Raw genomic sequence first — 57,671 nt, forward strand, 5'->3', positions numbered from 1 at the left:
TATCCACTATTACAACAATGAGCGTATTAAGCTGAAACTAAAAGGCCTGAGTCCGATACAGTATCGAAATCAGGCCTTGGCAACCGCTTAGCAAAGAGTCCAACTTTATGGGGTCACTTCAAAGTGCGGGTTTTTTTAAAGAAGTTAAAAGGCTAATTACTTAGCAGCTTTTTTCTCTTTTTCTGCAGCGATTACAGTTTCAGCTACGTTCTGTGGACATGGTGCGTAGTGTGAGAACTCCATAGAGAACTGACCACGACCAGACGTGATAGTACGTAAGTGACCGATGTAACCGAACATTTCTGAAAGTGGTACTTCACCCTTGATGCGAACGCCCATTGCGCCTGCTTCTTGGTCTTTGATCATACCACGACGACGGTTAAGGTCACCGATTACGTCACCCACGTTGTCTTCTGGAGTGAACACGTCAACTTTCATGATTGGCTCAAGAAGTTGTGCGCCCGCTTTAGGGATAGACTGACGGAAAGCGCCTTTAGCAGCGATTTCGAACGCGATTGCTGATGAGTCAACTGCGTGGAAAGCACCGTCGAAAAGTTCAACTTCAACGTCTAACACTGGGAAGCCAGCTAGAACACCTTCTTGCATCATTGATGCGAAGCCTTTCTCAACTGCAGGCCAGAATTCCTTAGGAACGTTACCACCAACAACTGAAGACGTGAATGTGAAACCTGAGTTAGGCTCACCTGGCTTGATGCGGTAATCGATCTTACCGAATTGACCAGAACCACCAGATTGTTTCTTGTGCGTGTAGCTATCTTCGATTTCTTTCGTGATAGTTTCACGGTAAGCAACCTGAGGTTGACCAACGATTAGGTCTACGCCGTAAGTACGCTTAAGGATATCTACTTTGATATCTAAGTGAAGCTCACCCATACCTTTAAGGATGGTTTCGCCTGAATCTTCGTCAGTTTCAACTTGGAATGAAGGATCTTCTGCAACCATCTTACCGATCGCGATACCCATCTTCTCGTTACCGCCTTTGTCTTTAGGAGCAACAGCGATTGAGATAACTGGATCAGGGAAGATCATCGCTTCAAGAGTACATTCATGCTTAGGATCACATAGAGTGTGACCAGTTTGAACGTTCTTCATACCAACAACAGCGATGATGTCACCCGCTTGTGCTTCAGTAAGCTCAGTACGCTCGTCAGCTTGCATCTCAACCATACGGCCGATACGCTCTGTTTTACCAGTTGCAGAGTTAAGTACTGTATCACCTTTTTTCATACGACCAGCGTAGATACGGATGAACGTAAGTGCACCGAAACGGTCGTCCATGATCTTGAACGCTAACGCTTTAAGTGGCGCATCTGCATCAACAGTTGCAACTTCACCAGTAGGCTCACCTGTTTCAGGATCAGTTAGAGGCTGTGGATCAACTTCTGTAGGCGCAGGTAGGTAATCTACAACCGCGTCTAGTACTAATTGCATACCTTTGTTTTTGAATGCAGAACCACAGAAAGTTGGGAAGAAAGCAAGGTCACGAGTACCTTTACGGATACACGCTTTGATTTGCTCTAGTGAAGGCATTTCACCTTCCATGTACGCTTCCATTAGGTCGTCGTCTTGCTCAACAGCAGACTCAACTAACATCTCATGGTACTCTTCAACTTTGTCTACCATGTCAGCTGGAACGTCTTGTACTTCGTAGTTTTCAGGAAGACCTGTCTCGTCCCAAACGTATGCTTTTTTCTCAAGTACGTCTACAACACCACAGAATTGGTCTTCGATACCAATTGGTAAAGTCATAACTAGTGGGTTAGCACCAAGTACTTTTTCAACTTGACCAACTACACGGTAGAAGTCAGCACCCATACGGTCTAGTTTGTTTACGAAGATTACACGTGCAACTTCTGATTCGTTCGCATAACGCCAGTTAGTTTCTGACTGTGGCTCAACACCACCAGAACCACAGAATACACCGATACCACCGTCTAATACTTTAAGTGAACGGTATACTTCTACTGTGAAGTCAACGTGTCCCGGAGTATCGATAACGTTTAAGCGGTGGCCTTTCCACTCACAAGTTACAGCTGCTGATTGGATTGTAATACCGCGCTCAGCTTCTTGTTCCATGAAGTCAGTCGTAGACTCACCGTCGTGTACCTCACCAGTCTTATGAATTTTACCCGTAAGCTTAAGGATACGCTCAGTGGTGGTAGTTTTACCCGCGTCAACGTGGGCGAAAATACCAATATTTCTGTACTTCGATAAATCTGCCATTATTTTACTCTTAATAAAGTCGAAAAATTATTCGGCGGGAGTATAGCATTACTTAAAGCGAACATCACCATCGAAGTCGCTTAAAATGCAATCAATTTTATAAAATTTTTCTATGCTCAGGATAAGCGGCACTTTTTATCGTGCCGATTAATGAATTTATATGACTAAAATCGTTAATTGAACGGTAATTTACCCGATAAATGATGCAATTAGCTGTTTGTCATTTTGTAACAGCGCTCGGGGCGGCCAATACTTCCGTAGCTCTGATCAGCACTGACTTGCTCAGCCTCAAGCAGATATTCCAGATAACGACGGGCTGTTGAGCGACTAACCCCTACTAAATCACCCATTTGCTGAGCAGTAAAAGCCGTGCCAATATTCGCTTTAAAAGCTTTTAAGATCTTTTGCAAAGTGAGCTGATCCACCCCTTTTGGTAACCTAACTGGCGCTTTTAATTGTTCTTGCGATCCAAATAAAGTATCAACCATTGACTGGGTAACTTCATCAGCACCCAACAAACATTGTTGTCTCGCTTCAAATCTTGCCAGCGCTTGATCTAAGCGATTTAGCATTAATGGTTTAACCAAGAAATCACAGGCACCAAGCTGCATAGCCTTTTCAAGAGTTTCTACTTCTTTTGCTGCAGTTAACAGCATTACTTCGCTTTTCATTTCTTCGCGGCGTAGTTCATTGAGTAAATCAAGACCATTGCCATCAGGTAAATGAATATCTAGCAAAATTAAATCAGCATTAATTGCCGATAACAGTGCTTTCGCTGTGGCAAGATTGCCTGCAATACCCACAACCTGATATTGCCCCTGACGCAGAGTTTGCCGTGCCCCTTGCTGGCCAGCAACGCCATGAGGAAGTAATAAGTATTGCGCCAATAACTGGGCAACTTCTACTTCGTCTTCAACAATGACAACCGAGTAAGTCATGTTCTTTACCTTTTATTTATAGGCTGATCGTTTTTATTATTTTGGAATGTAGACACTCAAACGTGCACCCATGAGATCAGACTCACCTATTTCTAAACTACCACGACACGAATCTAAGTTGGTTTTAACCAAATAAAGGCCAATACCATGTTCAGCCCCTGACTTAGAGCTGTATTGTGGTGTAAATACCACATCCTTGTCATCGCCTAAACCAAAACCACTGTCTTCAACATCAAACAATAATGTTTTACTGGTTTCGTCAACCGTAACACGAACCTTAGGGGTACGTGTATCACTGGCTCTAATAGCAGCTTCAATTGCGTTATCAATCAAATTGCCAAGTATCGAGACAACCCGCTCTAGCATATCTTTACGGGTGATCGATCCTAGTAAGCTGTCTGGATTAAGCTCAAGGATTACATTAAGTTCACGAGCTTTGTGGTATTTACCGACCAGTAAACCAGCTAGCACTGGATCTTGGATCCTTTCGAGTAAATGATGGATCTGCGCTTGCGAGCCTTTACTTTCTTGACCTATTAACTCAATCGCCTGCTCCGTTTGCCCCATTTGAATTAACGCACCAATTAAGTTTAGCTTGTTTGAGTAATCATGAGTTTGCACTCGTAATAACTCAGCAAAAGCTTGTACTTTGGTTAATTGCTGCGATAAATATTCAAGCTCATCCGCAGGGCGCATACTCAGCAAAATACCATCAGCCTCACCTTGCACTTGCAATGCATATCGCGACAACACAATGCGTTTATCAGCAGCAAATAATTCAAAACCAACAATCGGACGCTGTTGGTTATGCATTAAAAATTCAGCATGTTCAGGAAGCAAATCTTCAAGCTTAAGTGGCTGATGGATACAGCTGGTCGGTTTACCGAGGATTTCGCAAGCACGCTGGTTTAAGTTACGTACGTTACCTTCAGGATCGAGGGCGATAATGCCACTACGAACGGTATTCAAAATAGCATCTTGCTCAGAGAACAGCCTTGCTATTTCGTCAGGTTGTAAACCAAAAATAGCGTTACGAACTCGTTGACCAATATACACCGCAGCCAAAATGCTCAAACCCACTAACAACAAACCCCAGAGCATGATTTCAGCACTACGAGCACGAATAAGCGGTTCAATTGATTGCACTAAAAAGCCAACCGAAACCAGTCCTATCACTTCACCTTGCTCTGAAAGCACGGGTACTTTGCCACGGATAGACTCACCCAAACTCCCTTTTGCAATCGAAACATACCGCTCACCACGCAGTGCAGCTTTACTATCACCGCCCACCATAGGTTTACCCAGCTTATCTGAGTCGGGATGAACAATACGGCGGGTATTCCTATCACCGATAACAATAAAGCTAGCTGCGGTTAGTTCACGAATATGCTCTATTTGCGTATTTAACTCATCAAGCCCTTGCTTGGTTTGTAATGCATTTTGCACGTCATCTCGTGAGGCAATACTGGTTGCGAGCGAAAGTGCTTTATCACCCATGTGGCTATGCAAGCTTTCTGCAGTGATCTGATACACCAAAGCGCCAAACAACACAGCTTGCAAAACACATAGACCGGTAACCCAAATAATGAGTCGCGTTTCTAAGCGCTTTGGTTTTTTAACCATATGCTGAAATGGGTTTAGCTTATTGGTGTATCTCATATCAGTGCCTTGTTCTACGCATGTTGCTCTGCTTGCGTAGCTGCTTTGTCTTTACGACGTTGGACAATATAGTCTTTCAGTGGGAACAACAACACTAAGATCGAAATCACAAAAATACTCAGTGTTAATGGGCGGTCCCATAAAAAGCTCAGCGAGCCATCTGAAATCATCATGGCACGGCGGAAGTTTCGCTCAATCATATCACCGAGGATAAAGCCAAGTAATAATGGCGCCATCGGGAAAGCTAACAATCTAAGCACCAAGGCCACCAGCGCAAAGCCCACCATCATAAATAAATCAAAGGTGTTAAATGACACTAAATACACGCCAATTAAGCTGAAGAATAAAATCATCACTGTCAGCACAGATTTAGGCATTGCCAGCACTTTAGCGAAATACGGGATCAGCGGCAGATTCAAAATAAGCAGTACAATATTGCCAAAGTACATACTAACAATGACTGCCCAAAACACGCTTGGGTTTTCTTGCATTAACATAGGGCCCGGCTGAATACCGTAGGCAATTAATGCACCTAGCATAATCGCTGTGGTACCAGAGCCCGGAATACCTAAAGTCAGTAATGGTACAAATGAACCCGTACAAGCTGCATTATTAGCCGACTCAGGTGCGGCTAAGCCACGCATCGAGCCCTTACCAAACTTATCTTTTAGTGCCTTTGGAGCAAGGTTGCGTTCAGTGGCATAGGCCATAAAGCTGGCAATCGTTGCCCCTGCGCCCGGTAAAACACCGACAATAAAACCAAGTAAAGATGAACGGCCAACCACAGGAGCCATATCTTTTACTTCTTCTTTGGTTAGTTTTGTTGAACCGATTTTTGGCGTATCAGGATCATCAATTTTTTTATCTGGTTCAGCTTCAGGGCGCGCCACATTAATCAGTGCCTCTGCCAGCGCGAACGTTGCCATTGCCACCAATAAAAAGCTAATTCCATCTAATAAATCAGCTTGGCCAAAGGTAAAGCGCTCGGTACCTGAAGAGGGATCAATACCAATTGTAGCCAGCATTAAACCAAATACCGTCATCATCATGGCTTTTAAAAATTGCCCTTTATTAGAGAATGCGGCAATGGCTGTTAAGCCTAAAAACATCAGTACAACATAATCAGGCGATTGAAAGCTTAATGACACTTTCGCTAATAATGGCGCTGCCACCATCAATAAAATGGCGCCAATCGTACCGCCTATAAAGGATGAATAAGCTGCAATAGCAAGGGCTTTACCTGCCTTACCCTGTTTTGCTAGCGGGTAGCCATCAAATGATGACGCTACCGTCCCCGCCACGCCCGGCGCATTAATTAAAATAGAAGAAGTAGAGCCACCGAATATAGCCCCGTAGTAAACACCCGCCATTAAAATCATGCCCGAATCAGCACCAATGCTGTAAGTGATCGGGATCATCAACGCAATCGCAGTAATTGGACCAAGCCCAGGTAGCATACCGATGAACGTGCCAACAAAGCAGCCAATAATCACATATAACAAGTTGTTCCAGTCGAGTACGGTCGACAAACCTAACATAATTCCATCAAGCATAACTTAACTCCACAAATTGCCAGGTACTAAGTAAATGCCCAGTACTTGTGTCATTAAAAACCAAAAAACCACAGCCACAGGTACAGAAGCAAACAACAACACCGTCTTACGGCGCTCACCCATAATAAAAAAGCCAGCAATTAAAAATGCACTGGTGGCAATTAAAAAGCCGAACGGTTCAAGCATGGCGCTATAAGCAACCATCAACACCAACAATGCAAAGGTACGTAGTAAGTTGCCCTTACTGAGTAGTTCTGCTTTTTCTGTTGGCGCTTGCTTTAATAAGTTGGCACCGATCGATAGTACGCACACCACGATCCCGAATACTGCATACACTTTTGGTAAGGTTGCAGAAGTAACGCTTTCGTACTCTTCAAATGGCATAAGTGGAATTTGCCAAGCCACAAGGGCGTAGAGGGTAAAGAGGACCAAGAATAAACTCGGTCCAATTAATTCACGGTTTAACATTGTCTAACCTTAGCCTCGGATAAAACCAAGCTCTTTCATTACAACGCGTAATTGCGCTTCTTGCTGCTCAAGCGATTTAATAAACGCTTCTTTTTCTTGAAATAGATTTAGCCAACCATTGCGGGCACGAACCGCTTCCCACTCAGGAGTTTGTTGCAGCTTACGTAGCTTTTCTGTGTACTGGGCTAGTTTGTCTGCTGGTAAATCTGGGGTTGCAAAAAAGCCGCGCCAGTTTACGAATTCCATGTCGTAACCTAGCGACTTTAAGGTTGGAATTGCTGGGTAATCAGGCAATTTATCGGCAGAAGTAACCGCTAAAATACGTGCCTGACCACCATTTGCGACTTCGAGTGCTTCACTTAAGCCTGTTGAAAGTAAGTTGACCTCGCCCGACAATAAACCTGCCTTCGCTTTACCACCAGCATCATAAGGAATGTAACGTAATCGACGGCCATCAATACCCGCCGCTTTCACCGCTTGTGCTGCCACTAAGTGATCCATGCTGCCGCGCGCAGAGCCACCCGCCACTTTTACAGAACCAGGGTCTTTTTTCATAGCATCAATAACGTCTTGCCATGTTTTAAATGGCGAGTCATTGCGCACAATAAATGCACCATAATCAGCAATCATGCTGGCAACTGGCGTTAAATCGCGATAGCTGTAAGGAATTTTGCCTGATAATGCACGCAGAACGATAGGCGTTGAGTTAACCATCAACATATCGCCTTTTTTAGTGCCCGACTCAATCAAGTAAGCAATTGCACGGCCACCGCCGCCGCCCGACATATTCTGAAACGATGCATTGTCTTCAATGCCCGCTTTCACCATTGCTTCACCGACACCACGTGCTGTGGTATCCCAACCGCCACCTGGGCCACCCGGCACCAAAAAGTGTAAGTTTGCCAATGCCAGTGGGCTGGCTACTAATAATGAAGCTGCTAAAACAGATCTTTTTAATGATTTAAACATAGTCATAATGCACGACTCCTAAAATAAGTACTGCATACGAGCACTGATGCCCATACCTGAATCTTCATCACCAGCCAGCGTAGAAGCACCGGCACCGTCAACATCGCTGTAAATTAGGTTGCCCATAAATTTAATATCGCTGCTTAGGTAATAAGATGTGCCTAACGTATAAGTGGTTACGTCGGTACCTTGTTGTTTGCTGCTGGCGTTCATTTGCGACACACGGGCAACAAGCTCCCATGCATCTTTAATCCCTTTTGGTTGCACAAATAATGCTGAACCTGCTTTGTAACGGCGCTGCTCACCGCCTAAGAAGTAACTTGCCGAAACATGAAAGCCATCAAACCGTTCACCATCAAGTTCATTGCTACTATCAACCGTATCGAGGTAACGGCTGGCATATTCAGCCTCTAAAGTGAATGCATTCGCTTGGTAGGCAAATTCAAGACCGCTTTGCGACATGCTATCTAGCGCTGCCGTTTCACCACCAACTGCGTAATCCACTAAGCGAACATTGGTTTCACGCACTTCACCACGGGCAAAACGAGCGCTTAAGTCATTGCCGCCCATATCACGATAAGAGTGCCAAGCACCTAAATGAATCACATCACCCGGTGCTGCACTTGACCAAGTTAAGCGACCTGTTACAGCCAATGTTAGTTTGTCATCTTCGTCATGGCCCGATGCACCAAACGCGTCGTTTTTGTAAACACCCACCGCGTAACGTAAGCCTGAGTCTTTGAAGTATTGATAAGCCGAGATACCCCAGCGGAAGAAAGGCGAGAAGGTATTAGCAAGGGTGCTGCGCTCAATGGTATTTATGTGTTTAGAGCTGGTTAGCGCATTGAGTGACATGTCTTCACGGATTTTACCGGCTTTTACTTTTAAGCCGTTGTCGAATGCATAGCGTACACGCGCTAACACGATTTCAGCCGTGCCTTCAGCAAATTCCAATAATAGTTTGTGATCCCAGTTGCCATGTTCACTTTCAACATAAGTACGGATACGGCGAGGGAAGAAGTCGCTACCTCCTGCGCCATCATTGTTGGCATTGTAAGCACCGTCGAAATAGTTGTAATCAAGTTGTACGCGACCACCAAATTCTAAGTTGAAGCCGCTAGATGTTTTTAATGAATCCACTTCTTTTTGAAGTGCATCGAGTTGTTGTTGTAGTTGTTCAGTGTCGCTTTGTGCGAATGCTGATGTACTTGCTAACGCCGCTGCAACGGCTAAAGCGAGCTGTGTGTTACTAGCTTTCATGAATTACTCCACACCAGATTATAATTATTTGTTGTCGTTGATCGGCCTACTGCAATCGGCGATCTGGTTTGGAGCATAGTGTTAACGATAGATTAACGAAATGTTTAGGGGGTAAGTTGCATTGATGGTGATAAATGGCTTTTTGCTCATAAAATTCATGAACAAAAAGCACATTATTGGGGTTTAGTATAAAATCTAGGCAAATTAGCTGCTTAAAAGTCGTAAAACTAGCTAAACGTCATCTCAGGAATGTCACCAGAGACAATAAGCTTGCCCTGTGTTTTAGCAATAATCTCATCAACCGAAACACCCGGGGCACGCTCTAATAAATGAAATGCACCGTCTTTAATTTCTAAAAGTGCCAAATCGGTGATCACTTTATTGATACAACCAACACCCGTTAACGGCAAACTACATTCAGTCAGCAGTTTTGATTCGCCATGCTTATTAGCATGGGTCATAGTACAAATAATGTTTTTAGCGCCAGCCACTAAATCCATCGCACCGCCCATTCCTTTAACCAGCTTTTTCGGGATCATCCAACTGGCAATGTTGCCGTTTTGGTCAACTTCAAACGCACCCAGCACGGTTAAATCAACGTGGCCACCACGGATCATGGCAAAGCTTTCAGCAGAGCTAAAAATAGCCGCCCCCGTTGCAGCGGTGACCGTTTCTTTACCAGCGTTGATCATATCGGCATCAACTTGGTCTGCACTTGGGTATGGCCCCATACCGAGTAAACCATTTTCAGATTGCAGCATCACTTCGATGCCATCAGGGACATAATTAGCGACCAAGGTTGGAATACCGATGCCCAAGTTAACGTAGTAACCATCCTGTAGTTCCATCGCCACGCGTTTAGCGATTTGTTCTCGTGATAATGCCATCAGCGTGCTCCTTATTGATTTTCTTGCTTAGTGGTAACTTTCTCGATGCGCTTTTCAAATTCACCCTTAATCACCCGGTCAATATAGATACCCGGTGTGTGAATTTGGCTTGGCTCCAGCTCCCCTGGTTCAACAATTTCTTCAACTTCAAGAACCGTTATTTTACCTGCGGTTGCGGCCATCGGATTAAAGTTCATCGCCGTATGACGATAAATGCAGTTACCGTAGCGGTCTGCTTTCCACGCTTTAACTATCGCAAAGTCGCCAGTAATACTTGGCTCTAATAAATAGTCACGACCATTAATATTGCGGGTTTCTTTACCGTCAGCCACCGGGGTACCCACGCCTGTTGCGGTATAAAATGCAGGAATACCCGCGCCACCAGCTCGCATTTTTTCAGCTAAGGTGCCTTGCGGTGTGAGCTCAACTTCAAGTTCACCATTTAATAGTTGCTGCTCAAATAGCGCGTTTTCACCAACGTAAGAGGCAACCATCTTACTGATTTGCTTATCTTCAAGCAGCACACCTAAACCAAAGCCATCAACACCACAGTTATTCGATACCACGGTTAAATCTCGGGTGCCTTGCCGTTTAATTTGCGCAATCAGCCCTTCAGGAATGCCGCATAAACCAAAACCACCAGCTATCACTGTCATGCCATCTTCAAGGCCAGCCATCGCTTCGCTATAACTTGTAACTACTTTATCAAAACCTGCCATTGGCTCCTCCTATTGTGCAGTCCAACCGCCATCAATGGCGATTGCTTGGGCGGTAATATTGCGAGCTGCATCGGCCATTAAAAAGCTAACGGTATGCAGGATCTCATCTAAGCCGATAAATGCTTTTTTCGGCATCGGTGCTAGCATAATCGTGTCGATCACTTGTTGCTCTGAAATACCATGTTCTTTGGCTTGCGAGGCAATTTGTTGCTCCACAAGCGGCGTTTTTACATAGGCTGGGCACACGGTATTAATCGTGATATTGGCATCGCCAGTTTCGAGTGCCATGGTTTTAGCAAAGCCGATTAAGCCATGTTTTGCAGCGATATAAGCCGACTTATATTTAGACGCCACCATGGCATGGATTGAACCAATATTAATGATGCGACCAAAATCTTGCTCACGCATGCGAGGGAGTACCGCCTTAGTCATCATCGCCGGGCCAACCAGCATAACTTGCTGTAAGAACTGCCATTTATCAGCCGGAAAATCTTCAAGCTTCGCAACATGCTGAATACCCGCATTATTAATAAGTACATCAATTGGCTGATTAAGCTCAGTGAAAAACTGCTCTATTGCATTACTATCAGCCACATTAAGTGCATACCCTTCAGCGCTGCCGCCTTGTTCAACAATGCCTGCTGCCGCTTGTTGTGCTGCTTGCTGATTTAAATCAGTCACAATAATAGTGTGACCTTGCATCGCCAGTTGCTGTGCAACATATAAACCAATACCACTGGCTGCACCGGTAATTAAAACTGTTTTGCTCATCGGGCTACTCCTCTAAAAACTCACTGATAAGCTGCGCTTTCGGGGCGATTGAGAAAATGCCATCAAGGTGTCCCCAGCCCCCTTCAATTTCTGAAATCTCAACGTCTTTACCTGCTGCTTTCATGGTGTCAAACACGGTGCGCATGTTTTCAGGGCGAAGCAGTAAGTCGTTCGTTGCGGGTAGTAATAATGTTTTGGCAGAGACATTTTTAAGTGCCGTTGTTAAATCGCTTTGCATACCAGCGGTAAATAATTGTGATGCCCGGACCAAATAAAGTACATGGTTTGCATCTTGCGTTTTAGCTCGTGCCATTGCGCGCTGAGCGAGTACTTGGTTTAACTTAGGCAAGGTGCGAATGTCTTTTAACGCACCTTCATCCAATACATTAAAGTCAGGGAAGCTCGCGTTATAAATAATTGGATGCATCGCATCTTGCGTAATATTAAGCATGGTTGCCGCTAAGCCATCTAATGGGCGATCTTTACCGTAGTAATTACCTTGCTGCCAGTTTTTATCTAGACGAATTGGTAACGCCCATTTCTCAAGTGCAGCGACAGTCCATGCATCCATGGTTGCAGCGCCAATCACATGAATTAAACGCTCTACTTTATCTGGGTAACGTGTTGCCCACTCAAGTGCTTGAAACGACCCCATTGATGCACCCATCACAGCATGTAATTTAGTGATACCTAGGCTGTCGAGTAACCGCTTTTGCACATTCACAAAGTCAGTAATCGTAACCACTGGGAAATCTAAACCATATGGTTTACCTGTTTTTGGATTGATTGAGGCAGGGCCTGTCGTAATTACATTTTCATCATGCCAGTTGGCATTCACTAAAGTATCTGAGCTAATCACATAATATTTATTGGTATCGATAGCTTTACCTGGGCCGATAATCGCATCCCAATAACCCGGTAGGGCATCATCCGCTTTATATTTACCTGCGGCATGAGAAGTACCAGAGAAGTAATGGGTTATTAAAATCACGTTATCTTTATTGGCGTTTAGTTTTCCGTAACTTTCCCAGCCAATGTCCACTTGCTCTAAAGTCACACCAGACACAGTGGTAAAATCTTTTGTCGTAAAATGCTGTTTTTCCACCAGCATGGTGTCGGCTTTGTTGGCAGCGCCAAACGCAGTGCTACTAAATACAACCAGCCATAGCAAAATTATTAATTTGGTTTTCATTGCTGTTCCTTAAAAGAAAATAAAGAGTCCGAGTGCCAATGCGACACCGATAAGCGGAATAACCGCAGTCAGAGCTGCCATTGACCAATACGCTCGTTGATGTGTTTCTTTACAGATAGCGCGTATTGTTGTGACCACATAACCATTATGCGGCAAGGTATCGAGGGCTCCAGAACTAATTGCCACTACACGATGCAGTTGTTCAGGGTTTACACCCATGTCTAAATAACCCGGTGCGACAAGTGGTAATGCAATGGCTTGCCCGCCTGAAGCAGAGCCTGTTAAGCCAGCAATTACACTGACCGCAACGGCAGCACCAACCAACTCATTACCCGGCATATGGGTCATCACATCGACAGCGGCGGTAAATGCCGGTGATACTTTCGCCACAGCGCCAAAACCAACCACAGCAGCGGTGTTACCGATTGCTACTAAAGCGCCAGTTGTGCCAACATTAATAGCGTTACCCATATCGTGAAAATGCTTGAAGTTAATAATCACAATACTCAACACACCACCAAGCAAGGCAACAATAAGCGCTGTTTGCTGTAGTACATCATGTAGCGTAAATGATAAAAGTAGCACCACGATTAGCGGGATCACACCTGTAATTGGGTGCGGTCGACGACGCTCAATAATGACAGGATCATCATCACGCGCTTCAAAGGCCTCGCCGTTAGCAACAGCTTTTTTGATCATCTTGTTTAACCAAAAGTAACCTGCTGTCGCCATAAAAATAGCCACCACTAAGCTCACTTCCCATGCTGCATAAGGTGACGTACCAAGGTGCTTAACCGGGATCCAGTTTTGAATTTCTGGCGAGCCTGCTGAGGTCATGGTAAAGGTCACCGAACCAAATGCCAGCGTTGCTGGAATAAAGCGGCGCGGTAAATTTGCATCTTTAAACAGACTTAATGCCATTGGGTAAACAGAAAACGCAACGATAAAGACGCTCACGCCACCGTAGGTTAAAACTGCACAGGCAATCACAACCGCAAGAACCGCGTGCTTCATACCTAGTTTACCCACAATGTAGCTTGCAACACTGTCTGCAGCACCGGTGTCTTCCATAAACTTACCGAATAACGAACCCAGTAAGAACATAAAGAACCACGCACTTAAGAAGCCTGCAAAGCCATCCATATAGGCGTTAATAAAGTTTGTATCTGCCGATACAGGGAAAATGGCCATGCCACTACTAAGTGCAACTAATAGTGCACAGATTGGCGCAGCGATAAATAAATTTACCCCACGCAGCGTTAAAATGATCAGCAGTATCAAACCGCCTAACAGTCCTATCATGCTCAGCATAGACATTCCTATAATTATTGTTATTACACAGATGAGGTGACATCGGAATAATGCCTTCAGTCTTACCCTAAGCGTTCAAAAAATACATAACACTAAGGTACTATCTGCTTTAAAAATAGCTTAATTGCTTGATAAATAAAGGGCTGTGGCGGGTATAGCACTATGGTACTAATTCAATTTTTGCAACTATCTTCTACATTAACTGACAGGTGACACGGGCAAATCTTATTAAGTCTTCGGCAACATCAATGTGAGTGGCCATAAGACTAATGACAACAATAACAAGGAATACAACATGATAAAGCTTAACCCAAAAGTCGCGCCACTTACTCTGGCTGTATCACTTGCTTTGGCAGGTGTCAGTGCTCAAGCGGCAGAACAAGCCGAACCTGCAGCAAAAAAAGGGGAACTTGAACGTATTCAGGTAACAGCACGTAAAACTGTTGAAAACTTGCAAGAAGTTCCTGTCGCAGTCACTTCAGTGGGTGCTGAAGAACTGGCAGAAAATGGCATCGTCGTTATGACCGAAGTTCAGCAGTTCTCGCCAAATACCACCTTGCAAGCAAGCCGTGGTACAAACTCTACTATTACCGCGTTTATTCGTGGTGTAGGTCAGCAAGATCCACTTTGGGGTTATGAGCCGGGTGTAGGTATCTATATTGATGATGTTTATCTTGCTCGCCCACAAGGTGCCGTACTTGACCTTCTTGATGTGCAACAAATCGAAGTATTACGTGGTCCACAAGGGACCCTTTACGGTAAAAATACCATTGGTGGTGCAATTAAATACGTCACCAAAGAAATGAGCGGTGATGCAACGTTAAACATTCAAGGTACTGTAGGTAGCTATAACCAAAAAGATTTAAAAATTACCGGCCAATTACCGATTGTTGACGAAAAGCTTTACGTAGGGTTTGGTTTTGCAACGCTAAATCGTGATGGCTTTGGTGAGTTTTTAACATCGGCTCTTGATAACCAAGACCGCGAAAACTACAACAAAGACGTAACCGCAGCTCGTGTTACCTTAGAGTACACACCGACCGATGACCTTTTCTTCCGCTTAGCGTGGGATAAAACAGAAGATAAATCTAACGCGAAAGGCGGCTATCGTTTACTGCCTAGTCTACTAACTGATGCGCCAGTACCAAACAGCGTGTATGACTCATACACCAGCTTGCCTACATGGAACAAAGTTGAACTTGAAGGCTACAGCCTGACTGCACGTTGGGATATGAGTGATAGCACAAGTATTAAATACATAGGTTCAAGCCGCGAAAGTTACTCTCCAACAAATATCGACTTTGACAATACCTCGTTGCCAATTTTCGATGTACCGGCTATTTACGATGATGAGCAAACCACTCACGAGTTACAGCTAAATCATCAAGGGGATAACTATAAGCTTGTATCAGGCCTTTACTATTATGATGGTGAATCATGTGGTCAATTTGAGGCTATTTTAGGTATCTTAGGTCAAAGCCTAGGTGCACCAGGCCTGACTCGTGAAGTAAGCGGTTGTAGTAACTCAAACAGTAAAGCAGCCTATATTCAAGGCTCGATTGATTTAACCGATAAATGGTCAATGACACTCGGCGCGCGTTACACCAAAGATAAAAAAGAAGCACAGGTTAACAACGGCCTCATCTTTGACATTGTTTATCCAGAGTCAGGTTGGGTGCCAGGTTACACTCGACCAGAAGGCCAACTTGTACCAACGGTACTCGATGATGAAGAAGAGTGGTCACGTTTCACACCGCGTGCAGGTGTTGAATACCAATATTCAAACGACATCATGTTCTTTGCAAGTTATGCGCAAGGCTTTAAGTCAGGTACTTTCAACCCACGTGCAACTACTGCAGAGCCAGCAGCAAAACCAGAAATCGTTGATTCATTCGAAATCGGTATGAAGAGTGAGTGGAACAACAACCTACGTGCAAACGTAACGTTATTCACCCTTGATCATAAAGACCGTCAATATATTTCAGTATTACCGGGCGACAGCGCAGCAGATCTAAACCAACGCTTAGGTAACATTGGTGAGTCAACATCAGATGGTATTGAGCTTGAGCTTAACTATGTTGCAACAGAGTCACTCAGTTTTGATGCGTCAGTAGGTTACATCGATAGTAGCTTTGATAACGTAATTGACTACAACCCAGAAACGGGTGAAGCATTCGATAAATCAGATCGCTTTAGTGTATCAAACACACCTGACTTAACCTTTAATCTGGGTGCAACATACCGTATGTACACAGAAATGGGTGACTTTGTTATCAATGGTAACTACTACCACAGAGGTGACTACGCACTATTCGAAGAAGATAGCCTGTTAACGCAAGATGCTTACGGTATCTTTAATATGGGTATCACTTGGTACAGCACTGATGGCCACTGGACTGCTGGTCTTTACGGTAAAAACTTAACGGATGAAGAGTACATGATTGGTGGTTACCAGTTCGTAGCGCCTGATCCAACAGACCCAACAGATACCAGCAAATACACCCCAGGTTTAGGTGGTGATAATACGCTGATCGGTTACTACGGCGACCCTCGCACTGTAGCCTTCACTGTTGGTTACCGTTTCTAAAATAGAACCTAAATCCTTGTGTGAGAAAGGTTTGTCTGAAACTTCCCTTCAGGCAAACCTTGTTTCAAAACGCAAAATCACTTATAACATAACGCATTGGAGAATCGAGGGAATGTCTTTAGCTGTGAACACCATAATCGCCGATGATCACCCGTTATTTAGAAGTGCATTGCGTCAAGCTGCCGCGACATCAGTGCCAGAAGAACATATCAAAGAAACCAGTGACATTGATGGTTTGTTTGCACTGTTAAGCGCTCACCCTGAGATTGAACTGATATTTTTAGACCTCACCATCCCTGGTGCAAATGGCCTACAAGCCCTTTCGCAACTGCGTAACCACTACCCAGATATTTTAGTGATTATGGTCTCTGCCAATGAGACACCAGCCATAATAAAACAAGCAATGAGTCTTGGCGCTGCAGGCTACATTCCTAAGTCATCTTCTTTGGATGTCATCAGCGAAGCTATTAGTCATGTACTCAACGGCGACACTTGGTTACCACCTGAAGTAGATTTAACTGATGTAGTGATCAACGACGAACAAAGTGAATTTGCTCGCAACCTTGAAAAACTAACTCCACAGCAATACCGCGTACTAGCGATGATTGCCGACGGTTTATTGAATAAACAAATCGCCTTTGAAATGTCGATTCAAGAAACCACAATCAAACAACATGTGTCAGCGATTTTACGCAAACTAAATGTTTATAACCGCACCCAAGCGGGCATTTTGTTTAATCAGCTTTCGCAAGTTGGCAAAATCGAAGAAAGCTAATTTAAGCATTCACTCCCAGTTTTAATTTAAAATTCCCATAAATGGGAATTTTAAAACCAAGAAAAACAATAAAAGCCATTAACTTCAATACCTTGAAGATTGGCACACTCCTCGCTTTAGTGCTCACATCAAAAACTATCTAAGTAAAAATAATAGATACAAATGAACACTAAGGACAACATCGTGTACACAGCTTGCAAAAAACTTAGCAAAAAATTAATCCTTCCAACGATTACTCTTCTATCGCTTATTTTAAGTGCCTTTTCTGCACATGCAGATGAGCTTGACCAATGGCTGGTTGAGGTAATGCAAAAAAGAAATATTCCCGGGCTACAACTTGCTGTCGTTCGAGATAATAAAGTAATTAAAGTTGCCAGCTACGGAGTTGCAAATATTGAAGATAATATTGCAGTTGATGCCGACACTTTATTTGTGATTAATTCCGCAACTAAAGCCTTTGTTGGTGTGGCACTGATGCAGCTTGTTGAGCAAAAGAAATTAGACCTTAATGCGCCTATTGGCACTTACCTACCCGAGCTGCCAACTCAGTGGCACGCTATAACAACAAGAGAATTAATGAGCCATACATCAGGCTTACCTGACATAATAAAAGATGAAATTGCCAATCTAATCTCAGATCAAGGACCCGATGACGCATGGAAACAAGTACAAACTAAACCATTAGAGTTCGAAACCGGCACCCGTTTTAAATATAACCAAACAAACTACGTCATTATTGGTAAGTTAATTAATAAGTTATCTGGGATGCCATTTCAGCAATTTATAGCAAAAAACCAGTTACAAAAAACTGAGATGAACAGAACACTTGAAGCGGGCTTTGGCAATCTCAACAATGTTGTAAAACACTCGGCTAGACGATACGAAACGCAAGGTAATGAACTAATAAATTCAAGAGAAGCCATTTTCTCACCAATGCTACAAACCGCCGCAGGTATGGCCTCAACAGCAACTGAACTAGCAAATTGGTTAGTGGCATTACAAACAAATCAATTTATTAATGCACAAAGTATTCAACAAATGTGGACCCCGACTCGACTAAAAAATGGTCATACTCAAGGCTTTAATCAGCGCTTAAATGGCTACAGTCTTGGTTGGCCTGTAATGGGACGAGAAGAACATCCGGCATTAGCTGCCATAGGTGGTAACAGAGCAGGTATCTTTGTTTACCCTAAAGATAATATGTCGATAGTGATCTTAACCAACTTGATTGGCGCAATGCCATCGCAATTTGTAGATGAAATTGCGGGCTTTTATATCCCTGAAATGAAACAAGAAAATGGCTTTGGTTTAGCGAAAAATATTAAACGCTTATGGCAAGTTCTTGAAGTGCAAGGCTATGAAAATGCAATTACAGCTGCGGATCAATTAGCTAAAGACGAGCAGATCCAATTTACTGAAAGCGATATTAACTTATGGGGTTATTCGCTTATTAACCAAGACAAACTCAATGAAGCGTTAGCGATTTTTAAACTAAATACGCACCTTTACCCACATAGTTACAATACCTTTGATAGCTTAGCAGAGGCATACTGGTACCTCGGTGATCTCAAGCAAGCAACCGCCAATTATAACCATGTGTTAAAGCTTAAACCTGATAACACACATGCTAAAAAGCAGCTGGCTAAGCTTGCAAAGTTACTACAGTAGACTGCACTTTATATCTGTCCCACTTTTGATTTTATTAATCCCAAAAGTGGGAAAACCCATCTCACCGAAAAACAATAAAACTCTTAAAATCAATAAATTAAACCTTGGCACGTTCCTCGCTTTTGTGTTGCTAAACCTACAATACAATGAAATATAGCCAATGGATTTAGACAGCACACTAAAACGCAAACCTCAGCAATCAAAAGCTAAAAAATGGCTTTTTGGTGCAGCTATTGGCGTGTCAGCTCTTGGCGCTTTAATGGCGTATCAATGGGCGACCCCCACCGCAGTTGCTGCAAGCCAATTGCAAATAGCGACCGTGAAACAAGCCGATTTTGTGGTAAAAATACGTGGCTTTGGCCGTTTAAAGCCAAAGTATCAACGTTATTTAACCAATACCGACACTGCAATGGTCGAAGCTATCCACGTTTATCCCGGCACTATTGTTAACAAAGACACGGTAATTTTAAGCCTCGTCAACCCACAGCAAGCACAGCGTTTATCGGTTGCTCGGCTAGAACTTGCTCGCCAAAAAGCCAGTGTGAATGAGCAAAGAATTAACCAGCAAAGTGAGCTACTTGAGCGCCAAGCAAATCTCGCCATATTAAAAAGTGAGCTGCAAAGTGCAGAGCTTAGAGTCGATGCCGAAAGCAAACTGATCGAGCAAGGAATTGTTTCAAGCCTAGATTACAAACGAAGCATACTAAACGTAGCACAGCTTACAGAGCGCGTAAGTATTGAGCAGCAACGTCTTGCACAGCTTAAAGAAATGCACTTACAACGCAGCAAAATACAGCAAGAACTATTAAGCCAATTTGAGCTTAATTATCAAGTTGAGCAGCACGCTTTTGATCAGCTGCAAATAACAGCAGGCATCGATGGCATGCTGCAAGAATTGAATGTTGAACTTGGCCAAAACCTCGTGCCGGGCACCCGCCTTGCGGTGGTTGGCTCAAATAAAGCACTTAAAGCAGAGCTAAGCGTTAAGCAAGCTGATGCCGAAAAAGTGGCACTCAATATGGCAGCGAAAGTAAACACCTTTAGTCAAGCAAGCCATGGTGAAGTTGATGCCAAAGTCACCCGAATTGACCCTATTGTTACCGATGGTCGAGTTATTATCGAACTTGATTTACAAGGCACACTGCCTGCCAATGCCCGCCCCGATTTAAGCATTGAAGGCTATGTGGTTAGCAACATTATTCCCGATGCATTAACCATTAACGTGCCACAAAAAGCACAAGCTCACAGCGAAGCCACGCTGTTTAAACTTAATCCAAATACCCAGTTAGCAACGCCAACCAATATCGAATTTGGTACACTCAGTGACAATCAAATTCAACTTTTGAGCGGTGCCACCGTGGGCGAACAGCTGATCATTTCAGACCTTTCTAAATGGCAGCATTTGGCAACAATAAAAATCGAACAGGACAGTTTATGAAAACCAACACGCTTATCTCATTAAACAAAATCGCCAAAGTTTATCGCGGCCAAAATGTTGAAACCTATGCATTAAAAGACATCAGCCTGAATATTAACCAAGGTGACTATATCTGCATTAGCGGCCCATCTGGCTGTGGTAAATCGACGCTGCTGTCATTATTAGGTTTACTCGATAGCCCAACTGCTGGCGATTATTTCATTAAAGAAGTCGATACAAAAACACTCGATATGGATCAGCAAGCTGAACTAAGAAACCTTCATATTGGTTTTATATTTCAGTCGTTTAACCTAATTGATGAATTATCGGTGTTTGACAACGTGGCACTTCCGCTCACTTACCGAGAGCCAGCCATGAGCCCAAACGAAATTGAGCTTGCTGTAAAGCAAGCCCTTGATGAGGTTGAGATGGGCCACCGTGCTCAGCATAAACCAAATCAATTATCCGGTGGTCAGCAACAGCGTATTGCTATTGCCCGCGCACTAGCTGGCAAGCCAAGTATTTTATTGGTGGATGAGCCAACTGGTAACTTAGATTCAAAAAATGGTGATGCTGTCATGGACTTGCTTGATGAGCTGAATAAAAAAGGCACCACCATTTGTATGGTAACCCATGACTTACGTTATGCCGGACGTGCTAAAACGCAACTTAAATTGCTAGATGGTGAAATTGTTTCCTACTCTGAAGCTCGCCAAGCACCTAGCAGCGACACCACAGAGCATGCACTCGAAAGCGCCGAGGTGATGTAATGAAATTAACCAAAACACGCGCCCAACTGAGCTTAGCGTGGGCATCATTAATGAATGCACCGGGCTTTGTCACTGCGGTTATCGCAACGCTTGCTTTAACACTTGCCACCTTGTTTGTAGTGCTTAGCCTTGTTAACAGCTACTTTTTAAAGCCCCTTGATGTGTACGATGAAAGCCGCATGGTGGTGGTTGAGCAATCACTTACTTATGATGACTACGATGCCACCGGCTTTCAAAGCTATCAGTCGATGGTGCACTGGCTTAAGCATAATCAAAGCTTTGAACAAAGTATGATGATCAATGCGGGTGAGCAAATTTTTGCAAACCTCGATGGCGAGCCAAAAGAGCCTGTGCTGTATGTTGGCGGCAACTATTTTGACTTATTAAACACGCCATTTTTAATGGGACAGGGTTTTGACCTTGGAGAAACGCTAGAAACACCTGATGATCGGGTTGTTATCTCTGCTAACTTCTGGCGCAAGCATTACAACAGCGACCCGAACATTATTGGTAAAACACTTTCAGTCATGGCGGGTGAAACCGATTATGTTCACCGTATCGTCGGTGTTGTTGATGATTCATTCAGCCCACCTTACATGTTTAAAGCAAGTGATGTTGAAGTATGGTTTCCATCAAGTGCGGACCGCCGTTTCTTTCACAATGACGATTGGCAAAGCCCGTGGACAAACACTTTTAAAAACCTAAAACTTATTGCAGTTTTAAAGCCTGGGGTCAGCATAGATCAAGTTAAAGTCGATTTAAAACAGCAAATTGATACGGTTAAATCAGAGTGGCTAAACAACGGGGGGATCACCGATGTAAAACCTGAAGTAACTCCTTATCGTGACGTTGAGCTGGGTAATAACGATGACTTAAGCTTGATGATGTTAGCCGGTGCGGTAGGGCTACTGATTATTGCAGTACTGAATGTAAGCACATTATTCTTCTCGCGCGCTCTTGCTCAACATAAAACCCTCGCCTTGCAGGCGGTGTTAGGTGCTAAACGCAGCACGTTATTTAAAAGTATCTTTTTACAGTCACTGATTTTAATGACTTTATCGGTAAGCATAGCGCTGTTTTTATCGGTATGGGGCATACGCTTATTTAAAGTATTAGCAGAAGGCCGATTGCCACTGGTTAATAGCTTGGCCGTTGATAGCACGTTGGTTATTGTTGCCATCATACTGTGTATTGCTCTTGCTTATATTTTCTCTGTAATTACAGCGCGTTTGGTTAATTACAAAACCCTAAATACGCAAATGCAGAACAGTGGTAAAGGCGGGGTTTCGCAGGTATCAGGCCGCACAGTACGGATTTTAATTGGCTCACAAATGTTTGTTGCCGCGCTGCTTGTTAGTTTTTCTGTGATGGTAGTCAGTAAAGCCATGGGCACGATAAACCGCCCACTCGGCAGTGATACCGAAAACCTATATTTTGCCAACCTGTTCCAGCCAAATAATCAGATGTCCTTGGCGGAGCGCTACGAACATATGCTGCAATACAAGCAGGTTTTGCTTGATAGCCAAGGCATTGATGATGTTGCACTGGGTCACAGCCCTGTTTCGCAAAGACAAAACGCCAACACCCTGACAGATGTAAACGGTAAAAGCTCTGTTTTCTTCCCTAGTCAGTGGGTAGGGCCTGATTACTTTGCGTTAGTTAATACCAAAATTCTCGCTGGCCGCACCTTTACCGAGCAAGCTATACGCGGTGAAACTAACGAGATACTGGTATCAGTCAGCGTGGCAGAAAACTTATTACCAGGCCAAGACTATCAAAATATTATCGGCAAGAGCTACCAAGGCTTAGAAGAAAAGATGTATGAAGTGGTGGGTGTAACCGAAGATTTTAATCACCCTAAATACTACGATGAGTCGTTTGGTCGTCACATTTGGTGGCCAGCGACACCATATAGCTACATGTTTACTATTAAAGCTACTGATGGCGTTAAGCTGACTAATAAACAAATACTTAATACGCTGAAAGAAAAGAACAGCGACTTAACCATGTGGCAGTTTAACGACTTACAGCAAGAGTACGACAATTTACTGTATATGAGCCGTCTGACTGTGGTTCTGTGTAGTACCTTAGCGTTATTTACTCTATTATTAGCAGCAATCGGTATTTTTGGGGTACTGAGCTATAACCTTGGTCTGCGCCGTTATGAGTTTGGTATTCGCATGGCATTAGGTGCGAAAAAAGCGCGCTTATTCAAGCTGATGAGTGTTGAAGCCATTATTCCTGTGCTCATTGGTTTTGCAGTTGCGCTCGCTGCAGTAATGGTGGGCTTTTACATGTTACAAGGGCAGCTAATGTCTTGGCTGGTGCTTGATGTAAGACTGCAATTACTCGCTTGGAGTATTACCTTATGTATTGCGCTATTTGCTTGCTTTAGACCTTTGGTTTTACTACTTAAAGCAAAACCTATGGCTGCACTGCGTAACGATTAACAGCACAAATGGTGGCTTAAGTTTAAGCCACCTCAACAGGATAATAAGAAAACATCATGGACAAAATCTTAGTCATAGACGATCAAGCTGATGTACGTCTGGCTGCTATTGTTGCATTACAACAACTAGGCTTACCATGCCTTGAGGCCGGAGGCCCTGAACATGCGCTTGAGTTATTAAAAACCGAGCACATTAGCCTGATTTTGCTCGATATGAACTACAAGCTCGACACTACCTCAGGTGAAGAGGGATTACGCTTTTTAAAGCAACTAAATCAATTAGGTTCAACCATACCTGTCATTGTAATGACCGCATGGGCTAGCATAGATGTTGCCGTAAAAGCCATGCAATTAGGGGCTGTCGACTTTGTTGAAAAACCGTGGAATAACCTACGCTTAACCGCCGTTGTGCAACAACAACTAAAACTTAAGCAAAGTAATCACGACAACGCGTGCTTAAAGGCACTTACCAGTGACTCACAAGCACATTACATAGCCCAATCAGAAATCATGCAGCTGTTACTCGCCAAAGCTGAGCGCGCTGCAAAAACCGATGCCAGTATTTTAATTACCGGCGAAAATGGCACAGGCAAAAGCTTATTGGCACATTATATTCATCAGCATTCACTCAGAGCTGATAAACGCTATGTAAGCGTGAATGTTGGCGCCATTGCCCCAACGCTATTCGAAAGCGAATTATTTGGTCATAAGAAAGGCGCTTTCACTGATGCCAAAGAAGACCGCTTAGGACGGTTTGAAATTGCCGAAGGCGGCACCTTATTTTTAGATGAAATTGCAACGTTAAGCCTCGAGCTGCAAAGTAAAATGCTCCGCGTGCTAGAAAGCAAAGAGTTTGAAGTGCTAGGCTCAAGCCAAACCAAAACCGCCGATGTTCGCATTATTTCTGCCACCAATAGTGAATTAGCTACAGCCATTGAGCAGGGTGAGTTCCGCCGTGACTTATTATTTAGGCTTAATACCATTGAACTGCACATTCCACCTCTTCGCGACAGAAAAGACGACATTGCCCCATTAGCTGAACACCTGTTGTTAGTGCATGGTAAAAAATATCAACGCGCAAATATGGCGCTCAGTAATGATGCCCTAAAGGCGCTAAAAAATTACAGCTGGCCTGGTAATATTCGTGAGCTAAGCCACTGCATTGAACGCGCAGTGATCATGAGCGATAACAATAATATTCAAGCCAATGACCTCATTTTAGATCAACCAAGTTGCGAGCAAACAAATAGTAATGCGGAACAAGCTTTGCCACTATTGCCCCTTGAAGAACTTGAAAAACAAATGATTCAAAAAGCGCTGCTGCAATTTAATGGCAATGTTATCGCCGCAGGAGAATTTTTAGGATTAAGTAAATCGGCGATTTATCGTCGCATTGATAAACATCAGCTCGATTTAAAAGAAGTAGAACGCTAAATGAGTAGCAAGTTGTCGTTAGAGCAGCGTATTCGACGCTATTTTTATATGGTTATAGCGCTGCTATTAACGCTTGGTATTGCCCTTTCGCTCAGCTTAAAACTAGATTGGTTTGCCAGTATCAGTCTATTATTGCCGTTTATCGGGATAAGCGCTTTTGCTTTAATTAAAAGCTACCGTGTGATCACCGATGTGGTTGAACGCTTTGGTCTGCAACTAGATGCACTGGCAAATGACGAAAGTAATAGTTGGCATTTAGCGTCTTATCAAAGTGGGCGAGTTGCAGCGCTTAAGCAAGATTTTGCCAAGCTCAGCAATAAAATAGCCAAGAACAAACGCCATTACATGCAAACAGAAGAGTTTGTTTTTGAGTTTGCCAGCATGCTGGACTTACCCATCGTTATCCTAGACCCCCATAGCTTGATTTACTTTAGTAATAAGGCGTTTAAAAACAGTATTAACCATCACCAGATTGAAGGTAAATCGGCCAGCGACTTAGGCATTGCCCTGCATGATGGCGAGTGGCAACAAAACAGTGACTCACTGTTTAAACAACGCTTTCAAATCTCATCGCAGACTTTTTGGCGGACTGGCAGAAACTTTGAATTACTAACCTTCTTTTCAATTGAGCAACAGCTTCGCGATAATGAACAACTTGTTTGGCAACGGTTAATTCGAGTGTTAAATCATGAAGTGCGTAACTCACTCACGCCGATTTATTCAATGAGTCAGTCATTGCAAACCCTTAAACGCCAAGGGCAAATTAGCAGTCACGATGATCTCGCCCAAGATATGCTGCAAGTAATAGAAAAACGCGCTCAGCACTTGCTTGATTTTGTGGCCAGTTACAGTGCGTTTGCCAAGCTACCACCCGCACAAAAACAGGTAATCAGTAGCGAGCAATTAAACACTCGCTTAAGCGCTATCTTTCCTGAACTAGTAATAAATAGCAGCGAAGAGTTACATTTTAATGCCGACCTAGGTCAGCTAGAACAAGCGTTAATCAACTTGATAAAAAATGCCTTTGAAGCAGGTAGCAATTCAGCCCCTACCCTCACTTGGTCGAAACAAGGTAATAACTTAAGTATTGCAATTAGCGACCAAGGTTGTGGTATTCAAAACCCCGATAACTTGTTCGTGCCATTTTACTCAACCAAGGCAAATGGCACAGGTATAGGGCTGGTGATCACCCGAGAACTTGTGCGCAACCAAGGTTTTGAGTTATCGATAAACTCAAAGCCCCAGCAAGGCACACAAGCTACAATTACCATGATTAAGTCAGTCGCTTAATCATGCGTTTTAAGGCGGGCGCTTTCAGAGGCTTATAAAGCAATGGATAGCCCGCATCGAGCACTAACTCGCGTATGCCTTCATCATGATTTGCGGTATTAACGATAGCTGGTAAGCGTGTTAGTGCCGCTTGCTCAATCACTTCAAGGCCTGTTACTCCATCATCAAGCTGATAATCAATAATCAACAATTGCGGTAGGGCTTGGCTTGCCTTTAGCTGCTCAAGCTCCGCTAAGTTAGTGGCCGTTGAGATTTCGCAGCCCCAGTTCTCAAGTAACTGTTTTAATGCCTCTAACACGTTGCGGTCGTTATCAAGCAACCAAATACGCAATTGCCCCAGCTCTGTTTCTTGTGATGCCTCTGCACCTTTGGCTTGCGCTGGTGCAGCGCTGACTTTACAAGGTAAAATCAAGGTAAATTGCGTACCTTTACCAAGTTCAGATCCCATCACTAGGGGGATTTTAAGCAAATCACAAATACGTTTGGTAATAGCCAGCCCTAAACCTAAGCCTTCAGCACTTGGTTTTGCACCAAGCTGTTTAAACTCTTGGAAAATCGTTTGCTGATCATTGGCAGCAATACCAATACCGGTATCTTCAACAATAAACGACACATGATTATCTTCGTACTGCATTTTTAAGCGCACTTCACCTTGCTCAGTGTAACGAATCGCATTACTCAAAAGGTTACGCAGTACTCGGCGTAATAGCGCTTTGTCGGTATGCAGGCGCACATCGCAGGTTTCAACAATAAATTTCAAACCTTTTTCACGCGCTAAAGCTTCGTAATCATTGCGAAGTGGTTCAACAAGAGAACTGGTTGCAAATTCGCTCATTTGTACTTTAAACGAGCCAGAGTCAAGTTTGGTTAACTCTAAAATACTCGATAACAACTCTTCTGCATTGCCCAGTGAATTCTTTATATTCATCGCCAGCTCTTTAAGCTCGGTGTCTTGGGCTTTTTCATTCATTAAAGAACAAAATAAACTCGCGGCATTAAAAGGCTGTAATAAATCGTGGCTGGCAGCCGCAAAAAACCGGGTTTTACTGACCGTTGCTTGCTCTGCCACTTGCTTTGCCATCGACAACTCTTGGTTTGCCTGTGTTAGCGCCAAGGTGCGTGCTGCTACCTTTTCTTCAAGGCTAACATTAGCCTCTGTTAGCGCTTTTTGTTGTTTTACGAACTCGGTGATGTCGGTATAGGTTGTTACAAAGCCGCCACCTGGCAGTGGGTTACCTTGCATTTCAAACACGCGACCATCATTGTGTGAGCGCTGGTATTTATAAGCACTGCCTTGGCGTAAATAGGCTAAGCGTTTTTCAACTTCGCTGGTCATGCTCTCGCCGCTAAATAAGCCGCGCTCGGCATTAAAACGAATAATGTCAGCAACTGGGCGGCCTATGTAGAGCGCATCATCTGGGTAGGCGAACATGTTTTTGTAGCCTTGATTCCAGGCTACCAGCCGCAGCTCACTATCAACTACACTGATCCCTTGTTGAATGTTTTCGATTGTTGATTGTAATAAATCACGATTAAATTTGAGTACTTGGCTTGCCTCATCTACAAATTCAGCAACCTGCTCTAGCGGCTGACGCTGCTCATCTTTGGCTACATCTAAAATAAGCCGCGCCGATGCACCACCTATCACCGCTGACATCTCGCGCTCAACCAGTAGCTCTAACTCAACATTGGCGGGACGCTTCCACTTACTTTTATCATCAGGAAAGTAATGATTAACCAAAGACTGCGCCGCTTCTTTTTCGGCAAATCGCTGCAAAAGTGCACCTAGGTCGTGATAGCTCAAGGGCTGCAGATGATTACTCACCCGTGAATCACTCAGCTGCGATACAAACTTATTGCTCTGTAAGCGTTCAGCCAAGGTTGCACGACTAAATAGCGGCACTAAAAAATACACTAAACAGTTCGCACCTAACGACAGCAACAAGGCTTGGCTGATACTTTCCATGCCTAAAGAAAATAAATCGGTAGGCGCGAGCCAGCTAATTCCCCACGGTCCATCCACGAGCCATAAGCTATCGCGACCTAAACCTCCAGCAATATTTGGCAGTAAGAGTGTGTAACCCCAAATGATAAAGCCACTTAAAATCCCCAATTGTGCGCCGCGACAGGATGCTTGTCGCCACCATAAGCCAATGATCATGGCCGGTGAAAATTGTGCGACTAAGGTAAACGACATTAAACCCACATTGGCAAGGGTTGTACTTTCGCCAAGAACCCGGTGAGTAAAATAACTAAGCAATAAAATCAGTACGATAACGATTTTACGCGCATGTAATAGGTTGTTTTTATCAAGTCCGCGGCTACTCGATGTGAGCTGTGAGCGGCGTAAAATAAATTGATTAATAAAGTCATTGGTGATCATCACTGAAAGCACAATGGATGACACAATCACCATACTGGTTGCCGCTGAAAAGCCGCCTAAAAACGCCAATAGCGCCACAAAGGCATCATCAGCCGCCATAGGTAGCGCCAATACAAAGGTGTCGTAACCGACTTCTTGATCTTGAAAGTAAATTAATCCGGCGTATGCAATTGGTAGAATAAACAGGTTGATAAGTAATAAGTAAATCGGGAATAGCCAACGTGCCGAGGCCAATTCTTTATCGTTATTTTTCTCGATAAAGCTCATGTGGAACTGCCTTGGCAAACATAAGGTCGCCAAAATACCAAGTAAAGTATGGGCAACATACACATAGGTCGGGCTTTGTGTAGCAGCCACTTGCTGATCAATATTTAGTTCATGGGCTTTATCGTACAGTGCCACTGGGCTATCAAATAGCGCAAAACACACATACAAACCCACAGCTAAAAATGCTAATAACTTAACCACAGATTCAAAGGCAATACTGGCAATAAGACCGGGGTTATGTTCGCTAGGCTTTAAGCGCCTTGCACCAAATAAAATAGCAAACAGTGCTAATACAAACGTGATATAAAAAGTACTATCGGCCCATACTTCATGGCTTTGCATCATTGAACGGTTAGTTAATAAATTAATACTTTGTGCGGTAGCACTTAGCTGCAAAGAGATATAAGGCACAATGGCAATCACTGAAATCAATGAAATGAGCCCTGATAAGCTCGACGACTGACCATATCGCGTAGCAATAAAATCCGCCATCGAGGTTATTTTTTGCTGCCTACAAATATGCGCTATACGGCAATACACTTGCCAACCAAAAATAAATAGCAAAATAGTGCCGGCATAAGTCGGTGCTAGCCACCAACCATTATATGCAGCTTGTGCTGTGGTACCAAAAAACGCCCAAGAGGTGCAGTACACTCCAAGCGATAAACCATAGGTTAAGCCTTTAAAAGGCAATACTTTTCTTTTATCAGCCCAGCCTGCAACCGCAAATAAAATTGCCAGATATACAATTGCAAGAAGGCTTATTGACCAAATTGAGAACATCGTGTGTTTTTATTTTAATTGTTATAGCACCAGCATAGTTTTTATTGCGCGTAATTTACAGCCTAACTTTAGTGCTAATGCATTGTATTGCTGAAGTTTAAAAAACAAACACAAAGAAATGAGAATTATTTTCAATTGAGTATTGACAGACACGCAAATCTAATTGATAATCACTATCAACAAGACAGCGAAGTGTTATGACTTGTTCGGAATAAACTGATTTGTTTCTCGACCCTGAAACACGTGTGGCCCACGATAAAGCTAAGATCGCCTGTTGCTAATCGCAACGCCCCTTGATATTGGCAACAGGTGATCGCCCTACTATTTTACTTGCTACATTGCTCATATCGGTGACGGTAGATATGAAACTAAAAAAGCCCTTACAGGGCTTTTTTTATGTCTGAAAAACAAATGATGGCTTGTTAACGGCGATTCTTGCGCGCACGCGCTCGGCGTTGTTTTTTCTCTTCTTCTTTTGCGGCTTTTTTTGCCTCTGCAGCAGCGCGAAGCTGTGCAACCATTTGCTCTTCTTCTTCACGCATGGCCGGTGTTTCCATGGTAATACGACCAATAATGCCATCGCGTAATTCGTTAATAAGAATTTCAGACATCTTGTAAGTATCGATTTGATTACCGCCGCGGATACAGCCACGCTTTTTACCTGCCATTTCAACAAACTCCCAGTCAGACTCTGGTAGCTCGTCAATTTTATAACGGCTTTTTAAAAGCTCTGGGTATGCATGCAGTAAATATTCAGCGGTGTAACTAGCCACTTCTTCGTAATCGATAGCGGTATCACGAATTGCACCGGTTGCTCCTAAACGATAACCTGAGTTTTCGTTTTCTACTTTAGGCCACAACATGCCCGGCGTGTCGTAAAGCATAATGCCATCGTCAAGCTTAATACGTTGCTGCGCTTTTGTTACCGCAGGCTCATTACCTGTTTTTGCCACAATACGGCCAGCTAAGGTATTAATAAGTGTTGATTTACCAACATTCGGAATACCCATGATCATGGCTTTAATTTGTTTATCAGCACCCACTTTATGCGGCACTAATTTTTTACAAAGTTCATTAATACGGTGTACTTCACCCGCTTTATCATTACCAAAATCAATCGCTTTCACGCCACTTTGCTGCTCAAAGTAGTCTTTCCAAGCTTGCGTCAACTTAGGATCAGCTAAGTCCGCCTTGTTCATGATTTTGATCACCGGTTTATCGCCACGAAGCGCAGTAACCATTGGGTTTTCACTACTGTAAGGAATACGGGCATCAAGTACCTCAATGATCACATCCATCTGTGGCATGATTTCTTTAATTTCGTTGCGGGCTTTGTTCATGTGACCCGGGAACCACTGTATTCCTGCTCTACTCATTTGATTTGTAAACTCTTTAATTTTAAGACCAATGCCATGGGCACTATAGTGGGTACTAAAACATAACAGTGTTTTTGTACTTCGATATAAGTGATCTTACTACAAACCTGAAGAAATTAACTATTACTAACGGGTATTCAAGGATAGATTCAAAAAAAGCAAAATTTCAATCTTAATTGACAACACTTTACTTCATATAAATCAAACCCTAACAAAAAATACAGCTGTATTTTTCAATACGTTTGAACTAACCTCTATCAAAAGGAATTTAATCAAATAAAGGAATTAATATGAATTTTGAAACTTATATTTTAAGTACAAGCCTCCCCATTATTACATCTGACTATATTTTCTCTAAACCAAGTATCCCACGAAAAAAACTGCTAAATGCTTTGAATGAGTATGGTCGAGGTATAGCTGAGGAAGATGTAATAACTTTAATAGATGATACCTTCTGGCGAAGTGGAAAAGAGGGCTTGCTTATTACAAACAATGGAGTCTACTTTAGCAGTCGAACATCAGAAATCAAAAAAGTTCTTTTTGACGATATAGAGAAAGTCTCTTGTAATGATTGTCAGCTCATAATAAATAACAACCTTATATCTCGCCTTACCTACGCAGAAAAGATGCCACTAGCTTTTTTATTTTCTGTACTCAACAGTTATGCAATCACTTCTAAAAAAGTTGTAGATAGCAGTAGAAAAGTAAAGCTTGATGAAGAAACTCTTGTACTGCTAGAAGATTTAATCTACAGAATCCAAAATACGCCAGTATTCTACGACCCTAACAAGAATAGAACATTTGGGCCAAACCCTGAGCTAATAACTAAAGTATCGGCCTTGAAATTAACAGGTGAACTATCTTCTGAACAGCTAGATTTCATAGCTTTCCAATTAAAATTAGAAGAAGAGAAGGTTCTAGCTGTATCTTTTTTGTCTTCATCACCTGCTTATAGTGACTTTTTCTGTATTACGGATTGCGGCATATATCTTTCCTACAATAATTCAAATGAAATATTTATAAGTTTCTGCGAGCTTAAGAATTTAAAAACAATTTCCGAGTCAGAAAATTCAAGATATTGGGAAGTAGAGTTTAGTAATGGTATAAAAGTCCTCACTTCTATTCAAAATGGTTTCACCAAACCTTTTTCCAAAACTTTACTGGATTGCATAATTCACCTTCTAAATCATGATGAAATAAATACAGAAATACTAAATAGGTACGCAGCTTCCTCGATAGAAATGCCAAATAAAAACGAACCCTCCACTTTAGGGAGAAACCCCAGCTTAAAATTAAAGTTTATTAGTAATGATGATCTATATGATTTTATAAAAAATATGAATAGGCTCGATAAAGTAACCTCATTTATTACATCTCCATCAGATCCAAGAAGTGCCCCATTAACAAAATTAAAGGAGGATTTTCAGTCTCTTGTTGTAAAAAATGTATCTAGATTTAGAAAAAGTATAATCGAGGATGCAAGTTACACTGAACTTAAGAACGATTATGCCACTTTAGAAGTAATAGTTTTTTCAACAGCTTATGCGCGTATGTCAATGTTAAAAAGGGGACTAGATATTAACTTATCTGACACAATAATTCTTGAAGGCCTAAAGCTTATATTTGGAGAGCGCGGGAACTGGCAAAATAGTAAATATATCTTAGCAGTTCGAAAAATAGAGAAAAGTTATTTTGAGGATAAAGATTTCATAGTAATCTTCATCGGTAGGCTGTTTTTTGTGAATATTACCAAATCAATTAATGTTGAAAAAGCCCTGCCGAAACTTGTTGATGAGGGTAACTTTACTCTAGATGAAATAGAGCAAGACTTAACAAAGTTTGCTGCAAACTTTGAAAGCAAAGCATTAACATTTCAAAAACACATTGAAAATAATACACATAACTTCATAGATAAATCTTTAGACTTGGTATGGAGCCTCAGGTAAACCATTTATACTAATAGTAAAAAGTTGCTAATTTCATTAGAAAAGTAATCGCTTTTTAAGCGACTACTTTTCTAGATTTAAGATAGCTATTCCCTATCATTCAACAGTTCCATTAAATCATCTTCGATATCATCTCTTTCTGAAACAATATCTCCAAAACTCATACCATCTAAATAATCAGCGACTTTGGTTAAAATTTCTTCTTTTCCCAACAAAGTTTTAAAGAATTGATCTGCTCCACGCCCTTGATACATTAGTTCATTATAATCTTTAAGCTTAATTGAAGGGTCACTTTCAACATAAAAGTAATAAGAGAGTAGACCAACAGCTACATTAAAATCGGTATAACCCTCAACGTTGCCAGAAGCAGCTACTTTCTGGTAGCTTGAAGCAAATTTTAATGGGCTATCCCCATCAATTTCTGGATAAGATTTAAAAATAGATATAGGCCAAACAATTGCTTTACCTAAGTTATATGCATAACCACGATAACTATCTTCACCAAACAACCACATGAAAATGCTACAAATTAAAGCAATTGTAAAATAACTGCTTATAAGCTCTTTTTTCATCAACTAACCCTCTATATCCTTACAAAATAAAAATGTTTATTGTTATACAGTGCTGACATTAACTAACGTTAATATTACTTACGCTAAAGGAAACTAGAGAGAGTAACTGACACATAAAGCTTTATTAAATTATAGCTTGTACGGTTGCGACTCAGTCCCTGTCAGAACAACGTATTATCCTATTAAATCTGTTTTTTCCAATTTTTACAAGTGGTTACACGTCTACACCTTGGGTTACATTTGTTGGTATATTAAATCCCAAATATTAAGCTTTCTCAATAGCTTTATATTTTTCAACAAATTCAACAAACTTTTTAAAAACAACTGGACTTCCCAGGGTTTACCTCAACTTCAACCCTATATGCACTAAGGGTCTCCGCCCTAGTTACCTACCTATTGAAAAAGGCTATGTAGAAACACATGAGGCAATTATCCCCCTAATCATAAATACCTTTGATAACTCCCACGGCACACTACTTGTTGACAAACAAAACTATTTAGAAAAATTAAAAATCCAATATAGTAAGTTTCTTTCCAGCGAGCGTAGCCTTAATTGGTTGAAACCAAATGATACTGAGTTATTAGGTTGGGTGTGGAACTATATGTAAAAGGAGTTTAGAGTTTAATTTCTTAGCACCAATAACATCAAAAGATTATTACTGGGCTATTAATGCTGTTATCTCAAATTGGCAGCTATTACTTAGAAATCAATCAAAGCTGTATATTGAACGGCCAACAATCAGGTTTAGACTTGGAGAAGGTATACATCTTCCTACTGCTAAGGAATTAATTGATGGATTAAATAATTCTTATAAGCAAAAAAACATCGAATGAAAAGTATCAGCTCACCAAGTTTAACCAAAGCAAACCAGAAAAAATTGACGAGCTATGCTAAAGAGCAAAATACTACTGAGAAAAAAGCTCTTAATAAAATAGTCAAAACAATGCTTGATTAAGTACTTTTATTTGGGACTAGTCTGCCCAATCAACCCACTCCACCACTCCATTATTGGCCTGCGTTGCTCTAAATAATCTGAGCGGTTATATGCCGCTCTAGTCTCATTTTCATCTGCATGAGCTAGGCAAGCTTCAACTAACAAACTATCGTAACCTTGCTCATGAAGCGCCGTAGATGCAACAGAACGAAGTCCATGAGCCACCAGCTTACCTTTGTACCCCAGACTGCGTTTTATAGCCGCATTCACTATATAGGTGCTTGCATGACCATTAGGATCACGTTCATTAGGAAAAATATATTGATGATGCCCGCTGAGTGACTTCATTTTTTCTAATATTGCTATCGTTGCAGGAGTTAAAGGTACTCTATGCGCTCTTCTGCGTTTCATTTCCTCTGCTGGAATTATCCAAACCTCATCATCAAAATGAATATCTTCCCATTTAGCCATGGCTGCTTCTTTTGGGCGAGTCATGGTGTGTAGCTGCCAAAGAATCAATAACCTAGTCTTATTTTGAATACTTGGCGCACCCCATAAAGCTTTTAAGAATTCAGGCAACTCATCTGGCTCAATAGTTGCCATATGTTCTACCACATTCTTAGAAAACACCTTAATAATTTTGGCTAATGGGTTAGCTTGTATATAGCCATGATTAACAGAGTAATCCATAATCTGATTAAGGCTCTGGCATATACGCTTAACTGTTGAGTGTTTCCCGTCAGATTCTAAAGGCCTAAGAACTTCAATCGTCTATGGTGCTGTAATGCTCTCCAAAGGCATACTTTTCATTTTTGGAAATACATACTTTTCTAATGTTTTCCACTCACGAGACGCGTGCTGCTCAGTGACAGTAGGCTTTTTACGCTCAAACCAAAGCTCTGCAGCTGCGATAAAAGTATTATTATGCTTACGGACTTCCTCTTTCTTCTTCTCTAACTTATGTTTTTTTGGGTCAATGCCATTGGCTAGTAGCTTTCTTTTAGCAGCGGCATCATCCCTTGCGTCTGAAAGGGATTTATCTGGGTAAATACCTAAAGGCATTTTGTTGTATTTATCCGTAACTGGATTTTTGTACTTAAATTGCCAGGATTTTGTACCGCTGGGTAAGACACGCAATTGAAAACCGCCACCGTCTGAAAGAGTTTGCTCTTTCTCCTGCGGCTTTGCTGCTTTAACTTTCTTATCTGTTAGTTTAGTTACTGGCCTAGGCATATAAACTCCTGCTTAATTTAGGTCAGTATATACGCTTTTAGAACCCATGGGTGCTTTAGTGGGTACTAAAGCATCTGGCAGCTGGTGGAAGAGCGCGGAAAAGAATGGCAATAAAAACGCTTCATTTCAATAACTTAAATTTACTTGGAAATCAGTATGGAAAGTAATGGAAGTTAAGACTGTAGACCTGGGAACCACTGTATTCCTGCTCTACTCATTAGATTATTAAGCTCTTTATTTTAAAGGCTAACGCCATGGGGATTTTGCTGATAGGTATAGTTTACTACATCAAGCAGGATTGTTTAAAAATAAAATCATGCCTTCCATCACCACGAAAGACGAGCGACTACATGCGCTGTATCTGCATGCAGTGAGAATGACCAACCATTGCGCTCACATAAGCGTTGCACAATACCTAAACCTAAGCCGTAGCCGTGAGAAGCTGTTTCAGTCGCCGTATACTGGGTATCACCGCCACTGAACTGATTAGTGATTAATAATTCATGCTCTTTAATCAAAATTGCAATCGGTTCTTGTCCTGCAAGGGTATGCTCAAACGCGTTTCGCACCAGGTTATTAACGGCAATAGAAAATGCCTGTGCATGCCCATAAATTATGGGGTTGGCGAGCTCATCAAGTTCAACACCGACGAGCTTACCGTTTAACAAATAGCGTTGCTGCTCTACTGCTTTTCTTACCAGTGGCATTACTAAAAACTGCTCATCATACAAGCCATCATCAGTTTCACGAGCAAGACACAAAAACATTTCGATCATTGTATTCATGTCGTGTGTTGCCCGCCTTACACGATCTAGCACCTTCATATCGGCAGGAGTCAATTGGCTTTGTTCTAAAAGCTCTAGGGCGCCGGTAATGACTGTAACTGGCGTACGCAATTCATGGCTTGCTGAGTCTGTAAAATAGCGTTCTCTTGCGATGAATGCACTCACTCGCTCAAAAGCCTGCTCTATTGTACTTGCGAGCATGCCAACTTCATCATTTGTATATCGGTTAGCATGTATACGCTTGTAATCTTCGTTTGATAATTGCTCAGGATCAATGTCGGCCACAGCTTTAGCAAGTTGAGTTACGGGAGCCAAAGCTCGACGCATCACAACAATTCCAAGCCCAAAGCCTAATAACCCCAATGTTCCTACAAGGCTGCTAATAATAAGTAATAACCACCAATCCTCTGACGAAGAAGCCTCAATCTGCGCGACATCAAACACTACAAACCCAGGTGACTGCTCATTGCCTGTATCAATAACGGCAACATGTAATTCTTCGCTATCAAATTCATACAAGCCTACTGCTGGATTTGTTTGCGCCCACGCATGAAGTGATTGAGGTAAGTTATCTACTTTATCGTACGCCTTAAGATTTGTAGTAATAGCAGGGTAGTTATCTGATGCAACTTGCAATTGCTGGGTTAGCACGCGATCTTCACTCAATCTTATTGCAGCAAAGAAAGCAAACCCCCATGCAATACTGAGCACAGCCACACACATTGCAAACGCGATAGCGACACGTTTGTGCAAACTATGCCGATACATTATTGCACGCCCTTTGCAATTCGATAGCCAATACGGTGCACAGTATGAATCAATGGCGTATCAAATGGTTTATCAATCGCCTGTCTTAACTTGTACATGTGCGAACGAAGCGCATCACCATCGGGAGGCTCATCTGCCCATAATAAAGTTTCGAGACTATCGCGTGTAACAACAGAAGGAGATACCTCCATTAACCGCTGCAATAACTTCATACTTGCAGGATTAAGCTCAATAAGCTGGCCTGCACGATGTACTTGCAAGGTGGACTTATTCATCGTTAGATCAGACACAGTCAATACCTTATTGGTATTGCCATGACTCCGCTTATAAAGAGCTTGCAGGCGCACATGTAACTCTTGCAATGCGAATGGCTTTACCAAATAATCGTCGGCTCCTACTGCAAATCCTCTCAGTTTATCATCAAGCGTGTCTCTCGCAGTGAGCATAAGTACAGGTGTTTCAACGTCAGCTTCAGCTCGCAACTTTTGACAAAAGTGTAAGCCATCCATCCCTGGAAGCATTAGGTCTAAAACAATGACATCAAACTTGTTGTTCATCGCTAGTTGCATTGCACTTATACCGTCATAAGCAAAGTCCAAGAGATAACAGTGCCTTTCTAGATACGCAGCAATATTCGCACTAATGTCACGATTATCTTCAACAATCAAAGCTCTGATCGGCTCAGTATTCAAAGCATCTAGCATTTTTCTTCCTTACCAAGCGTAATCTAATCGCAATCCGATCAGCGGTTCAGCTTCGCTATCGTCAACGACTTCAATCCCTCGGCGGTAATCAAACTCAGTGTCATCAGCTGATGAAGCTGCCGTGACATTTATAACATCAAGGAAGGCGGTAACATCAATAGGACCAAAGGCACGTCGGTAATCTACACGAACATTCAATGAGCCTGATCCTTCTTTACGGCCAACATTACGTTCTGTAATTTCCTTAGAGTAACGCAAAGGCTGTCCTGGTCCCAAAACATCTTCATGTACAATAAATATGTCATCTGGTCTGCCAGAAAGGTATTTATATCGTCCAGCAAGCTTCCAACGGTCACTTATCTCCCATGTCAGCCCTAACGTGGCAACATGTTCACGACTAAATTCAGCAGCTACGTCGCCAAAACCATCCTTTCGGTCTACGAGCGCATCATTGTAAGAATAGGTTGCACTGGCGTAAAGGCCTTCGAAAATAGTAGCATTAAGCACAAAATCAGCACCATATGAAGTACCATCACCATCATTCGCATAAGTTCCACTGGTACGGTCTAGGTCAACCACTAAGTCGCTAAGTTGCTGATAATAAACTTCCGTTAGTAATGACCAGTTGGCATTAGGGAAATATTTAAAGCCAACACTCGTATGGGTTATTTTTTCAGTTTTAAGATTATTAGTCTCGTTAGCTGCAAGTTCTAAATATAGCGGTGACTGATGAAATAACCCCGCCGTTGCAAAATACCTTACCTTTTGACTTGGCATCCAGTTGATGCTGAATCGAGGTGATATAAAACTTTCATCAGCAAACCCATCTCGTTCAAATCGTAAACCTGTACCAAAATCCCAATCACCCATTTCAAAAATTTGTTCTATGTAGCCTGCATAGTTTACTTCTTTCAAAGACGTGACTGAATTAAGGCTTTCAGGTGTTAGTACAATAAACTTTTGCTGTGGGTCTGGTCTATAATCGTCACTATCATAAACATACCGATTCCATTCACCATCTAAAAAGGTGCTGTAATCTAGTTCAATTTGCGTAATTCGGGCACCGACGCTCAACATCCCTAATTGATTTTCTACCTCAAAATCACTTCTCCAACCAATTTCTGTTTCACCTTCAGATATAGTGATAATGTCTTCTCGAATAGGGTATTCAGAAGCTGGCGTTCCCTCGGGCACAAGATCTGGATAAGCCTCACCTTCAGAGCTCAATTTATCACTTTTTCGGTAGTAAACTTTATTAGTCAAAACAGCAGTTTCACCAAGTAACGTGGTCAATGTTAAACCATACAAGTCACTATCTTGCTCGGCATTTTGCAATGCAGTATCTTCAAAATTAGGTGATTCAGAAACATGCTCAACGCCACGAGTATATTTCTCATGCGTATCCATGAGTAACACTTCAAAAGTGTTATTTTGATTAATGGGTATCACTGATTTAAAAATAATATCCCTTAAAACAGGTTCACCAATATCTAGCTCTTCGATAGTTTCAAACAAGGCACCAAAATCTAACCGCCTTGCAGAAAAAAGCATAGTTGCTTCATCAGTGATATTTATAGGGCCGTCATAACCAACTTCATAACCAGCAAGGTCGTAGCGAAAACTTGCAGATGGGCTAGGGTTACCATCGGCCACTTCTAGCTTCAGTAAAGACCCTGCACGACCACCATAAGCTGCTTGCCACCCACCAGGTGAAAATTCTGCTCCATTTATCACATTTGGGGCAAATATAGAAAAGCGACCACCGCCGCCTACATCTTCCTCTTCACCTAACGTCGCATCAAAGTGAATAGCTTTATCAAAAGGAAAATCATCAACAAAGAGTAAATTATCTCTTGGGCCTCGACCACGCACACTGAAACTTGCAAATTCACTGTCAGATGCGACACCTGGCAATCCATCTAGAGAAAGTAGTGGATCTGCACCTCCTCCCACGGCACTTCGCAGAGATTCTCTGTCGAGATAGGTGCTAGAGCCTGAAGTAAATGTATCAGCTTGTTGGGCTCTTACTTCAACTACTTCTATGGCTTGTTCTCTAAGGTCAAATTCAACCTTCGTATTTTTACGAGTTACAACGCGAATACTTGGTTCGTATAAAGCCGCAAAGCCACTTTTTGTAATCTTTATTGAGTAAAGGCCCGGGTCGAGTTGCTCAACAACAATACGCCCTTGTAGATCAGTTTGTAAGGTTTGTATTGCAGAGGTTTCTCGTTCCTTAAGTATGACTTGTGCGTTTGGAAGTGGTCGATCTGTAGTCTGATTTTTAACAATAACCGTTATTGCCCCTGGCTCTTCTACTGCGTAAGAGTAAAATGCCAAACTACTCAACAATAGCCATGCAAATGACCAGAGTATCTGTCTAAATTGTTCTTTCATAATTGCGTCCCTCTTGGCATCAACCATGATCTTGATTTCAATAACTTGCACATACTTTCATCCTCCCAAATAGCCCTAATTATTGAATTCGAATTAATCAACTTTAGACGTTAGCAAAGTAAATGTGACTAAAATGTCACCGGCGTAATTTAGGTTTATGAATGCTGCTTGTGATAATAAATAAGGATTAACCAAAAGTTTCGCTGGAGATATTTAAGCGTCGGTAAGATTAATTGCGCTATAATGGCGCAAATTTTTTCAAGTAAGCAGTTATGGCTCTTAAATCAACCATTATTAAAGCGCAATTATCGCTAAGCGATATGGACCGCCACATTTATCAAGATTTCAATTTAACACTGGCACAACACCCATCAGAAACCGAACAACGCTTGATGATCCGCTTGTTAGCTTTTGCACTTAATGCTCGTGAAGGCTTAGAGTTTACGAAAGGCTTATGCGCAGATGACGAGCCAGAGCTTTGGCACATTAACTACAGCGAAGAAATTGAATTATGGATTGAGCTAGGTTTACCTGATGAAAAACGTCTGAAAAAAGCCTGCAATAAAGCCAAGCAAGTTGTTTTGTATACTTACGGTGAAAATAACCAAGCAATTTGGTGGCAAAAACATCAGCCTAAGTTGTATGATTTTAAAAACTTGAGTATTTTTAGTCTCGATTATGCTGCTACCCAAGCATTAGCAGAGTTAGCCGATCGGAATATTAAGCTCACCATCACAGTTCAAGATGGCGAAGTATGGGTTAGCTCAGATACAGCAAATATCGAAATTAAACCGCAACAGTTAATGTAAGGAATGCGATGGCAATTAGGCAGGTTGTAGTATTACACGGACTTTATATGTCGGGCTTTGTGATGCGCCCTCTGTGTGCGCGTCTCGAAAAGTCAGGGCTTAAAATACTCAATTTGACCTACAATACACTCTCCCCCGATAGAACGGCAATTTTCGATAAGATTGATCGCTTTATTAATGGTAAGCCAACCGCCTTGGTTTGCCATTCAATGGGGGGGTTAGTCGCCCGCGCTTACCTTGAAGCCAATTCACTACAAAGTCGCCATGTCGAAAAGGTAATCACCTTAGGCACCCCACATAAAGGCAGCCATATTGCTAAGCAAATGCAGCAAAAAGGCTTTGAAATGCTGTTAAAAAACAGTGTGGAATTTTTATTATCAGAGAATGGGGATTGGCCGTTTAATGCCAAGCTTTATAGTATTGCTGGCGACTTACCAATAGGGCTAATGCCACTGATTGCCAAAGGCAGTGTTTCTGATGGTACGGTTTTGATAGATGAAACCAAGCTCAATGGCATGGCAGAGCATAAGGTGTTTCATTTGAGTCACACCAGTATGATCTACTCACGCCAAGTGATGGATTACATTATTAAGCTTATAAATCAAAGTGAGTGATTCTTTAATCTTCAGCACTTGCAGCTACTTTGTATGAGATTAATACAATGATCCCTAAAATCAGTGGTACTGGTGCAGCAATGTAACCAAAGGTATCAAAATTTGCGAAGCTAGCGCCTGCTAAATGACCTACTAAACCGATAACAAATGCAAGTAATGCAATCACTACAACAACTATTTCAGCTTTACTTTCTTTAACTGTTTTACCGTCCATTTTTATTCTCCTGGTTAAATGCGGTAAGGTCATTATGCGCTTCTATTTCGTTGCTTTTTTGACCTAAATCAAGTTCTAAATCGGCGTGTTTATCAGCTAATACAAACTTTGTTTTAGATCATACTTTCTGCTTAATTTTTGCATATCTGCAAAATAAGGTAGATTTTTTGCTCAGTTGCCCCAAGTCTATATAACAGGTAATTCAATGTTATGTTGATAGTGCACTAGCGGGTAAAAACCGCCTATGATAGGTAAAGCCTATCACGGTGTTCGAATTAAACCATTTTACAGATTAACCAAGATGGCTAATACTTAACACCAAGCACTAGCAAGTAAACAATTAACGGTTTTTTAAGGAGCAATCTATGTCACAGGTAAATGCAATTGGTTTAAACAGCGCAAAAAGTGAAGACATCGTAAATTCACTAAACTCTTTACTAAGCTGCTACCAAATTCAATACATGAACGCACGTGGTTTTCATTGGAATATCAAAGGTCGAAACTTTTTTGAATTACACCTTAAATTTGAAGAAATTTATAACTTACTACTTGAGAAAGTAGATGAGATTGCAGAGCGTATTTTAACCTTAGGTGGTACACCTGTGCATGCATTCTCTGAGTATATTGAAGCAAGCAAGATCAGTGAAGCTAAAAATATCACTGAAGGTACTGCTGCTGTTGAAAATCTTTTAGCGGGTTACAGCACGCTTATTCAGATGCAGCGTGAAATCTTAGCGCAAGCAGGTGATGCAGACGACGAAGGTACAGCATCATTGATGGGTGACTACATTAAAGAACAAGAGAAACTTGTTTGGATGTTAAAAGCTTACCTTGGTTAATGTTTAGAACAGAGACTAAAAAGCCCTCAATTGAGGGCTTTTTTACTTTAACCACTTTCTTAAATTTTCGTACTCAGGCCTTGCTTGAAAAAGACTCTCGGCATCTGGGTGAAAATAAATATCCATTTCTACCCCCGACCAAACTACTTCTAACAAATTGCGGGCAATGATATTTGCTTTAATATAATCAACACGTTTGTAGCCTCGCGCTTTTACGGCCTGAAAGTAAGCCTTTGCAATCTCAATACTATCAGCCGTCGCTAATTCAAATTGCTCCAAATTCACTACTGCATACTGAATTGATTGTTCAGGGTATTTCATGATTTCTTGACCGACTTCAATGCTAAATGAAGCAACCGCCTCTTTGTTAAAGCTGCCGCTCATTTCCACATAAATCACTGGCGGCTCAACAAAATAGCGCCAATCACCATGGGCTTTAAACATGCTTACCTCTTTGAAATACAACTTGAGTTTACGCTTATAAACGTTATTTACTTATTTATCTAAGCCTTAATTCGGTAATAAAGCAATAAAAAACGCCATTTCTAATGCCTTTTCTTCAAGGCTTTTAAAACGACCAGATGCGCCGCCATGGCCTGCATCCATATCGGTTTTAAACACCAAAATGTTGTCATCAGTTTTAAATTCACGCAGTTTTGCCACCCACTTCATTGGCTCCCAGTATTGCACTTGAGAGTCATGAAAGCCGGTAGTTACGAGAATATTAGGGTAATCCTGCGGCTTAATATTATCGTACGGCGAATATGCCTGAATCACATCATAAAACGCAGGGTCATTTGGATTGCCCCACTCGTCATATTCATTCGTAGTAAGAGGAATACTCTCATCTAGCATGGTGGTTAGCACATCTAAAAATGGCACATGACAACCGATACCTAAATAAAGCTCAGGAGCTTGATTTACTACAGCCCCCATCAGTAACCCTCCAGCACTACCACCAGAGGCAAATACTTTTTCTGGTTGTGCATAGCCTTGCGTAGTAAGAGCACGCGTAACATCAATAAAGTCACTAAAGCTGTTTTGCTTATATTGCTTTTTACCTTGTTCATACCAGTGACGGCCTAGCATTTCGCCACCACGAATATGCGCAATCGCATAAACAAAGCCACGGTCTAGCAAACTTAATGAGCTGCTTGAAAAGCTAGGATCGATGGTAATTCCGTACGCACCATAGCCATATTGCAGTAGTGGGTTAGTGCCATCTTTATTAAATTTATCAATACGATAAACCAAAGACACCGGCACTTGTTCGCCATCTCTTGCGGTGATCATTAAACGCTCTGAACGGTAGTTTTGCGGGTCAAACTCGCCGAGTACTTGCTGTTGTTTTAATAAGGTTTTGTTCCCGGTTTTTAAATCAACATCATACAAAGAACCCGGCGTTGTTAAGCTCGAATAGTAAATGCGTGCAGTGCTCACATTCGGCTCTGGGTTCATTGCAATTGCGGCATAATAACAAGGATCATCAAACTCTAAAGTAAAGCGCTGATCGTGCTGATTAACTACCACAAAACGTGTTTGGCCTAGCTCTCGCTCAGTGAGGATAAGGTAGTCATCGAATATCTCAACCCCTTCTAACAACACGTTTTCGCGATGCGGGGTATGTTCTTGCCAAAGACTTTTATCGCCAACGGTACTTTGTGTCGCAGTCATTAAGCGAAAGTTTTTCGCTTGCCAGTTAGTCACAATGTAAAAGGTATCACCTAGCTTATCGACATCGAACTCATGGCCTTCTTCGCGTGGCATTAAAGCGCTAAACTCCCCCTCTGGGTTATTCGCATCTAGCACCCAAGTATCGTTTGTTTCTGTGGTCGCAAGATCAATTATGATAAGGCTTTCATCGCGGCTTTTGCCAAGCCCCATGAAGAAGCTTTTATCTTGTTCTTCATAAACCAGTACGTCATCAGCTTGCGGAGTGCCTAAAACATGGCGGTAAACCTGAAAACCCAACAAAGTTTGTAAGTCTTTTTTCACATAAAAAACGGTTTTACTGTCATTAGCCCATACCACTTGACCTTCGGTGTTTTCGATAACATCACTAAACATCTCACCATTGGCAATATTTTTAAAACGCACGGTATATATACGGCGACCTTCGGTGTCTTCTGAGTAAGCAAGTAGCTGTTCGTCAGGGCTAATAGCCACTTCGCCCAACTCATAAAATTCGTAATCGCCGGCTAATTGATTTACATCTAACAACAAGTGCTTATCGCGCGCTTCTATTGAGCTGCTGCGATAATGGCGCGCATATTCATCATCGCCACGTACTTCTGAGTGATACCAATACTGACCATCTTTCACAGGTACCGTGTTGTCGTCTTTTACAATACGGTCTTTTAACTCATTAAATAATTGTTCGCGCAGTGGTTTTATGTCTGCTAGTTGCTTGTCGCAATAATCGTTTTCGGCATTTAGATGCGCTAATACATCCTCATTTTCACGCTCATCATCACGCATCCAATAATAATTATCGGTGCGAGTCTGTTGATGAGTAGTTAATTGATGAGGGTGTTTTTTGGCAACAGGTGGATGCGCTAATAAAGACAAAGAATACGATTTTGATGACACAGGGAAAAACCAAAGTAAAAAACGAATTGCTGGCAGTTTATCACAGAATTATACCAATCAGCTTAATTAAGCAGTCTATTTTGAGGCAATAAAACCTCGTTGATAACAAGGCAAAAATTTCGTTATTTAGTTGTTCTCGGCAATTGCTCCTGCATTGCTCTACCTCCTGCATCCATGCAGTCGTAAATGAGAAATTTTTAACGCAGTTAGCGACAGATTTAATCCCTCAAAATGATTAATACCAATCCGCTTAATTAAGTAGTCTATTTTGAGGCAATGAAACCTCGTTGATAACAAGGCAAAAATTTCGTTATTTAGTTGTTCTAAATGAGAAATTTTTAACGCAGTTAGCGACAGGTTTAATCCCTCAAAATGATTAAGTATTATTGCGGTTTGGTATAAGTATTATTGCGGGTTGGTATTAAAAAAGCCCACTCAAATTGAGTGGGCTAAGCAATGCTAAAATAGCATTTAGGGGGAAACTGTTAATGTGACACTTGTTGCCACGCCATAGCCCAACTTTTCCCAACTCCCGGTTCAAAGAGTGGGTTATGTGAATCTTTAACACGGCAAAACTCACTAAACGGCCATGGCTTGCACATGTAAATATGACCCGTTTTAGGTTGAAGTACTTTTACACCTGCATTGTAATCATTGCATGCTTGTGGGTAGACATAGTCATACTCGTTTAATCTATCTTGTACTCGCTCTTCACATTTAGCGATGCAATTAAACGCCACTTTTACATGCGTTATACCCGAACCTTCTAGGGCATAAATTTGGTTTGAACGGTATGCAACCACCAAACCTTGCTCTGTCATTTTGCCCGCTTTAACCAACGGAATATGCACATTAATATGTTCAGCCACAGAGCGAGGCCAATTATGAGGCTCTCCATCATCTGAGCTCACAATTGCATATTCGAATGATAAATCGACTAGCTCTCCTTGCATGTCATAAAAGGTCACTATCACCTTATCACCAACAAAAAGTTGGGTATGATGATTTAAGCAACCAATTGGCAACCATCTTCCAGAGGCCATTGACGTATGCATAAACAAAATATCACCCTAAGAGCAACGAATAGGTACTATAGTAACAATCGAACAAAATATTTATGTAAAGTTTGAGGCAAAAGAACCAAAGCACGTAGATTATGTGCTTATCAGCGGTCCCGCTATCATAGTCTTAAAACCTTAGACCGGAAACTTTGCGTCCTAACCTTTCAGTTAGTTTGCCAAAAACAAAATGAGTATAATCGCGACCAGAAAACAAATCAAACAAAAGAATGTAATCAAACATTATATATAGCAAATAGTTACTATATTTTAGTAACAAAAAAGCCAACCGTTTGGTTGGCTTTTAAATAGCTAGTCTGTACTAATTATGAGCTGGCTTAGTTCTGGTAACCACTCTATAACCTGCACGGAAGATATTAAGAACACCATTGCCCACATCACTCATTACAATGTACAAACATGGAACAAGTACTAATGTAATTAAGGTTGCGAACATTACCGCAAAACCAAGTGCTACTGCCATTGGAATTACGAACTTAGCTTGTAAGCTGGTTTCAAACATAATTGGTAATACACCGGCAAAGGTCGTAATTGAAGTCAGTGTGATTGCTCTAAAACGTGCACACCCTGCTTCTATAACTGCTTCACGTGTAGAAAGCCCTTCGCGACGCGCTTGGTTTACAAAGTCAGTCATGACCAGTGAGTCATTGATCACCACCCCAGCAGCAGCAATTAAGCCAAAGCCCGACATTAAACTAATGTCTAGACCAAACCATAAGTGACCCCAAATTGCACCGGTTAAGCTAAATGGAATAACCGACATTACAATGAGTGGTTGCGAATAGCTCTTAAGCGGTACTGCAAGCAAGATATACACTAAAATCATACCACCAATGAAGAACATAATTTGCTCATTAGCTTGTGCTTGCTGCTCTTCAATTGAGCCACCTAGCTCAGTTTTAACTGATGGATACTCTTCTTTAAGTTGCGGTAAAAGAGTCTCTTTAACTTGCTTAACGACTTCGCCTGGCTCAATCGCTTCTTCATCGATACTGCCATAAATATACACAGTTCGATAACCTCCTTCGCGGCGAATATAGCTAATACCTGGTTTTTCAGTCAGCTCTACAACATCACCTAATAGTACTTCTTTACCTTCAGGTGTTGTAATTACTGCATGTTTAAGAGATGCAAATGCTTCACGTGTCAGTTTAGGGTAACGCACCATTACGCGCACTTCTTCGCCACGGCGAATAACACGTTGCGCTTCACCACCGTAGAAGCTTGCGCCAACTTGGTTTGCGATATTGGCAAGATCTAACCCTAAATCATATGCCACAGGTTTTAAGCTTAATTGCACTTCTTTGCTCGCCGGGTCGATGGTTGAGCTAATATCAAATAAGCCTTTTTGCTGTTGCAGTAATTGAATAAAGCGACGACCTGCCTCGTTCAATGTATCGATGTCAGGCCCATACAGTAAGTAGCCAAACTCACCATCCATGCCGCCACCATTCACATCATCGTAAATTTGTAATGATTTGACACCAGCAATACTTGGCATTTGCTCACGCCAGCGACGAGATAATTCAAATGCGTTGTATGGGCGAAGATCTTCATCAACAAGTGGCGCTAAAAGCTGCGCTTCAGTACGCCCTTGGTTAAAAACTAAAATGTCACGAATAAGTTTTTGACCAAATTCACGCTCGGTTTCTTTATCAACATTAACCACCATCGCTTCAATTTCTCGAATTGCGTTAATGGTTTGAATATCCGACGCGTTTTCATTCATTTCTAAACGAATTTGCGGGAAATCATGCGGTACTTTTGGGGTTGGAACAACACGCACTTGATTTGATGAAATCAAACCAAACGTCATAATTAATAAGCCCACAAAAGAAAATAAAACAAGCCAGCGCCATTCAACACAACGTACGATAAATGCTTTATAAGGACCATTTACAAACTTAAAAAAGCGCTTATTAAAACGAGCACGCCAGCTGTTTGGATTAATAGGCGGAAATTTAGTGTGGGCGATATGAGCAGGTAATATAAGCTTCGACTCAATCAAGCTGAATATTAGACACAGAATAACCACCACCGCGATACCAAAGAAAAATGCACTTTCTGGCCCGCTTGATAATGTAAACGGTGCAAACACAGCAATCGTAGTCAGTACACCAAATGTAGCTGGGGTAGCAACACGTTTTGCACCATTCACTACATTGACAACACCACCGCCTTTTTTCTCAATTTCGGTGTAGGCGCTTTCCCCTATGACTATGGCATCGTCGACCACGATCCCCAGCACCATAATGAATGCAAATAACGACACGATATTAATACTGATACCAAATAATGGCATCATCATCATTGCGCCCAAGAAACACACAGGTAAACCAATCATTACCCAAAGCGCTAACTTAAAGCGTAAGAAGATAGACAACATAATGGCAACCAAGATAGCCCCTTGAATTAGGTTGGTTTTCATCATGTCTAAACGTGCGTTAAGGTAATAGGTCATATCCATAAGAGGTTCAAGACGCAAGCCCGCAGGCAGCTCTTTGTTTTTCTTATCAATATACGCTTTCACTGAATCTGCAACCGGGATCATGTTTTGTTCTTTGGTTGCTTTTACAGACAAATAAACCGCATTTTCGCCGTTAAATTTAAAGTAGCGTTCACCTTCAATAAATTGATCTTTAATTACAGCGATATCTTGCAACAATACCTTCGCACCATTAGCCCCCACCTTGACTGGAATTTGGCGGAACTCTTCACCACTGTAATATTGGTTTTCAACACGAACAGAGATAATACCTGCATCAGTGCGTAATTGGCCGGCAGAGATGTTGGCAGAATAACGACGAACAGCACCAGCTACATCACTTAACGTTAAGTTGTATTGGCGCAGTGAGTCTGGGTCAATTTCAATCGCTATTTCATCTAACGGCACATCGTTTTGCACCAGCGATACGTTTGATAATTGCAGCAACTCATCTTCAATTTGATTTGCTACAGGCTTTAACTCTGTCAGCGGAATATCACCAACGAGCGTCATACCGATCACGTCTTGACGAAATTCAACCTGACTAATGGTGACAGGCTCCATTCCCGCAGGGAACGTGGCAATACTGTCGACGCGTAACTTCACTTTGTCGAGCACATCAGTGAGCTCAGCATCTGTGTTTATCTCAAGGCTGGCACGGCCACTATTTCGAAACGAGCGGTAAACACCGCGCTTAATTTCGGTAACATCTTTTAGTGACTCTTCAATCTTGATCAGAATACTTTCTTCAATTTCTTGTGGTGAGGCCCCCGGATAATTGGCCTGTACTTCAATATAGTTAATTTCAACATTCGGGAACATCTGGCGCTGAATAGTGAAATAACTAATGATCCCCATGATGATGATAAACACCATCATTAAGTTAGCAGCGACCGAGTTATTAGCAAAATAGGCTATCAGGCCTGACTGCTTTTCTGTGTTTGTATCAGTCATAGTGTTACCTTAAAGCTTTTCAACCGCTGCAGTTTCTGCATCGCTTGTCATTTCTTTCATACCGGCAATCTTTACTTCCATACCCGCTTGAGGGTACTCAGGTAAAGTAAGAACAAGCTGGTCATTCACTTCAAGGCCATCACTAATGTAGAAGTACTCACCTTCTTCACGCACTACAGTTACTTTTCGTGGTTCAAGTTTATTCTCATCATTTACAATCCACACTGTTTGGTTATTTACCAAAGACTGCGGTAAACGATAGATATTTTGTAACATGGCACCCGCAAAGTTAACTTGTACATAAGCACCAAATTTAATTGGTTGTACGTCATGCTTTAAACCGTATGGGTCTTCAACACGAACCACTAAGTTGCTCATACGTGTCGCGTTATCTACAACGCCTAGATCGCGGTCAATCTCTGCTTCACGAGTAAAGCTGTTTAAGCCTTTATTGATAATGGTCGCTTTAACGCCTTTTAAGCGCTTAGGTAAAAACACGCTGTCAAAGCCAGCAATTGGTACGATGATTTCTGCACTTTCAATGTTATTTAGCTCAGCAACCTGGCTACCTACATTTATGTATTGACCGACACCAATTTCACGGCTGATCACTAACGCATCGTAAGGTGCTCTCACTTCACAACGCGCAAGGTCACGCTCAGCACGTTTAAGTGCTGCTTGCGCTGATTTAACAGCTGCTTGCGCGCTTAAAACTTGAGGTTTACGTAAGAATAAGTCCGTGCGCTCGCGCTCTGGATAGCGTCTTGCCTCATCCAATGCAACTTTAGCTTGTGCTTGCTCTTCAATCAGAGCTGCTTGAGCACTTGCTAATGATGCTTCAGCTTGAAGTACAGCGGCTTCGTAGTTGTCTTTCTCGATAGTGAATAACACTTCACCACGAGCGACAATTCCACCGGGTACAAAGTTTGGATGCCAACTGGTCACTTCGCCTGCGACTTGCGATGCCAATAATGTACTTTCAAGTGGCTTCACTTCACCGTAGCTATTAATAACCACTTGATGATCATCGCTGGCAACAGGTTCAACTTGGACAAGAGGTCGAACATCTACCACTTCCTTGTCTTTTGGTTCTTGGGCAATAGCATTGATACCCATAAAGCCAATAATACCGACCGCTAAAGCAACGATTGGCAATATCCATTTTAGTAATCTCGTGCTCATAACTTACACCTTTAATATTTTAACTGCCCATATCATACCAAAGCTGACAGAAACATTAATGTGACATTTGTAAGTAACTGTTACAAAACAGGCAAAATTGGCAACAAATTTAAAAAACGCCAATTAAGAACAATTTGTTACAAACAAAAGTAAAATAATATCAAAGAATTACAAAACAGCCCTTACACTTGTTAACAAATAACCTTTTATCATGGGTTTATTTCATTAAACTGATTTGAGAAATAATTAAAGGAACAATTAGAATGAAAATAACAAATATTGCTTTGGCATTAAGCCTAGCGCTTGCCATGAATGGCCATGCTATTGCAGCTAAAAAAGAAGAAAAAAAGCCAGAAACACTTGCCGAAATGATCAAAGATAAAAGTGAATATGCTGGTATCTTTACTCTCTACCAAGATGACAAGACCGGTAATAACCTAATGGTTATAGACCAATCTCAGCTTGATACACCCTTTGTATACTTTGCCCACACAGTTGACGGTGTTACAGATGCGGGTCATTTCAGAGGGGCATACCGTGAAACAAAATTAATTGAATTTCGTAAATATTTTGACCGTATTGATATTGTAAGTAAAACTCCTCGCTACAAATTTGACGAAAACTCAGCGCTTGCTCGCGCTGCCGATGCCAACATAAGCGAAGCTGTACTTGCTAGTATTAAAATTGAAAAAGAAGAAAACGGCAAAATAGCATTTAACGTTGATAAGCTTTTTTTAAGTGAAGCACTGCATAAGGTATCACCTTGGGTAAATCCAAAAGATAAAGATGCTAGCAAACGCTTTAAACTTGGAAAATTAGACGACAAAAAATCACGCATCACCACGCAACGCCCTTACCCAAATAATCTCGATGTTGTTGTTGATTACGTGTTTACTAATGCCGAGCCAAAAGTACGTGGCTCAAGTGCAGTAAGCGATCCACGTAATGTATCAATTAAAGTACAACACTCATTTGTCGCACTGCCAAGCAACAACTATCAACCACGTTTAGATGATGCACGAATTGGTTATTTCACCAATCAATTCGATAATATGACATCTGCAGACTGGGCACCGTATGAAGATGTCATCAAGCGCTGGGACCTACAGAAGAAAGACCCATCAGCCGCACTTTCTGAACCAGTTAAACCAATTACTTGGTGGATTGAAAATACCACGCCAGTTGAGTGGCGAGATACTATTCGTGATGCAGTGTTAGCTTGGAACAGCTCATTTGAAAAAGCAGGCTTTAAAAATGCTATCGAAGTAAAAATACAACCTGATGACGCTGATTGGGATGCTGGCGATATTAACTACAATGTATTGCGCTGGACTGCATCACCACGCCCTCCATTTGGCGGTTATGGCCCAGCCCTTGCTAACCCATTAACCGGTGAGATCTTAGGCTCTGACATCATGTTAGAGTATGTTTTCATGAAAAACCGCTGGATGTACGACACCTTATACACCCAAGGTGCAGCTACGCTTGAAACGAGCAAAAATAACCCTGAATTACATTGCTCACTAGGTCACAGCATTCAAGAAAACATGATACTTGCTAAAGGCTTAGGCGCAGGTGCAAGCATTGAAGACAAAGAAATTTTACGCCAAGGCTTAACTCAACTGGTGTTACACGAAGTAGGCCATACCCTTGGCCTTAACCACAATATGAAATCGTCAATTTTGTGGGATGAAAAAGAAGTTCACGATAAAAGTAAAACCCAAGGTATCGTAACTGGCTCGGTGATGGATTATGCACCAGCAAACATTGCCCCTATTGGCATGCAGCAAGGTGATATATTCCAAACAAAACCCGGCCCTTATGACGATTGGGCGATTGAATATGGCTATAGCCCAGCTTTAGCTGATAAAGATGCCGAACAACAGCGCCTTGAAAAAATTCTCGCTCGTTCATCTGAGCACGCTTTAGCTTTTGGTAATGATGCTGATGACATGCGTGCTCCAGGGCGTCATATCGACCCTCGTGTGATGATTGGCGATATGTCATCTAACCCTGCCGCTTATGCTGATGATCGTATGGAGCTTATCAATAAGCTGTTTACTGAGCTTAAAGACAAAGCCACTGTTGATGGTGAGTCATACCAACAACTTGTTACCTCAGCCAACATTTTATTTAGAAGCTACCGAACACAAGCTGGCGTAGTATCTCGTCAAATTGGTGGTGTTTATGTAGAGCGAAATGTGGTGGGCGATGACAAAAATGGCGCACCATTTACGCCAGTGCCACTTGAGCGTCAGCAACATGCAATGCAAATTTTAGCTGACAAAGTGTTCTCACCAAATGTGCTTGCTAGCATGCAGCCAATTTATAACTACCTGCTACAGCAACGTCGTGGTTTTAACCATTATGGTAAAAACGAAGACCCTAAACCACATGGCATGATTTTAGGCATGCAAAAGCTGGTACTTGCTCAGTTATTACACCCGGCTGTCATGCTGCGTATTTCAGATAGCGCTATGTATGGCAACGAGTATTCACTTAACCAATTTATGAATGACTTAACAGCAAGCATTTTTGTAGACAGCAAAAAAGCAAATACCTTAAGTCACAATCTACAAGTTGAATATGTGAATCAGCTAATCGCGGTTGCTGGTTTAGGTAAAGCGAGTAAGCACGACAACCTAGCCAAAGCAGCTGCGCTTTATCAGTTAAATCAAATTGCTGATATGAGCGTGCCATGGGGTGCAGACACCGCAGCTAAAGCGCATAAGCAATATATCGATCGCTTAATTAGTAAAGCCCTCGAAGCATAAGCAAAGCACCACAAAAAAGGCTGCCAATTGGCAGCCTTTTGTTTTTACATAATTTAAGCCATTGCAGGGCGTGATTTATAATACTGAATACACCCTAGTTGTGCAGCATTAGTCAGTAATATCATTACAAAAGTCAGTATGTGAGACACGCTCGGTGTCGCCATAGCAAGCTCGGCAGCGAGGCCACAGCTTCCAGCAACAAATTGCAGGCTAAAGTAGCGCGCACTTAAATTACTAATATCACCACTTTTAATGGTTTTATAAGTCTGCGGCATAACACGAATAGAGCTCATGACTAACCCCACATAGGTTAACCAATTGAGTACTGTTTCAGTTTCAAGAGATGGGCTAAGTAATAAAGAAAAAGGGATCATCGACAGCAATAGCAATCCAACCAATTGTAACCGCTGCGCACGAGCTGCGTTATAGCGAGCAAAGTAGTAAAGGATCAGTGCGCTTAGCGTACCAGTAACAATAAATGGTAGTGCCATATAAAAGCGCTGAAAGAACAGATTATAAGTAATGAAATACACGCTTTGCGCAACACCAAAGCTCATCATTAATAACGAAACGCCCGACACACTGCGATTTTTACGGATTTTATTTAAAAGCGGATAAAAGCTAAACGCCAAAATAAAGCATGAAATAACCGGCAAAAAATGCGCCAAAATAGACCTCTCTCGTTACAATTTAGTTAATAAGTTAGCAATTTATAAATCAGCCATAAAAACAAAGTAAACCATTGTTTTTTATGCATTTTAAAAGAGCGCGGCATTGTAATGAGAGAACGCTAGAATGCAATAAAGAATAAAAAACAAACAACCGCTTGCTGGCAAGATATCCATACAGGGTGTTTACAATCAATGACACTTTTTAAGCAGCTTGAATAGTTATGGCAATATGGGTACATTGAACAAAGAGTGCTCAGCAGGAGAAAGCAATGAAATTAGTTATATATGCATTAGTGTTAAGTGCTTTTTTGGTTGGCTGTAAAAGCACTAAACAACAACTTGCTGCGCCGCCCAGTGTCGCCAGCTTGATGGCCGCAGAGAAATTTCAACAAGTAGAATTACCTGATCCCGCGTTATTTACTTTACCTGCTGATGAACAAAAACGTTTCCTTGATTATTTCACGCAGCGCCAAGGTGACTACTTAAGAGATGATGAAATTCTTTATCACTATCTAGAAAATAAACTCACTAACTTTAACTATTATAGTGCCACCCTTAGTGCGCAAGAGGCATTACGTAGGCAGCAAGGTAACTGTATTAGCCTCGCCATTTTAACCCAAGCTTATGCTCAGCTTGCTGGGCTTAAAACAGGCTTTCAGGCGGTGTCGAGTGAACCGGTTTACAGTAAACAAAGCAACATAGTGTATGTATCGGGCCATTTTCGAACAAAAGTTTACGCACCACTAAATGAGGACGAGCATTACTTAGTAAAACCAGGCACTGTCATCGATTACTTTCCAGCGCGTGGTAGCTTTTACTCAGGCCGTGCCGATTTAAAAGACTTAATTAGCCGTTATTATAGTAACTTAGCAAGCGAGGCCTTGGCTAAAAAGCAATTCAATTTAAGTTACAGCTATATTTTAAAAGCTAACGAATACACACCACATGCCCCCTCACTTTATAATTTAGCCGCAGTTTTACATCGCCAATCGGGTGATTTAGCGGGCGCAAAGCGAATTTACCAAACAGCTATCCACTATGACCTTGATGATACTAATTTACTGCACAACTACGCAGTACTTGCCAAGCAACTTAATGATCCTGAACTAGTTGAGCAAATCAACTCACAACTGGCTTTGCTTGAGCAAGATCCGTTTGAATTGCTAGCAACCGCGATTAACGCTCGCAACAATGGTAAATATTACAAAGCAAAGCAACAGATTGAAAATGCTATTGCGTTAGCCCCGTACTTATCTGAACCCTATATTGAATTAGCAATTATTAGTTATCAGCAAGGCAATGAACAACGCAGTAAAGAGTGGCTAGAAAAAGCCATAGAGATAGAAAATAAAGACGAAAAACTGGCGCTTTATCACGCCAAGCTTTTCGCTTTATCTGAAAAACACTAAGTTATAACGAGTAATAAAAACTTAGCCATGCTCGTAAATCATTTTCAAAGTCGTCGCCTTCTACTCGGGCGACGCCAAAGTCAATATTTACATCATTCAAGCCCGCAGGCCCCATACCAAAACTAAAATCTCCCTGCCATTTAAGCCCGTAACTTTGCGCATAGACTCGGTTATCAACCTGATGCTGTTGGTAGTAAAGCCAAGGCAGTGAATCTTTGTAACTTATGCCCCCGCCATAACCTTTATAGCGCTCACCTAGCTGGCTAATAAACGGCAGTTCTGGAGCAACAATAAAGCCACTTTGCGTTTCTTGATTAATTAAATTTGACTCATAGCCACCTAAAGCAAGTGCGCTGTCATCGCGATATTGCTGAGCGAAATTAACATAAACGGGAATATCAAAGGCATAACCGCTCAATACGGTGGCAAAGTTATAGCCCTGCCAATTGTTTGAGTCAGCATCACCGGATAACCACTGGGCACTCACAGACTGAGCAAAACCATAACGCTGCCTATCATGTTGCCATTTTTGCTTAAGACCAACTGTTAACCATTGATCATCTCCTTCACTAAAATCACTGTAGTTATAGCTTAGGCTCGGTGTGATACTAAGTTGTTGAAACTGCATTGGGTAACTCATGGCAAAATGTGCCCCAGTGTTACTTAAGTCCAGCGACATTTGAGAATGGTATTGCCTTGCTGTTTCAAGGTCGTAATCAAATAACAACGCTTTAAATTTTAAATCAAATTTCGAGTACTTAACCGCCGCGAACACCCCTTCCAATGCTTTATCATGTAAATCAGCACTATAGCCTGCTTGTAAATCAAGCTGCTTTAAAAAGTCACTACTTTTAACCCCAAGGGTAAGAAGTGAAGATGAAGCTGAATAATATTGAGATGCCAGCGAAAAAGTCGGCTTTTGCTGCCATACATCATAATTGGCTGGCTCAGTTGGGCTTTGCGGGTAAATCTTCGCCTCAGGTAATACTTCGCTCGTTACATCTCCTCGCGGCGGAGCTGCGCTTTTAGCAAACTCAACAACCTCTAATCCGTGTGGTTGCTCAGCAAAATGCTTAATGTTCGGGCCTTCAGCAGTGATCGATAAATACAAAAGTTCACCATTGTTCATTGCCATTGGGTGTGCGACAGCTTCTTGTCCTTGTGTTAATTGGCTTAGTGAATTACTTTGAAGATCATAATGATACAAATCGAGAGCTTTATTTTTACCCGCTACAAAATAAAGTCCTTTGCCATCAGCTTGCCAGTTGGGCTGTGACACATACTGATAGCCTTCAGGCATAGGCACGGCATGTGACTGCTGACCATCCAACTCTTGTATATACAACTGCCAATTAGCATTCAATGTCGCTTTTAAATAAGCAAGCTGAGTTTTATTAGGGCTTAATAATGGATAGTCATAAACCGTTTCTAGGCTTTTCTCAAATAAAGGTGTTGCGACACCCGTATTGAGATCAAACCGCACCAGCTCCGAAAAGCCATGCTTAGCTTGCTCAGCGTAAACCGTTTGTCCGTTATCACTAATTG

At 41.9% G+C, this 57,671-nt stretch carries 42 protein-coding genes, 1 pseudogene and 1 riboswitch (1 of these 44 running past the window's edge); of the genes and pseudogenes, 15 read left to right on the top strand and 28 right to left on the bottom strand.

Annotated elements, in window-relative coordinates:
• Nucleotides 1-91, top strand: a 91-nt coding sequence (locus AAEU31_RS14945) for an IS3 family transposase (protein ID WP_421966909.1), incomplete at its 5' end; no start/stop codon positions are given.
• 65 nt (nucleotides 92-156) lie between these two features.
• Here the strand turns inward: AAEU31_RS14945 and fusA are convergent.
• From fusA to AAEU31_RS15005, 12 genes are all read right to left on the bottom strand, one after another.
• Complete coding sequence (gene fusA, locus AAEU31_RS14950) at nucleotides 157-2,244, bottom strand: elongation factor G (protein WP_135922981.1); 2,088 nt, start codon at nucleotides 2,242-2,244, stop codon at nucleotides 157-159.
• A gap of 209 nt (nucleotides 2,245-2,453) precedes the next feature.
• Nucleotides 2,454-3,182, bottom strand: coding sequence for a response regulator (locus tag AAEU31_RS14955; protein WP_135922982.1), 729 nt, complete (start codon nucleotides 3,180-3,182; stop codon nucleotides 2,454-2,456).
• Between the two features lie 36 nt (nucleotides 3,183-3,218).
• Nucleotides 3,219-4,841: an ATP-binding protein gene (locus AAEU31_RS14960; protein ID WP_281546744.1), complete on the bottom strand. Its 1,623-nt coding sequence runs from the start codon at nucleotides 4,839-4,841 to the stop codon at nucleotides 3,219-3,221.
• Between the two features lie 14 nt (nucleotides 4,842-4,855).
• Nucleotides 4,856-6,394, bottom strand: a complete 1,539-nt coding sequence (locus AAEU31_RS14965) for a tripartite tricarboxylate transporter permease (RefSeq protein ID WP_235383361.1) — start codon at nucleotides 6,392-6,394, stop codon at nucleotides 4,856-4,858.
• A 3-nt stretch (nucleotides 6,395-6,397) separates the two neighbouring features.
• Nucleotides 6,398-6,862, bottom strand: coding sequence for a tripartite tricarboxylate transporter TctB family protein (locus AAEU31_RS14970; protein ID WP_062567509.1), 465 nt, complete (start codon nucleotides 6,860-6,862; stop codon nucleotides 6,398-6,400).
• Between the two features lie 9 nt (nucleotides 6,863-6,871).
• Nucleotides 6,872-7,837 (bottom strand): Bug family tripartite tricarboxylate transporter substrate binding protein, encoded by a 966-nt coding sequence (locus AAEU31_RS14975; RefSeq protein ID WP_421967617.1) that lies wholly within the window; start codon nucleotides 7,835-7,837, stop codon nucleotides 6,872-6,874.
• Nucleotides 7,838-7,849: 12 nt separating this feature from the next.
• A complete protein-coding gene (locus AAEU31_RS14980; protein WP_421967618.1) occupies nucleotides 7,850-9,091 on the bottom strand; it encodes an OprO/OprP family phosphate-selective porin in 1,242 nt (413 codons plus the stop codon).
• A gap of 227 nt (nucleotides 9,092-9,318) precedes the next feature.
• Complete coding sequence (locus AAEU31_RS14985) at nucleotides 9,319-9,978, bottom strand: 3-oxoacid CoA-transferase subunit B (RefSeq protein ID WP_130050233.1); 660 nt, start codon at nucleotides 9,976-9,978, stop codon at nucleotides 9,319-9,321.
• Between the two features lie 11 nt (nucleotides 9,979-9,989).
• Nucleotides 9,990-10,697 carry a CoA transferase subunit A gene (locus tag AAEU31_RS14990; RefSeq protein WP_063527828.1) on the bottom strand — a complete coding sequence of 236 codons (708 nt, stop codon included), beginning with the start codon at nucleotides 10,695-10,697 and terminating at the stop codon, nucleotides 9,990-9,992.
• A gap of 9 nt (nucleotides 10,698-10,706) precedes the next feature.
• Nucleotides 10,707-11,468, bottom strand: a complete 762-nt coding sequence (locus AAEU31_RS14995; RefSeq protein WP_235383359.1) for a 3-hydroxybutyrate dehydrogenase — start codon at nucleotides 11,466-11,468, stop codon at nucleotides 10,707-10,709.
• Nucleotides 11,469-11,472: 4 nt separating this feature from the next.
• Nucleotides 11,473-12,660: an E22 family MetX-like putative esterase gene (locus AAEU31_RS15000; RefSeq protein WP_421967619.1), complete on the bottom strand. Its 1,188-nt coding sequence runs from the start codon at nucleotides 12,658-12,660 to the stop codon at nucleotides 11,473-11,475.
• A 9-nt stretch (nucleotides 12,661-12,669) separates the two neighbouring features.
• A complete protein-coding gene (locus tag AAEU31_RS15005) occupies nucleotides 12,670-13,971 on the bottom strand; it encodes a GntP family permease (protein ID WP_421967620.1) in 1,302 nt (433 codons plus the stop codon).
• Between the two features lie 295 nt (nucleotides 13,972-14,266).
• On the opposite strand from AAEU31_RS15005, the gene AAEU31_RS15010 reads away from it, so the two are divergent.
• The 8 genes from AAEU31_RS15010 (at nucleotide 14,267) to AAEU31_RS15045 (ending at nucleotide 26,361) form a co-directional block, all read left to right on the top strand.
• Entirely contained in the window at nucleotides 14,267-16,558 is a 2,292-nt protein-coding gene (locus tag AAEU31_RS15010) for a TonB-dependent receptor (RefSeq protein WP_199527208.1), read from the top strand.
• A gap of 112 nt (nucleotides 16,559-16,670) precedes the next feature.
• Nucleotides 16,671-17,333: a response regulator transcription factor gene (locus AAEU31_RS15015; protein WP_054552322.1), complete on the top strand. Its 663-nt coding sequence runs from the start codon at nucleotides 16,671-16,673 to the stop codon at nucleotides 17,331-17,333.
• 162 nt (nucleotides 17,334-17,495) lie between these two features.
• On the top strand, nucleotides 17,496-19,001 hold the full coding sequence (locus AAEU31_RS15020; RefSeq protein ID WP_421967621.1) for a serine hydrolase: 1,506 nt from the start codon (nucleotides 17,496-17,498) through the stop codon (nucleotides 18,999-19,001).
• Nucleotides 19,002-19,161: 160 nt separating this feature from the next.
• Nucleotides 19,162-20,439, top strand: a complete 1,278-nt coding sequence (locus AAEU31_RS15025; protein WP_421967622.1) for an efflux RND transporter periplasmic adaptor subunit — start codon at nucleotides 19,162-19,164, stop codon at nucleotides 20,437-20,439.
• A complete protein-coding gene (locus tag AAEU31_RS15030) occupies nucleotides 20,436-21,188 on the top strand; it encodes an ABC transporter ATP-binding protein (protein WP_421967623.1) in 753 nt (250 codons plus the stop codon). Before AAEU31_RS15025 ends, AAEU31_RS15030 begins: the two co-directional genes overlap by 4 nt.
• On the top strand, nucleotides 21,188-23,638 hold the full coding sequence (locus tag AAEU31_RS15035) for an ABC transporter permease (protein WP_421967624.1): 2,451 nt from the start codon (nucleotides 21,188-21,190) through the stop codon (nucleotides 23,636-23,638). Before AAEU31_RS15030 ends, AAEU31_RS15035 begins: the two co-directional genes overlap by 1 nt.
• 56 nt (nucleotides 23,639-23,694) lie before the next feature.
• Nucleotides 23,695-25,071, top strand: coding sequence for a sigma-54-dependent transcriptional regulator (locus AAEU31_RS15040; RefSeq protein ID WP_421967625.1), 1,377 nt, complete (start codon nucleotides 23,695-23,697; stop codon nucleotides 25,069-25,071).
• Nucleotides 25,072-26,361 carry a sensor histidine kinase gene (locus AAEU31_RS15045; RefSeq protein WP_421967626.1) on the top strand — a complete coding sequence of 430 codons (1,290 nt, stop codon included), beginning with the start codon at nucleotides 25,072-25,074 and terminating at the stop codon, nucleotides 26,359-26,361.
• Here AAEU31_RS15045 and AAEU31_RS15050 read toward each other — a convergent pair.
• Both AAEU31_RS15050 and ylqF read right to left on the bottom strand, forming a co-directional pair.
• A complete protein-coding gene (locus AAEU31_RS15050) occupies nucleotides 26,345-29,794 on the bottom strand; it encodes a PAS domain-containing hybrid sensor histidine kinase/response regulator (protein ID WP_421967627.1) in 3,450 nt (1,149 codons plus the stop codon). The genes AAEU31_RS15045 and AAEU31_RS15050 overlap by 17 nt on opposite strands.
• Before the next feature lie 422 nt (nucleotides 29,795-30,216).
• Nucleotides 30,217-31,170: a ribosome biogenesis GTPase YlqF gene (ylqF, locus tag AAEU31_RS15055; RefSeq protein ID WP_138558098.1), complete on the bottom strand. Its 954-nt coding sequence runs from the start codon at nucleotides 31,168-31,170 to the stop codon at nucleotides 30,217-30,219.
• A gap of 290 nt (nucleotides 31,171-31,460) precedes the next feature.
• Here ylqF and AAEU31_RS15060 point away from each other — a divergent pair, with 290 nt between their 5' ends.
• Nucleotides 31,461-33,116: a hypothetical protein gene (locus AAEU31_RS15060; RefSeq protein ID WP_421967628.1), complete on the top strand. Its 1,656-nt coding sequence runs from the start codon at nucleotides 31,461-31,463 to the stop codon at nucleotides 33,114-33,116.
• Nucleotides 33,117-33,202: 86 nt separating this feature from the next.
• Here the strand turns inward: AAEU31_RS15060 and AAEU31_RS15065 are convergent, their stop codons facing one another.
• From AAEU31_RS15065 to AAEU31_RS15090, 6 genes and pseudogenes are all read right to left on the bottom strand, one after another.
• Nucleotides 33,203-33,688 carry a hypothetical protein gene (locus AAEU31_RS15065; protein ID WP_175079431.1) on the bottom strand — a complete coding sequence of 162 codons (486 nt, stop codon included), beginning with the start codon at nucleotides 33,686-33,688 and terminating at the stop codon, nucleotides 33,203-33,205.
• Nucleotides 33,689-34,650: 962 nt separating this feature from the next.
• Nucleotides 34,651-35,226: a tyrosine-type recombinase/integrase gene (locus tag AAEU31_RS15070; RefSeq protein ID WP_421967679.1), complete on the bottom strand. Its 576-nt coding sequence runs from the start codon at nucleotides 35,224-35,226 to the stop codon at nucleotides 34,651-34,653.
• 45 nt (nucleotides 35,227-35,271) lie between these two features.
• A pseudogene (locus AAEU31_RS15075) lies at nucleotides 35,272-35,856 on the bottom strand (integrase arm-type DNA-binding domain-containing protein); the annotation flags it as partial.
• A gap of 326 nt (nucleotides 35,857-36,182) precedes the next feature.
• Nucleotides 36,183-37,409 (bottom strand): sensor histidine kinase, encoded by a 1,227-nt coding sequence (locus AAEU31_RS15080; protein WP_421967629.1) that lies wholly within the window; start codon nucleotides 37,407-37,409, stop codon nucleotides 36,183-36,185.
• Nucleotides 37,409-38,113 carry a response regulator transcription factor gene (locus AAEU31_RS15085; RefSeq protein WP_498049590.1) on the bottom strand — a complete coding sequence of 235 codons (705 nt, stop codon included), beginning with the start codon at nucleotides 38,111-38,113 and terminating at the stop codon, nucleotides 37,409-37,411. The genes AAEU31_RS15080 and AAEU31_RS15085 overlap by 1 nt, the downstream gene beginning before the upstream one ends.
• Nucleotides 38,114-38,122: 9 nt before the next feature.
• Nucleotides 38,123-40,507: a TonB-dependent receptor gene (locus AAEU31_RS15090; RefSeq protein WP_421967630.1), complete on the bottom strand. Its 2,385-nt coding sequence runs from the start codon at nucleotides 40,505-40,507 to the stop codon at nucleotides 38,123-38,125.
• 272 nt (nucleotides 40,508-40,779) lie between these two features.
• On the opposite strand from AAEU31_RS15090, the gene AAEU31_RS15095 reads away from it, so the two are divergent.
• On the top strand, nucleotides 40,780-41,316 hold the full coding sequence (locus tag AAEU31_RS15095) for a YaeQ family protein (RefSeq protein WP_138558096.1): 537 nt from the start codon (nucleotides 40,780-40,782) through the stop codon (nucleotides 41,314-41,316).
• A gap of 8 nt (nucleotides 41,317-41,324) precedes the next feature.
• Entirely contained in the window at nucleotides 41,325-41,930 is a 606-nt protein-coding gene (locus AAEU31_RS15100; RefSeq protein ID WP_421967631.1) for a PGAP1-like alpha/beta domain-containing protein, read from the top strand.
• A gap of 4 nt (nucleotides 41,931-41,934) precedes the next feature.
• On the opposite strand, the gene AAEU31_RS15105 is transcribed toward AAEU31_RS15100, so the two are convergent.
• Nucleotides 41,935-42,144, bottom strand: coding sequence for a hypothetical protein (locus AAEU31_RS15105; RefSeq protein ID WP_054562952.1), 210 nt, complete (start codon nucleotides 42,142-42,144; stop codon nucleotides 41,935-41,937).
• 365 nt (nucleotides 42,145-42,509) lie between these two features.
• Between AAEU31_RS15105 and AAEU31_RS15110 the strand changes: the two genes are divergently transcribed.
• The gene (locus AAEU31_RS15110) at nucleotides 42,510-42,983 is read left to right on the top strand and encodes a Dps family protein (protein ID WP_054552310.1); all 474 of its coding nucleotides are present in this window, start codon (nucleotides 42,510-42,512) and stop codon (nucleotides 42,981-42,983) included.
• Nucleotides 42,984-43,025: 42 nt separating this feature from the next.
• Here the strand turns inward: AAEU31_RS15110 and AAEU31_RS15115 are convergent, their stop codons facing one another.
• From AAEU31_RS15115 to AAEU31_RS15135, 5 genes are all read right to left on the bottom strand, one after another.
• Nucleotides 43,026-43,427, bottom strand: a complete 402-nt coding sequence (locus AAEU31_RS15115; protein ID WP_135923007.1) for a hypothetical protein — start codon at nucleotides 43,425-43,427, stop codon at nucleotides 43,026-43,028.
• Nucleotides 43,428-43,493: 66 nt separating this feature from the next.
• A complete protein-coding gene (locus AAEU31_RS15120) occupies nucleotides 43,494-45,572 on the bottom strand; it encodes a S9 family peptidase (RefSeq protein WP_421967632.1) in 2,079 nt (692 codons plus the stop codon).
• Nucleotides 45,573-46,057: 485 nt separating this feature from the next.
• Complete coding sequence (locus AAEU31_RS15125; protein ID WP_135923009.1) at nucleotides 46,058-46,627, bottom strand: chitin-binding protein; 570 nt, start codon at nucleotides 46,625-46,627, stop codon at nucleotides 46,058-46,060.
• A 109-nt stretch (nucleotides 46,628-46,736) separates the two neighbouring features.
• A riboswitch (cyclic di-GMP riboswitch) is annotated at nucleotides 46,737-46,821 on the bottom strand.
• Nucleotides 46,822-46,952: 131 nt separating this feature from the next.
• Nucleotides 46,953-50,090, bottom strand: a complete 3,138-nt coding sequence (locus AAEU31_RS15130) for an efflux RND transporter permease subunit (RefSeq protein ID WP_135923010.1) — start codon at nucleotides 50,088-50,090, stop codon at nucleotides 46,953-46,955.
• A gap of 9 nt (nucleotides 50,091-50,099) precedes the next feature.
• Entirely contained in the window at nucleotides 50,100-51,272 is a 1,173-nt protein-coding gene (locus AAEU31_RS15135) for an efflux RND transporter periplasmic adaptor subunit (protein ID WP_135923011.1), read from the bottom strand.
• A gap of 263 nt (nucleotides 51,273-51,535) precedes the next feature.
• On the opposite strand from AAEU31_RS15135, the gene AAEU31_RS15140 reads away from it, so the two are divergent.
• Nucleotides 51,536-54,046, top strand: a complete 2,511-nt coding sequence (locus AAEU31_RS15140) for a zinc-dependent metalloprotease (protein ID WP_421967633.1) — start codon at nucleotides 51,536-51,538, stop codon at nucleotides 54,044-54,046.
• Nucleotides 54,047-54,099: 53 nt separating this feature from the next.
• On the opposite strand, the gene AAEU31_RS15145 is transcribed toward AAEU31_RS15140, so the two are convergent.
• Nucleotides 54,100-54,714, bottom strand: a complete 615-nt coding sequence (locus AAEU31_RS15145) for a PQ-loop domain-containing transporter (protein WP_138558883.1) — start codon at nucleotides 54,712-54,714, stop codon at nucleotides 54,100-54,102.
• A 272-nt stretch (nucleotides 54,715-54,986) separates the two neighbouring features.
• Between AAEU31_RS15145 and AAEU31_RS15150 the strand changes: the two genes are divergently transcribed.
• Nucleotides 54,987-56,126, top strand: coding sequence for a tetratricopeptide repeat protein (locus tag AAEU31_RS15150; protein ID WP_421967634.1), 1,140 nt, complete (start codon nucleotides 54,987-54,989; stop codon nucleotides 56,124-56,126).
• A gap of 1 nt (nucleotide 56,127) precedes the next feature.
• On the opposite strand, the gene AAEU31_RS15155 is transcribed toward AAEU31_RS15150, so the two are convergent.
• Nucleotides 56,128-57,671, bottom strand: the 3' portion of a protein-coding gene (locus AAEU31_RS15155; RefSeq protein WP_421967635.1) for a TolB family protein. It continues 1,279 nt past the right edge of the window; 1,544 of the gene's 2,823 nt are visible here — the last part of the coding sequence; its start codon lies off the right edge, out of view; its stop codon occupies nucleotides 56,128-56,130.

Origin of the sequence: Pseudoalteromonas thalassia (assembly GCF_049257215.1) — a bacterium.
GTDB classification, from domain to species: Bacteria; Pseudomonadota; Gammaproteobacteria; order Enterobacterales; family Alteromonadaceae; genus Pseudoalteromonas; species Pseudoalteromonas lipolytica_C.

What these genes read in the sequence shown, in the direction of transcription:
- AAEU31_RS15000 (WP_421967619.1), bottom strand. Translation starts at nt 12,660, where the DNA reads ATGAAAACCAAATTAATAATTTTGCTATGGCTGGTTGTATTTAGTAGC.
- ylqF (WP_138558098.1), bottom strand. Translation starts at nt 31,170, where the DNA reads ATGAGTAGAGCAGGAATACAGTGGTTCCCGGGTCACATGAACAAAGCC.
- AAEU31_RS14955 (WP_135922982.1), bottom strand. Translation starts at nt 3,182, where the DNA reads ATGACTTACTCGGTTGTCATTGTTGAAGACGAAGTAGAAGTTGCCCAG.
- AAEU31_RS15065 (WP_175079431.1), bottom strand. Translation starts at nt 33,688, where the DNA reads ATGAAAAAAGAGCTTATAAGCAGTTATTTTACAATTGCTTTAATTTGT.
- AAEU31_RS15045 (WP_421967626.1), top strand. Translation starts at nt 25,072, where the DNA reads ATGAGTAGCAAGTTGTCGTTAGAGCAGCGTATTCGACGCTATTTTTAT.
- AAEU31_RS14960 (WP_281546744.1), bottom strand. Translation starts at nt 4,841, where the DNA reads ATGAGATACACCAATAAGCTAAACCCATTTCAGCATATGGTTAAAAAA.
- AAEU31_RS15060 (WP_421967628.1), top strand. Translation starts at nt 31,461, where the DNA reads ATGAATTTTGAAACTTATATTTTAAGTACAAGCCTCCCCATTATTACA.
- AAEU31_RS15040 (WP_421967625.1), top strand. Translation starts at nt 23,695, where the DNA reads ATGGACAAAATCTTAGTCATAGACGATCAAGCTGATGTACGTCTGGCT.
- AAEU31_RS14980 (WP_421967618.1), bottom strand. Translation starts at nt 9,091, where the DNA reads ATGAAAGCTAGTAACACACAGCTCGCTTTAGCCGTTGCAGCGGCGTTA.
- AAEU31_RS15025 (WP_421967622.1), top strand. Translation starts at nt 19,162, where the DNA reads ATGGATTTAGACAGCACACTAAAACGCAAACCTCAGCAATCAAAAGCT.
- AAEU31_RS15015 (WP_054552322.1), top strand. Translation starts at nt 16,671, where the DNA reads ATGTCTTTAGCTGTGAACACCATAATCGCCGATGATCACCCGTTATTT.
- AAEU31_RS15115 (WP_135923007.1), bottom strand. Translation starts at nt 43,427, where the DNA reads ATGTTTAAAGCCCATGGTGATTGGCGCTATTTTGTTGAGCCGCCAGTG.
- AAEU31_RS14965 (WP_235383361.1), bottom strand. Translation starts at nt 6,394, where the DNA reads ATGCTTGATGGAATTATGTTAGGTTTGTCGACCGTACTCGACTGGAAC.
- AAEU31_RS14985 (WP_130050233.1), bottom strand. Translation starts at nt 9,978, where the DNA reads ATGGCATTATCACGAGAACAAATCGCTAAACGCGTGGCGATGGAACTA.
- AAEU31_RS14975 (WP_421967617.1), bottom strand. Translation starts at nt 7,837, where the DNA reads ATGACTATGTTTAAATCATTAAAAAGATCTGTTTTAGCAGCTTCATTA.
- AAEU31_RS15010 (WP_199527208.1), top strand. Translation starts at nt 14,267, where the DNA reads ATGATAAAGCTTAACCCAAAAGTCGCGCCACTTACTCTGGCTGTATCA.
- AAEU31_RS15100 (WP_421967631.1), top strand. Translation starts at nt 41,325, where the DNA reads ATGGCAATTAGGCAGGTTGTAGTATTACACGGACTTTATATGTCGGGC.
- AAEU31_RS15080 (WP_421967629.1), bottom strand. Translation starts at nt 37,409, where the DNA reads ATGTATCGGCATAGTTTGCACAAACGTGTCGCTATCGCGTTTGCAATG.
- AAEU31_RS15105 (WP_054562952.1), bottom strand. Translation starts at nt 42,144, where the DNA reads ATGGACGGTAAAACAGTTAAAGAAAGTAAAGCTGAAATAGTTGTTGTA.
- AAEU31_RS15005 (WP_421967620.1), bottom strand. Translation starts at nt 13,971, where the DNA reads ATGCTGAGCATGATAGGACTGTTAGGCGGTTTGATACTGCTGATCATT.
- AAEU31_RS15095 (WP_138558096.1), top strand. Translation starts at nt 40,780, where the DNA reads ATGGCTCTTAAATCAACCATTATTAAAGCGCAATTATCGCTAAGCGAT.
- AAEU31_RS15090 (WP_421967630.1), bottom strand. Translation starts at nt 40,507, where the DNA reads ATGAAAGAACAATTTAGACAGATACTCTGGTCATTTGCATGGCTATTG.
- AAEU31_RS15085 (WP_498049590.1), bottom strand. Translation starts at nt 38,113, where the DNA reads ATGCTAGATGCTTTGAATACTGAGCCGATCAGAGCTTTGATTGTTGAA.
- AAEU31_RS15035 (WP_421967624.1), top strand. Translation starts at nt 21,188, where the DNA reads ATGAAATTAACCAAAACACGCGCCCAACTGAGCTTAGCGTGGGCATCA.
- AAEU31_RS15020 (WP_421967621.1), top strand. Translation starts at nt 17,496, where the DNA reads ATGAACACTAAGGACAACATCGTGTACACAGCTTGCAAAAAACTTAGC.
- AAEU31_RS15140 (WP_421967633.1), top strand. Translation starts at nt 51,536, where the DNA reads ATGAAAATAACAAATATTGCTTTGGCATTAAGCCTAGCGCTTGCCATG.
- AAEU31_RS15070 (WP_421967679.1), bottom strand. Translation starts at nt 35,226, where the DNA reads ATGGCAACTATTGAGCCAGATGAGTTGCCTGAATTCTTAAAAGCTTTA.
- AAEU31_RS15130 (WP_135923010.1), bottom strand. Translation starts at nt 50,090, where the DNA reads ATGACTGATACAAACACAGAAAAGCAGTCAGGCCTGATAGCCTATTTT.
- AAEU31_RS15030 (WP_421967623.1), top strand. Translation starts at nt 20,436, where the DNA reads ATGAAAACCAACACGCTTATCTCATTAAACAAAATCGCCAAAGTTTAT.
- AAEU31_RS15125 (WP_135923009.1), bottom strand. Translation starts at nt 46,627, where the DNA reads ATGCATACGTCAATGGCCTCTGGAAGATGGTTGCCAATTGGTTGCTTA.
- AAEU31_RS15110 (WP_054552310.1), top strand. Translation starts at nt 42,510, where the DNA reads ATGTCACAGGTAAATGCAATTGGTTTAAACAGCGCAAAAAGTGAAGAC.
- AAEU31_RS15135 (WP_135923011.1), bottom strand. Translation starts at nt 51,272, where the DNA reads ATGAGCACGAGATTACTAAAATGGATATTGCCAATCGTTGCTTTAGCG.
- AAEU31_RS14970 (WP_062567509.1), bottom strand. Translation starts at nt 6,862, where the DNA reads ATGTTAAACCGTGAATTAATTGGACCGAGTTTATTCTTGGTCCTCTTT.
- AAEU31_RS14995 (WP_235383359.1), bottom strand. Translation starts at nt 11,468, where the DNA reads ATGAGCAAAACAGTTTTAATTACCGGTGCAGCCAGTGGTATTGGTTTA.
- AAEU31_RS15050 (WP_421967627.1), bottom strand. Translation starts at nt 29,794, where the DNA reads ATGTTCTCAATTTGGTCAATAAGCCTTCTTGCAATTGTATATCTGGCA.
- AAEU31_RS14990 (WP_063527828.1), bottom strand. Translation starts at nt 10,697, where the DNA reads ATGGCAGGTTTTGATAAAGTAGTTACAAGTTATAGCGAAGCGATGGCT.
- fusA (WP_135922981.1), bottom strand. Translation starts at nt 2,244, where the DNA reads ATGGCAGATTTATCGAAGTACAGAAATATTGGTATTTTCGCCCACGTT.
- AAEU31_RS15150 (WP_421967634.1), top strand. Translation starts at nt 54,987, where the DNA reads ATGAAATTAGTTATATATGCATTAGTGTTAAGTGCTTTTTTGGTTGGC.